We start from the raw sequence: 56957 nt of genomic DNA, 5'->3' as shown, positions 1-56957 counted from the left end.
GAGGAACTCCTGAAGAGCGCCGAAACCGCGCTTTACCGGTCCAAGCGCCGCGGCCGCGGCCAGATCACCGTCTATTCCCGCGAGATCGCCCAGGAGATGAAACGGGCGACCCAGCTCGAGCAGGCCCTGCGTAACGCCATCATCGCCGATGCGGTGGATGTGCATTTCCAGCCGATCGTGCGGATCAAGGATGGGGGAGTGGTCGGGTTCGAGGCTCTCGCCCGCTGGATCGACGCCGATCTCGGCTTCGTTTCGCCAGCGGTTTTTGTGCCTCTTGCCGAAGAGCGCGGTTTTATTGACGCGCTTTCTGAAACGTTGCTGCGCAAGGCTGCGGAGGCTGCGCTCTCCTGGCCACGCGAACTTTTCCTCTCCTTCAATCTCTCTTCCGCGCAGCTGATGGATCCGGGCACGACCGAAACGATCCTCTCGACGCTGGCGCGCGTCGGCCTCGATCCGCACCGGCTGGAGCTGGAAATCACCGAGACCGCCGTGATGACGTCTGCCGATACGGCCCAACGCATCATCACCGACCTTAGAAATCAGGGCGTCCGCATCTCGCTCGACGATTTCGGCACCGGCCAGTCCAGCCTCGGGCGGCTGCGCGACTTCACGTTCGACAAGGTGAAGATCGACCGGGCCTTCGTCTCGCGCATCACCACCGACCGTGCTTCCGAACATATCGTCAAAGCCATTATCGCCATGTGCGACGGCCTCAATCTGGCGGTGGTCGCGGAAGGCATCGAGGAAAAGGCCGATGCCGACAAGCTCAACGAACTCGGCTGCGCCATGGGGCAGGGCTATTATTACGGCAAGCCGATCGACGGCAACGCCACGCTGCACTACCTCCACGACCACTATCGCGACTTCATGACCATCGAACGGGCCTGACGACGCGGACGGAACGGCGCTGACCGGATAGTCCGCGCCGCTGATCGTTCTCGCCATGTCTCTGCGTCTGGGCAATGATGCGCTATCCGCGTCCATGCCCGGAAAGCCGATGTCCGCTTCGAACGATCCCCTGCTGCAGCCTTACCGCTTGAAACACCTGACATTGAAGAACCGTTTCATGTCGACCGCGCATGAGCCGGCCTATTCGGAGGACGGCATGCCGAAGGAGCGGTATCGTCTCTACCACCGGGAAAAGGCCAAGGGCGGCATCGCGCTCACCATGACCGCGGGATCCGCGGTCGTCTCCTCCGACAGCCCGCCCGCTTTCGGCAATCTACATGCCTATCGCGACGAGATCGTGCCCTGGCTGAAGCGCCTTGCCGACGACTGTCATGAGCATGGCGCGGCGGTGATGATCCAGCTTACCCATCTCGGACGCCGCACCGGCTGGAACAAGGGTGACTGGCTGCCGGTGCTGGCCCCGTCGCCGATCCGCGAGCCCGCTCATCGGGCTTTCCCGAAGGAGGCGGAGGATTGGGACATCGAGCGCATCATCGCCGATTATGCGGATGCCGCGGCGCGCATGCAGGCCGCCGGCCTCGATGGCATAGAGTTCGAGGCTTATGGCCATCTGATGGACCAGTTCTGGTCCCCGGCGACGAACCATAGGGACGACGCCTTTGGCGGTTTGCTCGAAAACCGCATGCGGTTTTCGATTCTGGTGATCGAGGCGGTGCGGAAGGCCGTCGGGCCGGATTTCATCGTCGGCATCCGCATGGTGGCGGACGAGGATTGGGAGAAAGGCCTGTCGCGGGAGGAGGGCATTGAAATCGCCCGCAGGCTGGCCGGTTCCGGCCAGATCGACTTCCTCAACGTCATCCGCGGCCATATCGATCACGATGCAGCGCTGAACGAGGTTATTCCCATCCAGGGAATGCGCTCGGCGCCGCATCTCGATTTTGCCGGCGAGGTGCGCGCGGCGACGAAATTCCCGATCTTCCATGCCGCGCGTATCGCCGATGTCGCCACCGCCCGCCATGCGGTTGCCACTGGGAAGCTGGATATGGTCGGCATGACCCGCGCCCATATCGCCGATCCGCACATTGCCCGGAAAGTGGCGGCGGGAAGGGAAGCGGAGATCCGTCCCTGCGTAGGCGCCACCTATTGCCTCGACCGGATTTATGAAGGGGGCGAGGCGCTCTGCATCCACAATGCCGCAACCGGTCGGGAGCTGGAAATTCCGCACGAACTTCCAAAGGCCGGGATGCGCCGAAGGGCGATCGTTGTCGGAGCCGGTCCGGCCGGGCTGGAGGCGGCGCGTGTTCTTGCCGAAAGAGGGCACAGGGTGACCGTGCTCGAGGCGACGGGCCAGGCAGGCGGACAGGTCAATCTCCTGGTTCGCAACCCCCGCCGCAGGGAGATGATCGGCATCGTCGACTGGCGGATCGCCGAACTCGAACGTCTCGGCGTCGAAATTCGCTACGACGTCTATGCCGAGCCGGAAGACGTGCTCGGCTTCGATCCGGATCTGGTCGTCATTGCCACGGGAGGCATCGCCCAGGCTCCTGAGGTGGAGGCTGGCGACGACCTGCTGACGTCCAGCTGGGATATCCTGGCGAGCGCCGTCAAACCGGTCGGTCCTGTCCTGCTCTTCGATGACCATGGCGGTCATCCGGGCATGAGCGCGGCGGAGGTGATCGCAGCCGCAGGGGTCGAGCTGGAAGTCGTTTCGCCGGAGCGGTCCTTGGCCCCGGAGATGGGTGGCATGAACCATGTGCCCTACGCTCGGATCTTTGCCGAAAAGGGCGTCCGCGTTACCATCAATACACGGCTGAAATCGGTGCGAAGAGACGGCAATGCGCTGGTCGCGGTGCTTGGCTCGGATTTTTCCGGGGCTGCACAGGAACGGCAGGTGGCACAGGTGGTCGTCGAGCACGGTACGATAGCGAATGCTGACCTCTACCTGGCCTTGAAGCCGCTTTCCCGGAATCTTGGCGCGGTGGACTACAAGGCCCTGCTCGCTCGACGACCGCCTTTGCCGGAAAAGCAGCCGCAAGGCGCTTTCGACGTCATGCGCATCGGCGATGCGGTGGCGAGCCGCAACATCCACGCCGCGATCTACGACGCATTGCGGCTCTGTTCGCTGTTGTAAGGACAGGCTCAAAGGCGGCACATGCAGTGCCGCCTTTTCCCTGGATGACGGCGTGTCACCCGTTCCGGACTCTTACTTGCTCGGCGCAGCCGGAGCCGAGGTAGTGGCGCCGCCGTTGGCGGGCATGGTCGAGGACGTGGTCGTCCGGTCGGTTTCAGCCTGCTTGTCTGCAAGCGTCTTGAATTCCGGAGCGGCCTGCAGGGCTTCGGCCGTTTCGGTCGTGCTGAGGCGGACCTCGTTGTTGTTTTCCGCATCACGGGTCATGGTGATCTTGTCCATGGGGACGGCAACGTCCTTCTCGCCGATGCCGAGGAATCCGCCGACACCGATCACGGCTGCGACGATACCGCCGTTCTCTTCGAGGATCAGGTCGTTCACGTCACCGATGCTCTTGTCTTCGGCGTTGAAGACGGACTTGCCGATATAGTCGTTGGCGCTGATCTGGTTTTCAGCCTGCTCCGCCAGGTAACCGCCGGAAGCGGCGGCCGTATCGGTGCCGGTCTTTGCCGCAGGCGCTGCGGTGCTATCGGCCGGCTTCATCGGATCTGCCGGTTTGGCGGGGTCAGACGGGGCGGTCGGTGCCGGGGCGGCGGGCTGCGTCTGGGCGAACGCCGGTGCAATGGCGGTGGAAGCCATGAGAATTGCAGCGGCGGCCATCGTGCTAAGGGTCTTCTTCATAACAATCCTACCTTCCTATGCTAAGGATCTAGCGGTGAACGCGCGGGCTTCGGCATGGGCTTCGATCCGCGCTGGTTCGATAGGAAAATGTCATGAGGAACGATTGGTTCCGGATAGGATTGCCGAAATTTTAGGCGATTTTGCCGGAACTTTTCGGTTTTTCCTCAGTTTGGTATGCCCTCTTGCATTAGCTACAGGCGATAGGCGGGTTCCGGATCGCACTCGATCTGGACGGCGATTTCAAACAGTCCGCCTGCCTGCGGATCGGCCGCCCGCGCAGTTTCGTCCAAACCCTCCCAGGAGGATGTCACCGCGAGCCGCCCGCTGCCGATAAAGGCAGGGCAGGTCGTCCGCCGCGCGGGCAGAAGATGGCGGGACAGATGTATCCCGTCCGTCGCATAGTGATCGACGGCCCCCTGGTTCCAGCGGGCGTTCCAGATTGTCCCGTCACGGGCGCAGATGGATCCGTCGATGCCGCCCGGCTTGCCACTCTCGTCGATGAAGACCTGGGCTTCGCCCGCCGGCAGACCGGTCTGCGGATCGAGCGGCAGGCGCATCATCCGGTTGACGCGGGTATCGACGTAGTAACCGATCGTCCCGTCTGGCGAGAAGCAGATCGAGTTTGGGATGCTCACCTTGTCGAAGAGTTTTGTCACGGTGCCCTGATGGACATGATAGATCGCGCCGGCGCCCTCTTCCGCCTTTCTGCCCATCGTGCCGATCCACAGGCTGCCGGACGGATGCACCCGCCCGTCGTTGGAGCGGTTGCCGGGTTTTTCCGGCTCCAGTTCGCGGTAGAGGGAGAGTTCGCCCGTTGCCCGGCGGATGAAGAGGCCCTTGTCGCTGGCGAGCAATTGTCGGTCCGCGTCGATCGCGGCAAGTACGCTGCCCATCACCGGCAAGGCGTGCACGGTCTCGCGGTTTGTCGGCAGATGCAGTTCATGGAGTTTCTTCCCGAGAATGTCGAACCACCAGAGGGTCTCGGTTGCCGATTCGAAGGTCGGACCCTCGCCAAGTTCGCAGAGCGAGGACGAAAGGACGGCCCCTTCGAAATTGTATATGGTGGTCATCTAAATCTCCAATTGCAGTCCGGGGTAATGAATCTGTATCATCCTCTCCCGAGCGCGCAACTCTTTGGATAGCTGATTTGACCCCCAACATTTATCTCCTGACAAAGACTGAGAAGCATGCAACAAGATTTGCAAAAGCGAGCAAATATCATCATTATTCGGAATTGATAATTATCAAGAAATTCGGCACATCTTCAAAAAAGCTAAAATAGCCGCGCCGGCCGACGATTCCACTTGGATATTCCGTAAATCGGAAGATCCTTACGAATCCCGGTTGGTCACGGGCAGATTTTATGAAGGCCGGTTTGGGGCAAATGCATGGGAAATGCCAAGAGTTGCTCGATTACAACGGGCGAGCAAAGAAGCAAGTGATGTCACATACCGGAAAAGCAATTGAAGCCCGAGGCTTTGACGGCAACGTCGAGGAGATCGCCGGCTTAAAGACGCAGTTCGACGTGTTCCGCTTCATGAAACGCGTGACGGAACACTACGCCTGTCGTACCTTTATGGTGCTCAATCTGCCCTCCGCGACCTCGCTCGAGTTGTCGAGCAATACCGTCATCACCAACTGGCCGGCGGAGTTGATGTCCCATTTCGACCGGGAGGGCCTCATGCAGACGAGCCCCGTTCTTCGCAGGCTCCGCCACTCTACCCTGCCGTTCACCTTCGATCTGGAGACCCTGGGGCCGGAGCGCGGCGGACCGGTGGTGCGCGGCATCTTTGGGCGCTTCGGCGTCGTGCGCGGCGCCTATTTTCCGGTTCATGATATGTCGGGCACCCGCGGAGCGGTATCCTTCGCAGGCGACGCCCCGCCTTTCACCCGCCAGCAGATGATGGAGATGATGTATATCTCCATTCATGTTTTCGAACGTCTGGCCGAGATCCGAAATCTCGACGTGCGAGCCACGGACATGCTGACGGATCGCGAGATCGACTGCCTCAACTGGACCGCCGCCGGCAAGACCAGCGCCGAGATCGCCGATATCCTCGGTCTGTCGGAGCACACGGTGAACCATTATCTCAACCGGGCGGCTAAAAAGCTTGATACCGTCAACCGAACCCAGGCGGTCGCAAAAGCGCTGAGGATCGGTTTGATCAAGTAACGAAATCGCGTGCTGCGACGCACAAAATTTCATCACTGCATAACGCTTCATCGCCGTAAATTCTTGCTTCCTCAGAAAGTTGCCGCATCGCAGCATCGCGCGCACCCGGAAGTGATTGAAAAAACTCGATAAGCGAAGCATCTTCCCGTCTGGCATGTTTCGTGCTTCTGTATGGGCAGGTCCAGAGGGGACTGCAAGCGCCCCAAGAGGCGTGACCAAAAAAGCCGCCGCTCGTCCTGTGCGCCATATGGCAGCCGGCCGGGCGGCGGCTTTAATCTTTCTTGCCGCCACGGATATCGAACTCCTATATACCGCTTGAAGGCGACCACCCTTTCCAAGCGTGCGCCGAAGACGGAATTTGGGAGTTCGATAATGTCCGATGTGACGAAAGAGGCGGTTCTGGCGGTGCTTGCGAAGGTCCGCGGGCCGGATCTGGAAGGCGATATCGTTTCGCTCGGCATGGTCTCGGACGTCTTCATCTCGGATAGCAAGGTGTATTTCTCGATCACCGTGCCGGCGGCGCGCGCCGGCGACCTGGAGCCGCTGCGCATGGCCGCCGAGCGCAGCGTCAAGGCCATCCCCGGTGTCAAGGGCGCGCTGGTCACCCTGACGGCCGATCGCAAGGCGGGTTCCGCGCCGCCGCCGCGTCCGCAGCCGGCCGCTCATTCGCATTCTCACACGCATGGCCACGCCCATGGGCATCCGTCCCAGGGGCAGCAGCCGGGCCAGCCGCCGCAGCGGGAAAAAGCCGGCGTGCCCGGCGTCGGCGCCATCATCGCGGTGGCCTCCGGCAAGGGTGGGGTCGGTAAGTCCACGACGGCCGTCAACCTCGCCCTCGGCCTGCAGGCCAACGGCCTGAAGGTCGGCATTCTCGACGCCGATATCTACGGCCCTTCCGTGCCGCGGCTCCTGAAGATCTCCGGCCGGCCGCAGCAGATCGAGAACCGCATCATCAAGCCGATGGAGAATTACGGCCTGAAAGCCATGTCCATGGGCTTCCTGGTGGATGAGGAAACGGCGATGATCTGGCGTGGCCCGATGGTCCAGTCGGCGCTGATGCAGATGCTGAGGGAGGTGGCCTGGGGCGATCTCGACGTCCTCGTCGTCGACATGCCGCCCGGCACCGGCGATGCGCAGCTCACCATGGCGCAGCAGGTGCCGCTCGCCGGCGCCGTGATCGTCTCGACGCCGCAGGATCTGGCGCTGATCGACGCCCGCAAGGGGATCGCCATGTTCCGCAAGGTCGAGGTGCCGCTTCTCGGCATCATCGAGAACATGAGTTATTTCCTCGCCCCCGATACCGGCAAGCGCTACGACATCTTCGGCCATGGCGGCGCCAGAGGGGAGGCGGAACGTATCGGCGTCCCCTTCCTCGGCGAAGTGCCGCTGACGATCGATATCCGCGAGCGCTCCGACGCCGGAACGCCGGTCGTCGTTTCCGATCCCGAAGGCCCGTCCGCGAAAATCTACCGGGATATCGCCGCAAAGGTCTGGTCGGAACTCGGCGGACGCACGCCGCGCAAGGCTCCCGCGATCGTTTTCGAATAGGAATTCGAATAAAGAGGCGCGACATTTTGGAATGGCTCCCCGGCGCGGGCTGCGGGGCGATCTCAAGGACTGCTTCGGTCAAGGCTTTGATCCAGGCCAAGAATCGCCTCGTCGTTCGTGGTCCCTTGAACATCTGCGGCGACGGAGTCATGGTGCTGCGCGAATGGCGGAGCTTATGCACCACTTGATTTTGACTATGGCTGTCTTTATAGGCGCCTCCCGCTGGAGGCCGGCTTTGCGGTTCCGCCTCAAGGAACCGGCAAGTCCGCTTCTCGTTCAAGGCCGACGGATTTCGGCCGGAGACCACGATTGATCAACGCCTATAGCGCCACTGGCTCGATGAAGACGCTTGCGCCGACCGACGCGCTGCGCCGGCTTCCTGACGACATCGTCTGGATCGATCTGGTCGAGCCTACGCCGCAAGATGACGCCTATGTCGAAAGCCTTCTCGGCATCCAGGTTCCGACCCGTGAGGACCTGAAGGATATCGAGCCGTCGAGCCGCCTCTATGTCGAGAAGGACTCGGTCTTCATGACGGCCTCGCTCGTCTGGCGTGCCGACGGCCAGGATCCGCAACTCACCGACGTCGCCTTCATTCTGTCCGGCAACCGGCTGATCACCGTGCGTTATGCGGATCCGAAGAGTTTTCAGCTCTTCATCGCGGCTCTCGGACGCGTTCCGGAGGAAAAGCGTGACGGTACGACGCTTCTCGCAAGGCTGCTCGAAACCATCGCTGACCGCACCGCCGAAATCCTCGAACACACGGTCGATCATATCGACGCCATGTCGACCGACATCTTCCGCGACCGCGGCAGGCGCCGACCGCCGCATTATCTGGAAAACAAGCTCGCCAAGATCGCCGAATACCATCGGCTGGTCGCCAAGGTGCGCGATAGCCTGGGTTCCCTTTCGCGCCTCCTGACCTTTCTCAGGAACGTGCCCCACATGCATAAGGACGAAAGCGACGGCAGCCTCTGTGCCACCATCGCACATGATGTCGAGACGCTGTCGGAACATGCCGCCTTCGTTGCCGGCAACATCGCTTTCCTGCTCGACGCCTCGCTCGGCCTCATCAATGTCGAGCAGAATGCCATCATCAAGATCTTCTCGATCGCTTCGGTGGTCTTCTTGCCGCCGACGCTTGTCGCCTCCATCTATGGCATGAATTTCCATTTCATGCCGGAACTCGACTGGCATCTCGGATATCCGCTCGCGCTCCTCGCGATGCTCATGTCCGCCATCATCCCGTTTTTCATTTTCCGCTGGAAAGGCTGGCTCTGACGCCAGACACTCCCATGGGTCACCCCGCAGAACATCATGCTGCCGAAAAAACCAAGGTCCAGGGCCTCTTCGCGCTCGCGCTCGGCTCCGTCGGTGTCGTTTATGGCGATATCGGCACGAGCCCGCTCTATGCGTTTCGTGAGGCCTTAAAGCCGATTTCGCATGACGGCGTCTCCGAACTCGAGGTCATTGGCCTCATCTCGCTGATGATCTGGACGCTGACGATCATCGTCACGTTCAAATACGTGCTGTTCCTGCTCCGCGCCGACAACGACGGCGAAGGCGGGACGCTGTCCCTGCTTGCTCTGCTGACCAAGTCCGCCAACGGTCACCGGGCGCGTCTGATGCTGCTCGGCCTCATCGGCGCGGCGCTTTTCCTCGGGGATGCGATGATCACTCCGGCTCTGTCGGTCTTGTCCGCGGTCGAGGGCCTGAAGCTCGTCGCGCCGAGCCTGCAGAGCGCCGTCCTGCCAATTTCCGTCGGCATTCTGATCGGGCTTTTTGCGATCCAGTCGAAGGGAACCGGGCTTGTTTCCCGTTTCTTCGGCCCGATCACGGCAGTCTGGTTCATCGTCATGGGTGTGGGCGGCATCACTCACATTTCCGACGATTTCGGTATCCTTGCGGCCTTCAATCCCTGGTACGCCGTTCAATTCATGCTGCGTGAGGGATTTGTCGGCATCATCGTGCTCGGTGCCGTCTTCCTGACGGTTACCGGTGCCGAAGCGCTTTATGCCGACCTTGGCCATTTCGGCCGCCAGCCCATTCAGTGGGCATGGTTCACGCTCGTCTTTCCGGCCCTAACCTTGAACTATCTGGGGCAGGGCGCACTGGTGCTGAAACATCCAGAAGCGATGTCCGATCCGTTCTATCTGATGTTTCCCCAATGGGCGCTGTTGCCGGTCGTCATTCTCGCAACGGCGGCTACCATCATCGCCAGCCAGGCGGTGATCACCGGCGCCTTTTCCCTCGTGCGGCAGGGTATCCATCTGGGCTATCTGCCGCGCATGCAGATCCTCTTCACGTCCGAAACCAATACCGGGCAGATCTTTCTCCCGTCGGTCAATACGCTACTCCTGGTCGGCGTCATCGCACTGGTGCTCGGCTTCGAAAGCTCCGAATCGCTGGCTACCGCCTATGGGATCTCGGTGACGGGGGCGATGGTCGTCACCACGCTGATGGCCTTCGAATTCGTACGCGTGAAGTGGAGATGGCCGCAGACTTTTGCAATCACCACGCTGGCACCGCTCCTGGCGCTGGAACTCGTCTTCCTGGGCGCCAATCTCCTCAAGGTCCATGACGGCGGCTGGGTGCCAGTGATGATGGCGATCGTCTTCACCATCGTCATGTGGACCTGGAAACGCGGCACGGCGATCCTCTTCGAAAAGACCCGCCGCATCGACGTGCCGCTTGCGACCTTCATTCCCATGGTCGAAAAGAAGAGCGATCACGCTCCGGTCGCGGTCCCCGGCGTGGCGATCTTCCTGACCAGCGACCCGGAAACCGCACCGGCAGCACTGCTGCACAACATCAAGCACAATCACGTCCTGCACGAGAAGAACGTCGTGCTGACGATCGTCACCGTCAATAAGCCGCGCGTCTCGCTCGAGGAGCGCTTCAAGATCGAAAAGCTTTCGGAACGCTTCACCCTGGTCGAGCTGCGCTTCGGCTTCATGCAGTCGCACAACGTCTCGCAGGCGCTGGCCTATCTGCGAAAGACCGGCTTCAAGTTCGACATAATGTCGACCTCCTTCTATCTCGGCCGCCGCAAGCTGGTGCCGGATGCCGAATCCGGCATGCCGATGTGGCAGGACCGGCTGTTCATCGCCATGGCGAACACCGCGACCGACCCGTCAGACTATTTCCATCTCCCGGCCAACCGTGTGGTCGAACTTGGCTCGCATGTCATCATCTGACGGGGCCAAGCGACCTCGCGCCCGGCTGACATTTATGTGAATGTGCTAAAGAGGCCTGCATTGCAGGCCTTTTCAGTAGGTCCGTTAACCGCTCGTCAAGGTTAATGATTGATCTTCACCAGGTCGTCGTTGCCTTGTGGAGTTTCGGTTTTGCGTTCGAAGAGCGTTTTGCGTCGCAAGTCCTCGTCCCGTCCGGGCGCCTGGACTTCCCCGGTCGTCTTCGGCTTTGCCTCATGGCTGGTCTTTCCATCTGCTCCCGCCCAGGGCGACCTCGCCGATCTTCTGACCGGTTTTGGTGGCGCCGACCAATGGCGCATGGTGCTGACCGATTCTCCCGCCGGTTCCATCCACCAGGCCTCGCTCGCCTTTCCGGGCATCAAGAACGCGGTTGCCGGCAATGCCGGCGTCACTCTGCCGGACGGCCGCAAGATTGCGCTTGTCGACGAGACGAAATCTTCGGGCCGGAGCCCGGATGAGGATCGCGTCAACCGCACCGCCAAGAAAGGCCGCATCGTCGCCGTCGAACCCATGCAGCCGCCCAAGGCCTTTTCCGCCGGTTCCGTGCTGGAGCGGCAGAGTTCGCTTATCCAGCCCGTCGAGGATTGGGATGAACTGACCGCCTTTGCGAAGGTCGAAAAGAACGAAGAACCGGTGGAGCTTGCCGCCTTTTATTTCCGCAAGGACGAGAAGCCGAAGCCGGAAGACGACCTGATGCCGATGGTCGCGAGCCTGATCAACAACGACAGCGCCGACGTGCTGGCCACCGCCTATGCGCCGCCGGCAATGGATTTTGCCAAGCAATCTCCCTTCGATGCGATCTTGAAAGACAAGCCGAAGGCGGGCCGCTTCATTCCGCCGATCAGCCCGGAAGACCATGCCTGGGCGGCGACGCCTCTACCACCCGATTCCTTCTCCGCAAAGGAACAGCAGTGCTTGGCATCTGGCATCTATTTCGAGGCGCGCGGTGAATCCGCCCGCGGCCAGGCCGCCGTCGCGCAGGTTATCCTCAACCGTGTGCGCAATCCCTCCTATCCGAAAACGATCTGCGATGTCGTCTACCAGAACGAGGATTGGCGCAATCGCTGCCAGTTCTCGTTTGCCTGCGACAATATCAAGGACCGCATCCGCTCCGAGGAACATTGGAAGATGGCGCGGGACGTGGCCATGGCCGTCACCGCCGGCAAGATCTGGCTGCCGGAAGTGGGGTCGGCGACCCATTATCACGCCGTCTACGTGCGTCCGGCCTGGGCCCGTACCATGAAGAAGGTCGGCCGCATCGGCCTGCATCTCTTCTACCGCACCTATGGCGGCGGCTGGAGTTGACGCGGGCTGCTGGCCGCAGCGATAAGTGGCGATTCCCGCGACAGTTTTACCCGGCTCCGGTTGCGGGCGGTGTAACGAACTGATTTTATTGGGTTAATTTCCCACAAATGAAGGACCTAGGGTGCCTTGACTATAGGGGCGGGCAAAACTATGTTGCGCGCGACTTGAAAACGGGCCGGAAGGCGCGAAATCCCTCGCTGACTGCACTTTTTTGTGGTCTGCCGGCATAAAGCCGGTTGTGCCGGAGGCGGAAATAGGGGAGGACGCACATGACGGATGACCGCGACGATGGTCTGGAAGAGCGCCGGAAGCGCCTTTCCGCGGAACTCGCGGGCAGGAAGGCTGAAGACGCGGCAGAGGCGAAGAGGGACGCGCAATCTGAAGAAAGCCGCAAGGGCATGGCCTTGGGCTTCAAGATTTCCTCCGAGTTCATCTCTGCTGTGGCCGTTGGCGCCATTCTGGGCTTTCTGCTCGACCGTTTTGCTGGTACGTCGCCGTGGGGGATGATCGTTCTGCTCCTCCTCGGTTTCTGCGCCGGTGTTTTGAATGTGCTTCGTGCCGTGGGAATGGTGGCTGCGTCACCCTTCTCCCAGCAGGCGGCAAGGGATAACGAGCGGGACGACCAATAAGGTCGCCGCAATCGAATGGGTGCCGCGTGACGCGGCGAAGGATAAGAGGTAAACGGTGGCAAACGATCCGATCCATCAGTTCCAGATCAGCAAGATCGTTCCGATCGAGATCGGCGGCATCGACTTCTCCTTCACCAACGCCTCTCTGTTCATGGTTGCCACCGTGGCTTGCGCCGCCGGCTTCCTTTATTTCGCGACGTCGCAGCGGGGCCTGATCCCCGGCCGTGCGCAGTCGGTCGCTGAAATGTCCTACGAATTCATCGCCGGCATGCTCCGCGAGGGCGCGGGCAGTCACGGCATGAAATTCTTCCCGCTGGTCTTCTCGCTGTTCATGTTCGTGCTGACCGCGAACCTGCTTGGCATGTTCCCTTATTTCTACACCGTCACCAGCCAGATCATCGTCACCTTCGCGCTGGCGCTGCTCGTCATCGGCACGGTGGTCGTCTACGGCTTCTATAAGCACGGTCTGCACTTCCTGCAGCTCTTCGTGCCGAGCGGCGTTCCCGGCGCGCTTCTGCCGCTGGTCGTCGCGATCGAAGTCATCTCGTTCCTGTCCCGCCCGGTTTCGCTTTCGGTTCGTCTTTTCGCGAACATGCTGGCCGGCCACATCACGCTGAAGGTGTTTGCGGGCTTCGTCGCCTCGCTGGGCGCCCTTGGCGCGCTCGGCGTCGGCGGTGCAGTCCTGCCTCTCATCATGACCGTCGCCCTGACCGGTCTCGAATTCCTCGTCGCCTTCCTCCAGGCCTATGTCTTTGCGGTGCTGACTTGCATGTACCTCAACGATGCGGTCCATCCCGGCGGGCACTAAGGATAAAGACATTGGCGTCCTAGGCGTCAGTCTACAGCCGCAACAACCATTTCGAAGGAGTTTCTCATGGAAGCGGAAGCAGCAAAGTTCATCGGTGCAGGTCTGGCTTGCTTTGGCATGGCCGGCACGGCCCTCGGCCTCGGCAACATCTTCGGCAACTACCTGTCGGGCGCCCTGCGTAACCCGTCTGCCGCTGACAGCCAGTTCGGCCGCCTGGTATTCGGCTTCGCCGTTACGGAAGCTCTGGGCATCTTCTCGCTGCTCATCGCTCTCCTGCTGCTCTACGCAGTCTGATACCTGGCCAGGAATTGGGATCGCGGCCGCTTGAGAGAGCGCGCCGTGATCCTTAGCATTTGGACTACACCTGGAGGTGATGATGTTCGTGACCTCGGCATATGCGCAGACCGCGCCGGCCGCTACTGACCCGCATGCCGCGCCCGCAGGCGAAGTGCATACCGAAACCGGCGCTGCGCATGGCGGCGAGCACGGTGGCGGCGTTTTCCCGCCTTTCGACTCGACCCATTTTGCGTCGCAGCTGCTCTGGCTCGTCATCACCTTCGGCCTCTTTTACCTTCTGATGAAGAAGGTCATCGTGCCGCGCGTCGGCGGCATTCTTGAACACCGCCACGACCGGATCGCCCAAGATCTCGACGAGGCCGCCCGCCTGAAGGCGGAAGCGGACGCCGCCGTTGAGACCTATGAAAAGGAACTGGCTGCTGCCCGTTCCAAGGGTCATCAGATCGCCGAAACCGCGCGCGAAGCCGCCAAGACCAAGGCTGCGGCAGACCGCGCCGCGATCGAGGCCGAACTTTCGGAAAAGCTCGCCGCCGCCGAAACCCGCATCGGCGAGATCAAGGCTCAGGCATTTGCCGAAGTGGGCCAAATCGCTGAAGAAACCGCATCCGCCATCGTCGACCAGCTGATCGGCGCTAAGGCAAGCGGCGAAGACATCAAGGCTGCGGTTGCAGCCGCGAAGACGGGAGCCTGATCCGATGGCATTCGATGCAACATTTTTCGCATTCGTCGGCCTCGTCCTCTTCCTCGCCTTGGTCGTCTACCTGAAGGTCCCGGGCATGATGGCGAAGTCGCTCGACCAGCGCGCCGAGAACATCCGCAAGGAGCTCGACGAAGCCAAGCGCTTGCGTGAGGAAGCGCAAGGCCTGCTTGCCGAATACCAGCGTAAGCGGAAGGAAGCCGAAGCGGAAGCCGCTCAGATCGTTGCTTCCGCCGAACGCGAGGCCGCCGCCCTGACCGCCGAAGCCAAGCAGAAGACGGAGGAGTTCGTCGCTCGCCGCAACGCGCTTTCCGAACAGAAGATCAAGCAGGCCGAGGCCGAAGCGATCGGCGCCGTGCGCGCCGCGGCCGTCGATCTGGCGATTGCGGCCGCCGAGCGGGTCATCTCCGCCAAGGCCGACACCTCCACCCGGGACGCGCTCTTCAAGGACGCCCTCGGCTCGGTGCAGTCTCGCTTGAACTGATTTTCAGCAAACAGAGATTTCAAAAGGCCGGGGTTTCGCCCCGGCCTTTTGTTTGGGCGAATGGAGGATCGCGAATGGCTTTGGTTGCGGGAAATCTGTCCAGGGAACAGGCGCTTTCCCTGACCGAGCGGTTTCTGAAAGTGCATTTTGCCGATGCCGATTTCGCCTTCGCGGCCGGCTCCACCATGCGCGGCACGGCGACGCCTTCCTCCGACATCGATCTCGTCGTCATCCACTCGTCCCTGCCGCATGCCCATCGTGAGTCGCAGATCTTCGAAGGCGTGCCGTTCGAAGCTTTCGTGCACGACGAGGGGAGCTTCCGCTGGTTCCTCGAAGCGGATGTGCAGGCGGGCCTTCCCACGCTGATCCGTATGGTCGCGGAAGGAGTGGTCGCCGGTCCGCGCCCGCAGCGGGCGGAGGCGCTTCGCCGCGAGGCGAAAACGCTCCTAGACAAAGGCCCACCGCCGCTGGACCGGGAGACGCTTAACCGCAAGCGTTATGTCATTTCGAGCATGCTGGCGGATCTTGGCGACGAACGCCCCGATTTCGAGCGGGTGGCGATTGGCGCGGCGCTCTATACAGCGCTTGGCGACTTCATCCTGCGCAGCAATGGGCACTGGTGCGGCTCCGGCAAATGGCTGCTGCGGCAGGTGACGACATTCGATGCGACGCTGGGCGGCGCGTTCGCCGCAGCCTTCGATGCGCTGTTCCGCGAAGGAGAAGCCGGGCCGCTCCTGGATTTCGCCGAGCAGGTCTTGGCCCCATATGGCGGGTTGCTTTTCGATGGTTATCGCGCCGACGCGCCGGCGACATGGCGGCAGGACAAGCCCGACGTTTGACGATTGGCCCCCGGCATGGGAAATCCACTGGATCGGGAGAAGGATGCATGCAGAAACCGCAATTGTTCGGTGCCGATTACAGCGTTTATGTGCGGGCGGTTCGTCTGGCGCTCATGGAGAAGGGTGTGGATTACGGCCTCACCCCCGTCGATGTCTTCGCGCCGGGCGGCCCACCTTCCTCCCATCTGGTGCGGCACCCTTTCGGCCGCATTCCGGCTTTCGAACATGGCGATTTCGCTCTGTACGAAACGGGCGCGATTACCCGCTATGTGGACGAGGCATTTGCCGGACCAGCCCTGCAGCCGAAGGACGCTCGGCGGCGGGCGAGGATGAACCAGATGATCGGTATCGCCGACAGCTACGTCTATCCGATCCTCGTCTGGGGCATCTATGTCGAGCAGGCCTCGAAACCATCAAGCGGCAGGGAGACGGATGCCGCGAAACTGGCCGCATCTCTGGCGAAGGCGCCTGTCTGCCTGAAGGCGGTCACAGATCTCATGGGCGATGGACCTTGGCTTTGCGGAAACGAGCTGACGCTTGCCGATCTCCATCTTGCGCCGATGATGGACTATTTTATGAAGGCACTGGCCGCTGTGGAATTGATGGCCGACTTTCCGGCGCTCATGGAATGGTGGGAGCAGATATCGGCAAGGCCCGCCATGCGGGCAACCATCCCCACGAGTTGACCGCACGACCTTAAGATCGTGGGCCGGAGCGCGAAGCGAAGCAGTCACGTTTCCGGGAGGGCATCCTTGCGAAGCGGGCGGAAACTCATTCGATGCAGCGAGCAGGGACCGTGTTTCTCGATGCCGGCTCGATGCTGTGCGGTGCCGTAGCCTGCGTGATTGGCAAAGCCATAGGCCGGGAAGACCAGATGCGCGCGGGCCATCATCCGATCGCGGGTGACCTTGGCGATGATCGATGCGGCGGCGATCGAGACCGAGCGGGCGTCGCCCTGGACGACGGCCTTGCCGGGGCAGCAAAGCCCCTGCGGCACGTCGCGGCCGTCGGCGAGCACATAGGCCGGCGTGACGGCAAGCCCGGCCACCGCCCGGCGCATGGCATCCAGGCTGGCGCGCAGGATGTTGCGCTCGTCGATATGACGCGGGCCGGATGCGGCGATCGAGACCTCACCCGTCGCCATGATCGCCTCGAACAGGATCTCCCGCTGGTTGGCGGTCAGCTGCTTGGAATCGTTGAGGCCGTCCGGGATATTGTCCGGATCGAGGATCACCGCCGCAGCGACCACCGGTCCCGCCAGAGGTCCACGACCGGCTTCGTCCGTGCCCGCGACCGGCCAATGACCGGCGTTCCGTGCTACAAGCTCCAGGCTGAAATCCGGAACAAGCGGTGCGTCTTCGAAAAGCATCGGAGAATCGGGCGACGTGCGAGGCAACATGGCGGCAACCTCGCACGTCGACCCGACCTCCTGCAACCCCCGGCGGGACGATGCGGCGTCGCTATCCACCGAGGGGCGGCGGTGGAACCGGGGTCATCCCGGCGCGGGACAGGGCGGGTGCGCGCCGGAAATTCAATTCAAAACGTACGGTCTCGATGCCCGGTGAAATTTGTCGGAGCATCTTGATGCTCACGAATCGCGGTTTCCGCACATAACCGCCGGAGATGCCACCTGCTAAAGCAGCGACAGCTGGATGCCGGCGCCGTTCGGGCGGACGAAGATGTCGTCGCGCAGCGGCAGGCCGCGCCGAACCATGCCGAGCCGCTTGGTCGCCATCTCGAAACGCCGGCCGATCTGCCAGGCATAGGGGCCGGCGCCCTTCATCCGTTTGCCCCATTCGGCATCGTAGTCCTTGCCGCCCCGCATCGAGCGGACGAGCGACATGACGTGCCGATAGCGGTTCGGATAGTTCTGCAACAGCCAGTCGCGGAAAAGCGGGCTCACCTCAAGCGGCAGGCGAAGCAGCACATAGCTAGCCTCCATCGCGCCGGCAGCATGGCCTGCTTCCAGAATCCGCTCGATCTCGTGATCGTTGAGCGCCGGGATGACGGGCGCCACCATGACCGCGGTCGGAATGCCGGCATCGGTCAGCGCCTTGATGGCGTCCAGGCGCTTGGGAGGGGTCGAGGCGCGCGGCTCCATGGCGCGGGCGAGCTTTCGGTCGAGGGTTGTGACCGAGATACCCACCTTGGCGAGGCCCCTGGAGGCCATGTCGGCGAGGATATCGATGTCGCGGGCGATCAGCGCCGACTTGGTGACGATCGCGACAGGGTGATTAGCCTTCTGCAGCACTTCGAGGATCTGGCGCATGATGCGCCATTCACGTTCGATCGGCTGGTAAGGGTCGGTATTGGTGCCGATGGCGATTGCCCGCACCTTATAATCCGGTTTGCTGAGCTCGCGTTCCAGAAGCTTCGGCACGTCCGGTTTGACAAAGAGCTTCGATTCGAAATCGAGCCCCGGCGAAAGGCCCATATAGCTGTGGGTCGGACGGGCGAAGCAGTAGATGCAGCCATGCTCGCAGCCGCGATAGGGATTGATGGAGCGGTCGAAGGAGAGGTCGGGCGATTCGTTGCGGGTAATCGCGGTGCGCGGCTTTTCGACCTGCACGTCGGTCTTGAACGGTTCAAGATCTTCGAGGCTTTGCCAGCCGTCGTCGAAAGCTTCCCGACGTTCCGCTTCGAAGCGGCCGCTCGGATTGAGGCCGGCTCCCCGTCCGCGTCGGCGGTCCACCTCGATCCTCAGACCGGAGGATTGTACCAGCGCATCGGCAATATCGGCCGTATGAGCAGGCGCAAATGCGTCCTGCCGCAATCGGGACAGCTCGTTCATGGGGCACTCCTGAAGGGGAAACCTCCCCGTTCCTGATGATTAAATTCCTAGCCCTAAAACGAGAACATTGCAAGAACAAAATTCGGAAACGGTTTCTGGTCTTCCTCATTGCAATGCGATAAACGTCAGGAATGCTGACTGTCATCATGGAATGCCGCGATCAGGAATCGGAATTGGCGCAGACGCTCTCGGTGCTTGTTTCCGCTGCGGTGGAAGGGCTTGTGAGCGATGTGGTCGTACTGGATCACGGCTCGCGGGACGGTTCCTCCCGGGTCGCCGATGCAGCCGGCTGCCGGTTCCATACGCATTGGGACATCAAGGACATCCTGCGGGGGGCTCGTGGCGAGTGGCTGCTGCTTGTCGAGCCCGGCGCCCGGCTGCAGGCGGGCTGGATCGATGAAGTGATGGAATATATCTCGCTCAACAAGCAGCCGGCGCGTTTCTCGCCATCACGCAATTACCGGCGGCCGTTCTTCAAGCGCATCGGCCGCGTCGTGCCGCCGCTGGAATACGGCATGCTGCTTGCAAAACGGCAGGCAATCGCGCTCGCCAAATCCGGCATGGATCTGGAAACGCTGGCCCACGGCCAGAAGGCGGTGAAGCTGGCGAGCGAGATGATTCCGGCCTGGGTGGCCGCCGCGGCCAGATAGAAACTATTTCCCGCTCCGCCGCAGGTGCTCGTCGAGCCGCGGCATGATCTCGATGAAATTGCAGGGCATGTGGCGGTAATCGAGCTGTGCCTTCAGGATGCCGTCCCAGGCATCCTTGCAGGCGCCCGGCGAGCCGGGCAGAACGAAGATGAAGGTGGCGTTCGCCACGCCGCCCGTAGCGCGCGACTGGATGGTGGAGGTGCCGATCTTGTCGTAGGAAATGCGGTGAAAGACTTCCGAAAAGCCGTCCATCCGTTTTTCGAACAGCGGCTCCAGCGCTTCCGGCGTCACATCGCGGCCGGTGAAGCCCGTGCCGCCGGTGGTGATCACCACATCGATATCGGGATCGAGCGTCCATTGCCGCACCTGGGCCGCGATCTGCTCCCTGTCGTCCGGCACGATGGCGCGGGCTTTCAGCGCATGCCCGGCGTCCGTTATCCGCGCCGCAAGCGTATCGCCCGATTTGTCGTCTGCCGCCGTGCGGGTATCCGAAACGGTCAGCACGGCGATGCCGACGGGAATGAAGGAGCGGGTTTCGTCGATCCTGTTCATGTTCCTCTTCCAACGGTCTGCGCCGCCTGAAAATACCAGTCCGGCTGCCGGCGCGTAAGGTTTTCCGCGGCCTTTTCCGCCAATTCCCGAGAAGGGAATATCCCAAAACAGGTGGCACCGGAACCGGACATACGGGTGATCACGGCCCCCTCCGCGCCGATCATGCCGGAGATCTGGCCGATCTCGCGCACCAGCGAGCGCGCCGGCGGCTCGAGATCGTTGCGCAACGTCTTCAGGAAGCCGACCCAGTCGCTGCCGGGCACGGTGACCGGCGGATTATCCTTTTTCGTCAGCCGCTTGAAGATTTCGGGGGTGGAAACGCCGACGAGCGGATTGCCGAGCACCAGCGAAAGCGGCGGAAGGGTAGGGAGGGCCGTCAGCTCTTCGCCGATGCCCTTGGCCATCACCGGTTCACCTTTCAGGCACATGGGCACGTCGGCGCCGAGTGAAAGGGCGATGGCCGCCAGCTCGGCCTCCGGCAGGCTGGCGCCCCATAAGCGCAGGAGGCCTCGCAACGTCGCTGCGGCATCTGACGAGCCGCCGCCGATGCCTGCTGCAATTGGCAGGTTCTTTTCGAGATGGATGGAGACGGGCGCTGCAGGAAGGCCTTTGTCGGCAAGCGCCCGACGCAGGAGGTTTCGGGCCTTCAGCACGAGGTTTGCCTGCTCATCGGCTGCATCTGTCGGCAGGAGGTGGGCAAAACGCCCCGAGATGCCGAATGAATCGGTCTTCGCGACACCGAAATCCAGCCGGTCACCTGTATCGGCAAAGGTCACGATGCTTTCGATCAGGTGATAGCCGTCGGCGCGCTTTCCGGTCACGTGGAGGGCGAGATTGATCTTCGCCGGCGCCCATTCGAAAAGGCCCGCCTTCCGGGCGGGCCTTGTTTCGACAGACAGATCGGATGGCATCAGGACTTCTTGTCGGGATTGGCCGGGGCCGGGGCGACCGGAGGCGCCGGTTCCGTCTGGCTGCGGTCTGCCGTCGTGGCGTTCGGATCGAGCGGCGCGAGGCCTTTCTCGATTTTTTCCTTGATATGCTCGCGGTTGATGTCTTCGCCCTCGGAGATCAGGGCCCGGTTCCACTGATAGACGGCTTCGAGCTTGCGGCCGACCCGCCAGTAGGCATCGCCCAGATGGTCGTTAATCGTCGCGTCGCCGGCGCGAAGCTGAATGGCACGTTCAAGTTCCGTCACCGCGTCGTCGAACTTGCCCATCCGATAGTAGGCCCAGCCGAGCGAATCGACAATATAACCGTCGTCCGGCCGCGCATCGACCGCCCGCTTGATCATGCCCAGGCCCTCTTCGAGGTTCTTGTTCATGTCGACCAGCGAATAGCCGAGATAGTTGAGCACCTGCGGCTGCTCGGGATTGAGTTCCAGGGCCTTGCGGAAGCTCGGCTCGGCCTTGTCCCATTGTTTCAGCCGTTCATAGGCGATGCCGCGCTGAAAGAAGACCGACCAGTCGCCCTGGCGCGGCACGGGACCGATCACGGCGACGGCCTTGTCGTAGGTCTCGGCCATCGCCTTGTAGTCCTTGGCCTCGGAAAGCACGCTGCCATAGGCGATGTAACTGCGAATGTCGGCCGGATCGGAATCGATCAGCAGCTTCAGGTGCTGCTTGGCTTCCTCGACCTTGCCGTTTTCGGAAAGCGTCACGCCGAGCTGCAGCTCGGAAATCCGCCGCATCGGTGAGTCGGCCGGCACGCTGGAATAGAATTTGATGGCGCGTTCGGGTTGTTCGAGCTTTTCGGCAATGCCGCCGAGCAGAATCAGCGTGTCAGCACTTTTCGGGTCGAGCGCGTGCGAGATCTGCAGGTAGAGCGAGACCATGTCCTCGGCACCCTGGCGATTCAGCGCGCCGCCAACCGAAAACAGCACGCTGGCCGCGCCCTCGCTGGGGCCTGCCACCTGCTGTTGCGGCTTCTCACCCTTTTCGATGCTCTGCCGCAGCGCTTTCAGCGGCGCATAGTTGCTGATCATCCCGTCGCCGACCGAGATCGCGTCGAGCGCCTTCTGCTTGTTGCCCGCTGCCGCCTCGAGACGCGCCAACGCCATCACCGCGCGCATGAAGGTATCGGGCGCCATGGCCACCGCTTCCTTGTTGGTGACGGCGGTGTTGAGGTGCTGCCGGGCGGTCGAGATGTCGCCTGTGGTCAGAGCCATCGCCCCGAGCTGGTATTCCGTGAAGGCCTTGTACCACGGAGGGCCTTTCAATGCGGAAACGGTGGCCATGGCTTGCTTACCCTTGCCCGCACCCACGTCCGCCCAGGCCGAAAGAAGCTGGTGCGTCAAACGGTCGAGATCGTTCGGCCCGTCATAGGCGAGGATTTTCTTGGCGGAATCGAACTTCCTGCCGCGCAAGGCGTCCAGGCCGCGGACGACCTTGGTGATCCGCTCGACCGCCTTGTCTTCCTTGAGGTTTTCGGCTTCCTTCAAGCCCTCGTCGAAATCGCCGTTGAGCAGCAGCGAGATCATCAGCCGTTCGCGGATTTCCAAATTTGCCGGATCGTAGCCGAGCGCCTTGCGGTAGAGCGCAATCGCTGTCGTATAGTCGTGGTCCACATCGGCCGTACGGGCGGCAAGAAACGCGCCGGAAAACGACTTGACGTCGCTGGGGCCGAAGCTGACTGCTTCTTTCGCCACTGGCTTCTTTTCCGGCGTGGCAGCGCCTGCAGCCGTGCCGAACAGGAGGACGGTTGCGAGTGCCGCGCTGGAAAGCAGAAGAAGGCTGGATTTCTGCCGCATAAAGGGGTGCCTTTCATAAGAGCGTGACGCGGCGTTAATTCTCGCCGCTGATCCTGCACCGATTGATTCACGACAGAATGGCTTTTTTGAAGCAGGTCCGCAAGGAAATCTCGGACAGGGTGATCGAGGTCGCCAATCTGTGAACGGGGCAGAAAAGCTCTTTTGCGTTGTCCAGGCGTTGTCCGCCGGCTCAACCTGCGCGTTGTTCCAGGAGCCCCAGACGCTCGATATCCTTGGGTCGCCCGCAGAGCCTGAATATCCCGCCGACATCCTTCGGGCTTGCGACCCAGACCGTCGCGGAGCGATATCGAACCTCTGCGTGATCGGCGACCGTGACGGCCTGCCAGCGTCCGTCGGCAAAAATCTCGAAGCCGGCCATGATCTCGACGGCGATATCCCCGATATCGGGATGCAGGAGCGCCTGCGATCGGAACCGCTGTGTCCCGCCCTCAGCCTCGTTTCTCAGGGCATGAGAAACGGCGATGCGCTCGACATCCGTTAAGGATGCGAGGACGTCGATATCCGAGAAACCGGGGTCCCGAAATCCGTGAAGATACATGGCCGCTCCACCGAAGATGCACCACGGATCGCGGCAGACCGACATGAACTCGGAAAGCTGGAGCAGCACCCGCTCCAACATGTCTTCGGAAAGGTCCAACGCCCGGATCTCCTCCGCTTGCGTCAGTTGACGCGCTGGATCGAGAAATCGATGACTTCGAGCAGCGCCGCCTTGAGCGGGGAAGCGGGAAGCGGCGCCAGCGCATCGCGGGCGATCGTGCCGTAATGCAGCGCGCGGCCGATCGTGTCGTTGAGCGCGCCGTATTTGTTCATCAGCCCGAGCGCCTTTTCAAGGTTCTCGTCACCACTTTCGCCCTTTTCGATCGCCTGGCGCCAGAAGGCGCGCTCGCCTTCCGTGCCGCGGCGGTAGGAGAGGATGACCGGGAGCGTGATCTTGCCCTCGCGAAAATCGTCGCCGACATTCTTGCCGAGATCGGCAGCCTTGCCGCCGTAATCGAGCGCATCGTCGACCAGCTGGAAGGCGAGGCCGAGGTTCATGCCGTAGGATTTCAGCGCGGCGCGCGCGCCCTTGTCGGCATTGGCGATGATCGGCCCTACTTCGGCGGCGGCGGCGAAGAGCGCCGCCGTCTTCGCCCGGATGACAGAAAGATAGTCGTCCTCGGTGGTCTCCATGTTCTTGGCGACGGAAAGCTGCAGGACTTCTCCTTCCGCGATGACCGAGGCGGCGGTCGCCAGCACGTCGAGCGCTTCGAGCGAACCGACATCGACCATCATCTTGAAGGCCTGTCCAAGCAGGAAGTCTCCGACCAGTACGCTTGCCTGGTTGCCCCAGATCGTCCGGGCGGTGGACTTGCCGCGGCGCAGGTCGCTTTCGTCGACCACGTCATCGTGCAGGAGCGTTGCTGTGTGCATGAACTCGACGCTCGTCGCAAGCTTCACATGGCCGTCGCCCTGGTAGCCGAACAGCACGGCCGAGGCGAGCGTCAGCATCGGTCTCAGCCGCTTGCCGCCGGAGGAGATCAGGTGGTTTGCGACTTCCGGTATCATCTGCACGTCGGAGCCGGCCTTGGAGAGGATCAGCTGGTTCACGCGCTCCATATCCGCCTTTGTGAGATCCACCAGAGGCTTCACGGATGCGAGTTTGTTTTTGCCTTCTTCAAGCGGTATGACGACGCCCAACGATCAGGCCTCCCTATCGAATTCTTTCAAAGGACAATAGAAAGAGGCGGATAGTGCGGCAAGCGCAAATCGCAACCCGCGGGATTTAATGGGGCTTCAAAAAGGCATGCTGGAGATCATCCGCACTAACGATGTCGTGATCCTGTCGCTGGCGGAAAGCCTGATGCGGGACGCCGGCATCCATTGCATGGTCGCCGACCAGTCGATGAGCGTGCTCGAAGGCTCGCTCGGCCTCCTGCCGCGCCGGTTTATGGTGGAAGAGGAGAGGGTGGACGAGGCGCGGCGAATATTGAGGGATGCCGGGCTCGAGGCGGAGCTGAGGTCGTGATGGTTTTCGGAGCTTCTGGCCTGGATTCTTCTGGGGTGCAGACATTGGGCATCAAATCGCATTTATCTGTCACCCAGCGGCGCCGCACCTCATGATCCCCACCTTCACCATCGACGCCTTCCATCGCGGGCGTTTTCACGTCATGCAGCCAAAAGGCGGCGGGCACCGTTCCGGCGTCGACGCCATGCTGCTCGCCTCGCTGGTCGCCTCTGACAAATCTATCAGCGTTGCCGATCTCGGTTCTGGTGCGGGTGCCGCCGGCCTTGCCGTCGCCGCGCGCCTTGCGAAGGCCAGGGTCCAGCTCATCGAAAAATCACCGCTGATGGCGGATTATGCCCGGAAAACTCTCGCATTGCCCGAAAACGCTTTCCTCGCCGGCCGTGTCGAGGTGATCGAAGCCGATGTGGCACTTTCGGGCAAGCCGCGCGTCGCCGCGGGCCTCCGTGACGAGATCCACGACCACGTCATCATGAATCCGCCGTTCAACGACGCCGCCGACCGCCGCACGCCGGATGCGCTAAAGGCGGAAGCACATGCCATGACAGAGGACCTGTTCGAAGCCTGGATCCGCACTGCCGGCGCAATCATGAAGCCCGGCGGGCAATTGTCGCTGATCGCCCGGCCGCAATCGATCGTCGAGATCATCGAAGCCTGCGGCAGGCGGTTCGGCGGACTGGAAATCACCGCGCTTCATCCGCGGCCGGACGAGAGCGCCACGCGCATCCTCGTCACCGCCGTCAAAGGCTCGCGCGCCCGGCTGACATTCCGGGCGCCGTTTTTCGTGCATGGGATGGACGGCCATGCCTTTTCCGGTTTCGTGGACGACCTCAACAACGGCCGCGCCGCCTATCCCCGCCTCAGCCCGAAACGAAATCGATCAGAAGCTTAACGTTCAGGCCGGCGATGACGACGGCGATCGCCCAGGCGATGGCGGAAAGCCAGCGGGGTGCCACGAGTGCCCCCATCTTCGCCGTGCTGGCGGTGAACATGACTAACGGGAAGACCGCGAAGGAAAGCTGAAGGCTGAGCACGACCTGGGTTAGGATCAGGAGTTCCGCAGTGCCGGCGTCGCCATACCAGATGGTGACGAAAGCGGCTGGAATGATCGCGATCGCCCGGGTGATGAGCCGGCGCATCCAGGGAGCTAGCTTTATCTGCAGGAAACCTTCCATGACGATCTGGCCGGCGAGCGTTGCCGTCACCGTCGAGTTCAGGCCGCAACAGAGCAGTGCGATGCCGAAGAGCGTCGGCGCGATGGCTAGCCCCAGCAGCGGCGCAAGCAGGGAATGCGCTTCGCCGAGTTCGGCGACTTCCGTTCGCCCGGTGCTGTTGAAAGCCGCTGCGGCGAGGATCAGGATCGAGGCGTTGATCAGCAGCGCGAAGCACAGCGCCACCGTGGAGTCGATAGTAGCATAGGTCAGCGCTTCCTTCTTTTCCGGCAATGTATGTCCATAGGCGCGCGTCTGCACGATACCGGAATGTAGGTAGAGGTTATGGGGCATGACGGTCGCGCCGAGAATGCCGAGCGCGAGATAGAGCATTTCCGGATTGGTGACGATTTCGGTCGTCGGGAAGAAACCGCGAATGACGCCGCCCCATTGCGGATCGGCCAGGAAGATCTGAATGGCGAAGCACACCGCGATGACGCCGAGTAGCGTGATGATGAAGGCCTCGACCCAGCGGAACCCCATCTTCTGCAGGTAGAGAATGATAAAAACGTCGAGCGCGGTGATCAAGACGCCGAGTTCGAGAGGAATGCCGAAGATTAGGTTGAGGCCGATCGCGGTGCCGATGACCTCGGCGATGTCTGTGGCGATGATGGCGATTTCGGCAAACGCCCAGAGCGGCACAGAGACCCATTTCGGAAAAGCGTCGCGACAAGCTTGCGCGAGGTCGCGGCCGGAGGCAATGGCAAGCCTGGCGCAGAGCGACTGCAGCACGATCGCCATCAGGTTGGAAAGCAGCGCCACGGTCAGCAGCGCGTAGCCGAACTTGGAACCGCCGGCGAGCGAGGTTGCCCAGTTGCCGGGATCCATATATCCGACGGCGACCATGTAGCCCGGACCCGCAAAGGCGGCGATGCGGCGCAGTTTCGAGCCATGCTGCGTGACGTGGATGCTGCGATGGACATCCGAAAGTGACGCCTCTCCGCGATTGTGGCGCCAACCGCCATCCTGTTCTGACTTCAGCATATCCATGACCGCAATCTCTCCATTTGCAATGAAAGCGATAATGCTTCACTCGAATGATAATGCAAGTCATTAGCAATTAGAGGATCAAAATCCCTGTTTTCTGGCGTTTCGGGGGCTTTCCCATTGCGTTTGAAATTCCGTCACATACATGCTGTGGCTGGTTCTACACGACAGAAGGAAGAGAAATGGCCGGGTTTTGGAAGAGGCTGATGCCGAAGCGGTTCCGTAAGAAGGGGCTGACGATCCCGATCATCCGGCTGAGCGGGGCGATCATGGCAGGCGGCAGCCAGTTCAAGCAGCCTCTCAATCTGGCCACCGTGGCGCCGATGCTCGACAAGGCCTTCTCGAAGAAGGACGCGCCGGTCGTTGCCATTTCCATCAATTCGCCGGGCGGTTCGCCCGTCCAATCCCGCCTGATCTTTCAGCGCATCCGGGCGCTTGCGGAAGAGAAGGACAAGAAGGTGCTGATGTTCGTCGAGGATGTCGCCGCCTCCGGTGGTTACATGATCGCGCTGGCGGGCGATGAGATCTTTGCCGATCCGACCTCGATCGTCGGTTCGATCGGCGTCGTGTCGGGCGGTTTCGGTTTCCCGGAACTCCTGCGCAAGATCGGCGTCGAGCGTCGCGTCTATACCGCCGGCGAAAACAAGGTGATCCTCGATCCCTTCCAGCCGGAGAAGGAAGGCGATATCGAATACTTGAAGTCGCTGCAGCTCGAGATCCACAAGGTCTTCATCGACATGGTGAAGATGCGGCGCGGCGAGCGGCTGGCCGACGATGCGACCATCTTCTCCGGCCTTTTCTGGAGCGGCTTGCGCGGTCTCGATCTCGGCCTGATCGACGGCATCGGCGACATGCGCGACGTCATCAAGCGCCGCTACGGCAAGGACGCCAGGCTGGAGCTGATCGGCAGCGCCCGCACGCTGTTCGGCCGCCGTGTGCCGGGCGTGGTTCTCGGCAGCGGCGAGGTCGGCGAAATCGCCGCGGCTGCGGCGGCGGGGCTTGCCGCGAGCATCGAGGAAAAGGCATTGTGGAGCCGCTACGGGCTCTGATGGCTTAAAAAGGTTAAGAGGGGGAAATGGCGCAACTTATATTCCTGATCATCCTGATCGGCGGCGGATGGATGATCTACAAAAAGTTCATCAAGGATGCCGAGAAACTCACGGCCCGCTCCCGCCAGCGAGAACAAGAGCGCCAGACCGGCGCCATCGGTACACTGGAAAAAGACCCGGTGACGGGGGAATACCGGGTGAAGAAGGATGAGGAATAGCGGCCGGGGTTATAAATCCTTGACCCGCGCCCCTGATGCATGGCACTCGTCCGCATCCTCGAACCGAAGATATCGTCATGACCGAACTGCCCGCCCACATGTCTCCGACCCGCTCTTTCCAGGGGCTGATCCTCGCGCTCCAGAACTACTGGGCCGACAAGGGTTGCGCGGTCCTGCAGCCTTACGACATGGAAGTCGGCGCCGGTACCTTCCATCCGGCCACGACGCTTCGCGCTCTCGGGCCGCGCCCGTGGAAGGCCGCCTATGTGCAGCCGTCCCGCCGCCCGTCCGACGGCCGTTACGGCGAAAACCCCAATCGCCTGCAGCACTATTACCAGTTTCAGGTCATCCTCAAGCCGAACCCGCCGAACCTGCAGGAGCTCTATCTCGGTTCGCTTGCGGCGATCGGCCTCGACCCGCTGCTGCATGACGTCCGTTTCGTCGAGGACGATTGGGAAAGCCCCACCCTCGGCGCCTGGGGCCTCGGTTGGGAATGCTGGTGCGACGGCATGGAAGTCTCGCAGTTCACCTATTTCCAGCAGGTCTGCGGCATCGAATGCGCGCCGGTCGCCGGCGAGCTGACCTATGGCTTGGAACGCCTCGCCACCTATATCCAGGGCGTCGACAGTATCTACGAGCTGAACTTCAACGGCCGCGAGGGCGAAGAAAAGATCACCTACGGCGATGTCTTCCTGCAGGCCGAGCAGGAATATTCCCGCCATAATTTCGAATTCGCCGACACCGCCATGCTGCATCGGCACTTCATCGATGCGGAGAAGGAATGCCAGGCGCTGCTGGCCGCCGGCGCTCCCGGCGCCAATGCCAACCAGATGCTGCACAAATGCGTCTTCCCGGCCTATGACCAGTGCATCAAGGCCTCGCATGTCTTCAATCTGTTGGATGCGCGTGGCGTGATCTCGGTCACCGAACGCCAGAGCTACATTCTGCGCGTCCGTACGCTGGCCAAGGCCTGCGGCGAGGCCTTCCTGCTCACCGAAGCCGGTGGCGTGAATTTCGGCCAGGCCGCCTGAACCGAGGCTGGCCGTGCAAAGCCGCCCCTCAGGCGGCTCCAACCCATCCCGCGCCAAGCTCCCAGACGGGCTTGAGGGTAGGATAGGCTCCGGTCGGGAGCTGCTTGGAATAGATCTGCAGAAAACGCCGTGTGCCGGCCGGCTCCGGCGGCTTCATCATCACCGCGTACTGAAAAAACAACAGGCCAAACGCAAGCACATTGGCGATTCGCACAAGGGACGCCATGGCAATTTCCATCCAGATTGTTTTGGGAACGAGCCTGAATCCTTGGATTCGCCCATCATCTGAAGAAATATTTACCTCGTTTCGCCCCATCAATTATTGCGTTAGATCAAAAGCGGAGCCCCCAGAAATAATCGATGACTTCGGCCGGTTTTTTATGGTGATTCTGTGCTATCGCATGGCAGGGGCAAAATCCGGAGGGGCAAATGTATATACTGATCGGCATAGTTGTTCTCGTCGCTCTCTACGTCGTCATGATCTATAACGGCCTCGTCAAATCGAGGCAGATGGCCGAGGAGGCGTGGTCCGGCATCGACGTGCAGCTGAAACGCCGCGCAGACCTGATCCCGAACCTCATCGAGACAGTGAAGGGGTATGCGGCCCACGAAAAGGGAACGTTCGAAGAGGTGGTGAAGCTGCGCAACCAGGCGCAGGCCGTGCCGGCGGGCGACGTCGCCGGCCGCGCCCAGGCGGAAGGCCTGCTCGGCCAGGCGCTCGGCAAGATCATTGCATTGGCGGAAGCCTACCCAGATCTCAAGGCGAACCAGAATTTCTCCGAGCTTCAGGCCTCGCTGGAAACCATCGAAAGCGAGATCCAGATGTCCCGCCGTTATTACAACGGCGCGGCCCGCGATCTGAACGTCAAGGTCGAGAGCTTCCCCAACAACCTGGTCGCCGGCCAGTTCGGTTTCTCGAAGCGGGAATATTTCGAGATCGAGAATGCCGCGGATCGCGCGGTTCCGACCGTCAAATTCTAAAAAACCGTCATTGGACCTTTACGTCGCGACCGTTTAAGAGCGCGGCCGAAGGTTCAGGTTTCAGCGCTCCGCATGCCGTAGGCTGCGGGCGCGACGAGTGACGGAAGAGACTATTCATCATGGGCAGAGCCAAACTTACCATATTGCCGCCGGGCAAGCCGCTTATCGGGCGCGCCATGCCGCCGGGTTCGAAGTCGATCACCAACCGCGCGCTGCTTCTGGCGGGCCTTGCCAGGGGCACCAGCCGGCTGACGGGTGCGCTGCGGAGCGACGACACGCGCTATATGGCAGAAGCGCTGCAGGCCATGGGCGTGACGATCGATCAGCCGGACGAGACGACATTCGTCGTGACCGGCACGGGCAAGCTTTCTCCGCCCTCCGGACCGCTTTTCCTCGGCAATGCCGGCACCGCGACGCGCTTCCTCACGGCGGCGGTTGCTTCGGTGGACGGCACGGTCGTCGTCGATGGCGACGAGCACATGCGCAAGCGGCCGATCGGCCCGCTGATCACCGCGCTGAACGCGCTCGGTCTCGATGCCGAGGCTCCGACCGGTTGCCCGCCGGTTACGGTGCGCGGCAATGGCCATTTCGCCTCCGGCCGTGTCGAGATCGATGCCGGCTTGTCGAGCCAATACGTCTCCGCCCTGCTGATGGCCGGGCCGCTCGTCAAGCCGGGCGCCAATGCCCCGCTTACCGTCGCCCTTGCCGGTACGGAAATCGGTGCCCGCGGTTACGTGGATCTGACGCTTGCCGCCATGGAAGCCTTTGGTGCCAGGGTCGAGCAGGTCGATGCTGCGACCTGGAAGGTGGAGCCGACCGGTTATCGCGCGACGGATTTCGTCATCGAACCGGATGCGTCTGCGGCGACCTATCTCTGGGCTGCGGAAGTGCTGACCGGCGGCAGGATCGATCTGGGCGTGCCGAACGACGCCTTCACTCAGCCTGATGCCAGGGCCTTCGATATCATCTCCGAATTCCCGCATCTACCGGCGGAAATCGACGGCTCCCAGATGCAGGATGCCGTGCCGACGCTTGCCGTGCTCGCTGCCTTCAACGAGACGCCGGTGCGCTTCACCGGCATCGCAAATCTGCGCGTCAAGGAATGCGACCGGGTGCGAGCGCTGTCGCTCGGGCTCAACAACATCCGCGACGGATTGGCGGAGGAGGAGGGCGACGACCTCATCGTCGCATCGGATCCGTCACTCGCCGGGCAGACCCTGCCGGCTGAGATCGATACCTTCGCCGATCATCGCATCGCCATGAGCTTTGCGCTGGCCGGCCTGAAGATCGGCGGCATCACCATTCTCGATCCGGACTGCGTGACCAAGACCTTCCCGGCCTACTGGGATGTGCTGGCCTCGCTCGGAGTTTCTTATACGGATATCGAATAGGCAAGATCGGCAGAAGCCGGGGAGGGAAATGTCGTGATACGGTGGATCTCCGGTTTTTGCCTGGCGCTTCTGCTGGGGCTTGCGGCAATGTCTGCCCGGGCGGAAGAATATATCCGCTCCTATCACTCCGATATTCAGGTCGCCGAAAGCGGTGACCTGGCGGTGGCCGAAACGATCGCCGTCAATTCGGAAGGCAACGAGATCAGGCGCGGCATCTTTCGCGACTTCCCGCTCACCATGCAGGATGCGAACGGCCGCACGGTGAGGGTGGGATTCGATGTCGTGTCGGTCACCCGCGACGGCCGGAGCGAACCCTACCGCACCGAGAGCATAACCGGCGGCATCCGCATCTATGCGGGTGACAAGGACGTGCTGCTGCGTGACGGCGAGCACACCTATGTCATCACCTACAAGACCGACCGGCAGATCCGCTATTTTGACGACCATGACGAGCTTTATTGGAACGTCACCGGCAACGGCTGGCAGTTCCGCATCGCCCAGGCGACGGCCCGGGTGACGCTGCCGGGCGGGCGCATCACCCAGACCGCCGTCTATACCGGCCCGCTCGGCTCGACCGCTCGCAATGCCCGCATGCAGACGAACGGCAACCAGGCTGTTTTCGCAACCACTCTGCCGCTCGGCGTGCATGAGGGCCTGACGATCGTTGCCGGCTTTCCCAAGGGGATCGTGGCACCGCCTTCGGCCGATCAGCAACGCGACTGGTGGCTGCGCGACAATGCCGGGCTGATCATCAGCATCGTCGGCCTTGTTCTCGTCGTCGGTTATTATGGGCTTTTCTGGATCCGCGTCGGGCGCGATCCGGAGCGCGGCGTCGTGGTGCCGCGCTGGGATGCGCCCGAAGGTCTATCGCCGGCTCTCGTCAACTATATCGACAACAAGGGTTTTTCGGGCGGCGGCTGGACCGCCTTTTCGGCGAGCGCGCTCGATCTCGCAGTCAAGGGCTTCGTGATACTCGACGACCTGAAGGAAAAGATCGTCATCCGGCGCACCGAAAAGGCCGCCTCCCGCGACCTGCCGATCGGCCAGGCCTCCATCCTCGGCTTCATCGGCAGCGGCAGCCTCGTCATCGATGAAGCGCACGGCACGACCGTGCAATCGGTCGGCTCAAGCTTTCGCAATGCGATCGAGAAGGAACATCGCGGCAAGTATTACAACGGCAACAAGGGCTATGTGATCGGCGGGATCGTTCTCAGCATTCTGGTAATATTGTCGCTGATCGTTTTCGGCAATCTTGAGCCGGACATGCTCGCCACGCTGATCGTCCCGGTCTTCTTCGCGGTCTTCCTCGGCATTTTCGCCGCTGCCTTTGGCAAAGGCCTGCGCCGCGGCTCCTCGCTGCTTTCGAAGATCGTCTCCGTCGTCATCCTCGGCTTCATCGGCCTAGTCGCCCTGTCGATCGGTTCGGCGCTTCTGGTGGCGCTGGTGTCGGAAATGACCGGCAGCGACCATTGGCCGATCCTCGTCTCGGTCGGCGGCATCGTGCTTTCGAACGTCATCTTCTTCTTCCTGATGGGCGCTCCGACGCCGCTCGGCCGCAAGCTGATGGACGGTATCGAGGGCCTGCGCATCTACCTGACGCTCGCCGAAAAGGACCGCATGAACATGGCCGGCGCGCCCACCATGTCGCCCAGCCATTTCGAAAAGCTGCTGCCCTACGCGGTGGCGCTCGGCGTTGAAAAACCGTGGAGCCGTGCCTTCGAAGCCTGGCTCGCGACCGCTGCCGCAGGTGCCGCAATGGCCTACGACCCCACCTGGTATCACGGCAATCCCGGCTCCGGCTTCGGAGATCGTATCGGCGGCTTCTCCTCCTCGATGGCCTCCACCATCGCCTCCACCATTCCGGCTCCCAAATCCTCCTCGTCCTCCTCCGGCTTCTCGGGCGGTTCCTCCGGCGGCGGGGGTGGCGGTGGCGGCGGTGGCGGATGGTAAAATAACGGCCTCCAGCCGCTCGACCTCTGGCTTCATGCGAATGTCATGATGTAAATCTACGGTGTAGCAAGGCGGGGGAATGTGCCATGCGGGTTGCCAAGGACGGTATCAGCGTCAAGCCGATTGTAGGTTCGCACACGGTGCTTTTCGGCTTCGACGCCACGCCGGAGGCGCGCAAGGGGCTCCTGGGGTTCACCTTGGGGAAAAGGAAAGCCGGCACGGGCGATATCCGCTGGATGCGCGGCTTCAAGTTCTTCGAGGAAACCAATCCCCATCCGGAGCCCGGTGAAAGCAAATCGACACGGGAACATCCGATCCAGGATTTTCAGTGGGGCGACTATGCTGCGGAACCTGCGACGTCCTACGATTATGTCGTGCAGGCTGTCTATGGCAAGCCGTCGGCGCTGACCTACGGGCCGGAGATCGAACTCAACGACGTGAAGACCGCGAATGCGTCCGATGCAGTCCACGGCGTCTATTTCAATCGCGGCGCCATACCGAGCCAGGCTTTCGCGGATCGCTTCGGCAATGTCGGCCCGACCGACCAAGAGCAGAACGACCCCGGCAACGAAAAGGTCAAATGGCTGTCGCGTGGCCTCCTGGAGGCGGCGCTGGCCTATATCGCGCAGGCGAACGGCAGCAGGTTCGAATTGCGCGTCGCGGCCTACGAGTTCCACTACATGCCCATTCTCGAAGCCCTGAAGATCGCCGCCGGAACCGGCGCCAAGGTGCAGATCTGCTATGACGCGGGTGACCGCAAGCAGAACGGCGATATCGTTCTCGACGAGACGAGCGAGAAGAACGTCGCGACCATCGCCGCCGCGAAGCTTGCCGAGACCAGAAATCTCACGCTGCATACGCGCTGCAATTTCTCCAAGATCCCGCATAACAAGTTCATCGTGCTGCTCAAAAACGACAAGCCGGTGCAGATCTGGACGGGCTCGACGAATTTCACGTCTTCCGGCTTTCTCGGCCAAAGCAATGTCGCCCATGTCCTCCGCGATCCGGCGCTGGCGGCCGTCTACAACCAGTATTGGGAGAAGCTTGCGGGTGATCCCGAGACGCGCACCTTCAAGGCCTTCAACACCCGCACCTTTCCCGATCCTGTTGGCGAACTGACGCCGAATGCCATGAAGGCGGTCTTCGCGCCGCGCGAGGCGGGGCTCTTGGAATGGTTCGCGGAGAGAATGGACGCGGCGAGTTCCAGCGTCATGTTCACCGCCGCCTTCGGCGTCGCGGAGCAGCTGGTGGCGAAATTTGCCAGTGACAAGGATTTCATCCGCTTCGTCCTGATGGAACGGCCGGACAGCAATGCCGAAGCCCAGGCGACGCTGGCGGTCGACCGCGACACGCGCATCGCGCTCGGCTCCAGGCTCAACGCTGAAACGATCGCACTGAAGCTGAAGGGGCATGCGCTGGACGAATGGTTCAGGAAGGAAGAGCATTTCCGCGCCAGGGGCAATATCTTCTACATCCACACCAAGATCATGCTGATCGACGCGCTGTCCGACGATCCGCAGATCTATTGCGGCTCGGCCAATTTCTCCAATCCGTCGGTCACCGGCAATGACGAGAACATGATGCTGATGCGCGGGCCGGATTTCCGGTCGGTGGCGGATATCTATGTCAACGAATACATGCGGCTGTTCAACCATCTCTACTTCCGCACGGTGGCGATCAAGCTGGCGAAGGAAAAGCGGGGCGATCCGCGCAAGGCCGCGATATTGGAGCCGGACGATGGCTGGGCCCGGTCCTATTTCAAGTCCGGCAGCTATCACGACCGGATGCGCAACCTGTTCCGGTAAACGAGGTCCTCGGCAATTGCCGCCGAACGGCTGGGTCCACCCGTCTGCTTTCAGCATGATACTCCCGCTTTCATGGATGACTTTTGGCGGCGGGCTTGCTAAGTCCGCCGCGACGTTATTGTAAGCGCAAAGACCTGAGCCCATGCCCGATCTGCTTCTCGAACTCCGCTCGGAGGAAATTCCTGCCCGCATGCAGCGCAAGGCGGCGGGAGACCTGAAAAAGCTCGTCACCGACGCGCTTGTGGATGCGGGCCTGACCTACGAGGGTGCGCGCGAATACTGGACGCCGCGGCGCCTGGCGCTCGATATCCGCGGCCTGACCGCCCGTTCCGCCGATCAGCGCGAAGAGGTCAAGGGCCCGTCCACCAAGGCGCCCGAACAGGCGATCCAGGGTTTTCTTCGCAAGGCCGGCCTCTCTTCCGTATCCGAAGCCCAGGTCGTCAACGATCCAAAAAAGGGCGATTTCTACGTTGCGGTCATCTCCAGGCCCGGCCGCCCGGCGGAAGAGATCATCGCCGACGTCATGCCCGGCATCATCCGCAGTTTCCCCTGGCCAAAATCGATGCGCTGGGGTGCCGCCTCGATGCCGAAGGGCGCCCGGTTCTCGGGCATCGAGGGCAAGGGACCGGAAAGCCTGCGCTGGGTACGCCCGCTGCAGTCGATCGTCTGCGTCTTCGGCCCGGAACATGACGAAACTCAGGTCATCCCCTTCGAGATCGACGGGCTGACGGCAGGCAACATCACCTACGGCCACCGTTTCCACGCGCCGGATGCCATCACCGTGCGCCGTTTCGACGACTATGTGTCGAGCCTCGAAAAGGCGAAGGTCATGCTCGATGCCGATCGACGCAAGGACGTCATCCTGCACGACGCCCGCGACCTTGCCTTCGCGAACGGCCTGGAACTGGTCGAGGACGAGGGCCTGCTGGAAGAAGTCTCCGGCCTCGTCGAATGGCCGCATGTGCTGATGGGCGAGTTCGAGGAAGATTATCTCGCGATCCCCCCGGAAATCATCCGGCTGACCATCAAGACCAATCAGAAATGTTTCGTCACCCGCCCGCAGACGGGCGGAGAAGGCCTCTCCAACCGCTTCATCCTGATCTCGAACATCGAGGCGAAGGACGGCGGCAAGGAGATCGTGCACGGCAACGGCAAGGTCGTCCGCGCTCGCCTCTCGGATGCCAAGCATTTCTGGACCCGCGACCAGGGCGACATGCCGGATCTGGATACGCTGAAGGACTCGGCGAAGAAGTTCGACCTCGACCTGAAAAAGCCGCTCGACCAGCGCATGGCAAAGCTCGACGCGCTGAACGTGACGTTCCACGCCAAGCTCGGCACCCAGGGCGAGCGCGTGGCGCGCATCCGCGCTCTCGCCGCCCAGTTGGCCTCTATCACCGGCGCCGATCCGGCTCTGGTGGATCGTGCCGCCGTGCTTGCCAAGGCCGATCTGCGCACCGAAGCCGTCGGCGAATTCCCGGAACTCCAGGGCCTGATGGGCCGCAAATACGCGCTTCTGCAGGGCGAGGATGCGAAGGTTGCGGCCGCCATAGAAGACCACTGGAAACCGAACGGCCCCTCCGACCGCCTGCCGGAAGACAAGGTCGGCCTGACGGTGGCGCTCGCCGACAAGCTCGATACGCTCGTCGGTTTTTGGGCAGTCGACGAAAAGCCGACCGGTTCGAAGGACCCGTTTGCGTTAAGGCGAGCGGCGCTGGGTGTGGTGCGGATTTTGCTGGAGCGTAAGATTCGGCTCAGCCTTTTTGATCGAAGCGTTTTTTGGGGCCAATTGTACGAGGCCATCGATGACCGATTTGACTATCCGATTAAGGATCAGGACAGCGTCTTCGCCGACCTCCTCTCCTTCTTCCACGACCGCCTCAAGGTCTACCTCCGCGACCAAGGCGCCCGTCACGACCTGATCGATGCGGTGCTCACCCCGGAATCCGACGACCTGCTCCTCGTTGCCCGCCGCGTCGAGGCGCTGACCGCTTTCATCACATCCGAAGACGGCAAGAACCTGCTCGCCGGCACCAAGCGCGCCGTGCAGCTTCTCGCAGCCGAAGAAAAGAAGGGCACCGTCGTTGCCGATGGCGTTGCCGAAGCACTCCTGAAGCTCGATGCGGAAAAGGCGCTGTGGGCCGCCGTCAAGGTTGCTGCCACGGAAGCGTCGGAGGCGATCGCCAAGGAAGATTTCCGCTCTGCCATGGAAGCCCTCTCCAGGCTCCGCGTACCGGTCGATACATTCTTCGAGGACGTTCTGGTCAACGACGAGGATGCCGCGATCCGTGCCAACCGCCTGGCGCTCTTGAAGGCTATCCGCGAGGCGACCGGCACGGTTGCGGATTTCTCGAAGATCGCCGGGTGAGATCGATGGAGGCGGATTCTCCGTTTCTTTCGGGCATCCGGTTTTTCAATATCTGCACGGGGCAGGGCGGCGTCCTGAACGGCATCGTGAGCCTGTCGTTCTTTGTCGCCTTCCTCCTGTTCCTGGGCCTCGTTCTCGTCGTCTGGCGTCACGACCGGCACCGCAAGACGGACAAGGGCCTTTGGCGGGGCCTCGTCTTCGACAAGGAGCAGATGACGCTCTTTCGAACCTATCTCGCCACCGGAAGAGGCCGCATCCACGGCCTCGCCCTCGCCATCTCCGTGGCCCTCTTCATCGTCTCGATCTCTCTGGCGGCCGCCTATTACGGGATAACCACCGGCAATTGCCCGGCGCCGCACGCGCGATAGGTCGATATCGACTGGATGGCGGCCATTCCGCCGGTTCTCCGCTCCGGATGTCACGCGGCAATTTTTTCCAGGATCATCGCCTTCCAGCTTTCGATCATCGCCGTAAAAGCAGGACCGGTGGCCGCCTCGATTGCCGCATTTCCGTGCTCGCTGAGGCCCGTATAGCTGTATTCCACCGTGAGCTCGGTTTCATTTTCGCTCAACGCGTCAAGCCGGACGTGGACGATGACCGAACGGGAGCCCGGTGTCAGCCGGCTGTAGCGCAGGCGGCCGTTTACCTCGTCCAGGTCGATAAGGCACCAGAGGGTGGTCTCGCCGCCATGGCCGGTCGTAAAGACCATGCCTTCCGTCGTCTCGCCGCTTGGGGGATGCAGGTAGAGCGGCTGCCAGTCCGGCACCCAGCGCCTTTCACCTTCCGGCGTGAAGAGAGGAAAGCAGGCGTCGATTGGAAAGGGCAGGCGGATCGTATGTCGTTCGTCTCGATGAAGTGCTTGGAACATCGGCTCGTCCTTTGTGATGCTTTCTTTTTGAAGGTTCAGGACGCAAGCAAATCCGTTTTCATTCCCCCTTGCGGTCATGCAGTCGGTGGCTGTCGGCGGCCGAAAGTTCGAGCTGGTAGATCTCCTTGAGCCGCCCGATGATGATCAGCGTCTCGTCGGAAAAGGCCGGCTTGCCCTCGAAGGCATGCAGTACGATCCCCTCGATGAGATCGCCGAGGGTCATGTCCTTGTGTTCGGCAAGCGCCTTCATCACTTTGACCAGTCGCTTTTCCAGGCGCACACCGGTCTGGATGCGTTCAACCTGCAATCGTGTGCTGTCGGGCATGATGAAATTCGTTGTTATCTTGGTACATATATACCAATAGTGAATTTTAGGCGGCTTGGCAACAGCCCGCAAAAAAAACCGCCGGGCTTTCGACCCGGCGGTTCCCCGTCCCCCCGACTAACGTGTGTTGTCAGCTTGCCCGGCGCATTTTCTGCGCCATTCGGTTGAGGCCGCTGGTCTCGTGGCCGGCACCGATGCGGAATGTGCTGATGAGGTTGAGGAGTTCGTCGGTGTCGGCGGCGAGCGCTTCCGCCGATGCGGTGGTTTCCTCGGCCATGGCGGCATTGTGCTGGGTCGCCGCATCGAGCTGGTTGAGCGACGACGAGATGGAGCGCAGCGTCGTGTCCTGTTCGGAGGCCGAATGGGCGATCTTGCCGACGATCTCGCTCGCCGCCTTCACCTGATCGGAGATCCGCTTCAGCGCTTCGCCAGCTTCGCCGACGAGCCGCACGCCATTCTGCACCTGGCCGGAGGAGCGGGAGATCTGGTCCTTGATCTCCTTGGCGGCCGCGGCGGAGCGCTGGGCGAGTTCGCGGACTTCCTGGGCGACGACTGCAAACCCCTTGCCGGACTCGCCGGCACGGGCCGCTTCGACGCCGGCATTCAACGCCAGAAGGTTGGTCTGGAAGGCGATGTCGTCGATGACGCCGATGATCTTGGAGATCTCTTCCGACGAATGCTCGATGCCGCCCATGGCGTCGATCGCCTGGGCGACGATCTGGTCGGAGCGGCTCGCCTCGGCGCTGACCGAGGTGACGCGCTGGGAGGCTTCATGGGCTCCTTCGGCCGTCTGACGGACGGTGACGGCGAGTTCGTCGAGGGCCGCCGAGGTTTCCTCCAGGTTGGCGGCCTGGCGTTCGGTGCGCTGCGACAGCTCGTTGGAGGCGCGGCGGATCTCTTCCTTCGAGCCGCCGATGTCGATGCCCTTGGCATTGACCTTGGCCATCGCCGCTTCGAGATGGGTGAGCGCCTCGTTGAAATTGTGGCGCAGCGTCTCGTAGCGTGGGCCGAGATCGCCGCAGCGCACCGTCAGGTCGCCGGTGGCGAGCGCTTCGAGCGCCTCGCCGATGGTGGAGACGACGCGGGCCTGGGAGGCGGCATCTTTCTGCTGCAGGTCGAGGTTCTGCTGGCGTTCGCGGTCGAGTTCCTGCTTCTGTTGTTCCTCGCGGGCGGCCATGGCATGCCGTTCGCGGATCTTTTCCTGCAGCGACTGAGTGGCTTTCGCCATCATACCCACTTCGTTCGACATTTCCGTATGCGGGATCTGCGCCTTGACGTCCTCGTCGGCGACGGCTTCGAGTGCCGCATGCACGCCGGCGAGCGGTTTGGTGATGCTGCGGATCACGTAGAAGGCAAGACCCAGCGCGGCGAGGAAGGCAACGAAGCCGATGGCCACCACCTCCATGACCGTCTTGCTGATCTTGGCATCCAGGTCATCGGTGTAGACGCCGGTGCCCACCACGATCTGCCACGGTTCAAACACCTTGGAATAGGCCGCCTTTTCGAAAACCTGATCGGCGGGCATGCCGGGTTTTTCCCAATAGTAGATGGTGACGCCCCCGCCCGCACGACCCTTGGCGACCAGTTCCTCGCGGAAGAAGTTGCCCCTCTTGTCCGGCTGACCCTTCTGGTTAACCCCGATGAGCTTGGAATTGTAGTGGAACTGGGTCACCGTGTCGTAGTTCAGGCCGAAGATGTAACCTGCCGGTTCGAACTTGATACCGGCGACCGTCGCATAAGCGTATTTCTGCGCATCTTCGCGCTTCAGTTCTCCGGACTTTTCGCGGTCGTAATAGGACTGCAGGATGGATATGCCGGATTCTACCTGCGTGCGCAGCATGTCGTAGCGCTCGTTATAGATGGCGTTGATCGAAGTGCGGACCTGATAATAGGTCACAGTGGCGAAAGCCACCATGAGGATTGCCACCATGCCTAGCAGCTGATGGGATATCTTGAGGTTTTTCATTTTCGACTCACTTTCAGGCAGCCGAAATCTCCCGGAGGAGCCGGAGCGGACGAGGTTTTTCGGAAAGGTGCTTCCTGCACTGGTGAAGTGCTGACATCGCACTCTGGATCAGAGAGTGGTATCGGATAATTGAATAAAAATTTAATTATGAGAGCCTTGACAGTCGCAAAAGCGAATATTTTAGGCGGGTATTCCTTGAGAATGCGCAAAATTCGCGCATTCCGTGAAGTGATATTTCTCAATCACTTTTTGCTATGTAAATATTCTAAATTCCTAATGTGTAATCGCGTTTGTCCTAAGCTGGAATGCGTCGAGATCCAGTTGCTTCGGAGCGACGGACGCTGCAGCGATGCGGGCTTCCGCCTCGGCGGAAATTTTGACCGCGCCCGTCGTGGCGCCGGTATCGACGCCGTCGGGAGATGCCTTCGCGGACGCGATCATCGTCTCGATGGAGCCGTTCGTCGTGGGACGCACTTCGGCAATGGCGCTGTCCTGTGCCATCCACGCGGGAACCTTGCTGACATAAATCACCGGCGAACCGCCAAGCCAGGCTTCAGTACGGACCAATTTCTTCTCGCCGTTGATATCGATGAGTTCCGTTTTCTGGGTACCCGGGATGAGGTCCGGAACCTTGTAGCTGGGTTCCTCGGTCCTGACCGGTGCTGCAGCGCAATGGGCGCAGCTTTTTTCGACGATGCTCCTGCCGGGATTCTGCGGACCGTCGAGCGTCGTTATCGAAGACGCATAAGCCGCACCGCTTACAAATACCAGGGCCGTAGTCAAAACGAGACGCATAACCGCAATCCTTCTTCAGCTGCCAAAGAAGTAACGCGGTTTCGTTTCGATCCCGTCAGGAGAAGCAGTAAACTTTGAATGAATCGGCAGCCGGCGGCTTCAGTTTTTTTCGCGCGCGATCGCCTGCCAGCCGATGTCGCGGCGGCAGAAGCCGCTTTCCCATTCCACCCGGTCGACCAGCGCGTAGGCTCCGGCCTGCGCCTCTGCGACGGTCCTTCCCGTCGCGGTCACGTTCAGCACCCGGCCGCCCGTCGCCACCAGCCGGCCATCCTTCAATGCGGTGCCTGCGTGGAAAATCTTTTCGCCCGCGGACGTTGCCGGCAGATTTGCGATGGCCGTACCCTTGTCGTAGGCGCCGGGATATCCCTTCGAGGCCATCACGACGGTCAGCGCCGCATCATCGCTCCAAGAGGCGGAAACCCGGTCGAGCGTCTCGGTTGCGGCGGCGTGGAGCAGTTCGAGCAGGTCGCTCTTCAGCCGCATCATCAGCACCTGGCATTCGGGATCGCCGAAGCGGACATTGTATTCGATGAGTTCGGGACCTTTGGCCGTGATCATCAGGCCGGCAAAAAAGACGCCGGTGAAGGGATGGCCGCTTTCCGCCATGCCCCGGATCGTCGGCTCGATGATCTCCTTCATGGTGCGGGAGACCATTTCGGGCGTCATGACGGGGGCAGGGGAATAGGCACCCATGCCGCCGGTATTCGGACCGGTATCGCCGTCGCCGACCCGCTTGTGGTCCTGGGCGGTCGCCAGCGCCAGCGCCGTTTTGCCGTCCGACAGGCAGAAGAAGCTGGCCTCTTCCCCGTCAAGATAGGCTTCGACCACCACTTCGGCGCCGGCCGAGCCAAAAGCGCCATCGAAACAGTCGTCGATCGCAGCCAGCGCCTCGTCGAGCGTCATCGCCACGGTCACGCCCTTGCCGGCGGCAAGCCCATCCGCCTTCACGACGATCGGCGCGCCCTGCTGCTGCACGTAGGCCTTGGCCTCGGCTAGGTCGGTGAAGCGGCGGTAGGCGCCGGTCGGAATATTATAACGGGAGCAGAGATCCTTGGTGAAACCCTTCGAACCTTCCAGGCGGGCGGCGGCGGCAGAGGGACCGAATGTCGCAATGCCTTCGGCACGCAGCACGTCCGCAAGGCCGGCCACCAGCGGCGCCTCCGGTCCGACGACGACGAGATCGACCGCCCTTTCGCGGCAGAAGCGCACCACGGCCTGATGGTCGTCAATGTCGAGGCTGGCGAGTTCGGCATGTTCGGCGATGCCGGGATTGCCGGGTGCCGCATAAAGCGCCGTGAGTTTCGGCGACTGAGCGAGTTTCCAGGCGAGTGCATGCTCGCGTCCGCCCGAACCGATCAAGAGAACCTTCATGTCTCGCCCTCGTTTGTGCTGCTTCGGGCGGTTAAGGCGAGGGGCGGGAAAGGTCAAGGGGCAAGGTCACGAGATAGCCGCATCCCGTGACCTTTGAACGCAGCCTCAATACTGCGGCGGGCTCCAGATCTTGCCCTGTCGGATGTCCAGCGTCTCCTGGAAGATCATCCGATTTCGATAGGCCAGAAAGGGTACCGGTTCGTTTCGGGACGATGCTTCGTCCAGTTTTTGGTCGAGATACGAAATGACGGCCTCCAGCTCTTCTGTCGCAACCGCCGTTTCCAATGCCAGCATCCTGGCAGCTTTCATGGGCATTCATACCTCCATTGCTCGCCGCATCATGCGGCCCGGAAAACCTAGGTACTGATTTGGAAGGATGAGAGGCTTTCAGCTCTTTTCCACAAGTCCGTGGTTAGCAATCGTTGAAGCCCGGCTCGTTTCGGCACAGTCTGTTCCGCATCCTGTGGACCCGATCATCCTCCACGTTGCCTTGCCACAAACTTTGATTATGGTCCCTCCTCCGATTTGAACGAGGATCTTCATGACCGCCGACATCCGTCTTCTCGCTGCCGCGATCGCCGCGGAGATCAACGCCCGCCCCGAGCAGGCGGCCGCCGCGATCGGGCTGATCGACGAGGGCGCCACGGTTCCCTTCATCGCGCGCTACCGCAAGGAAGTGACGGGAGGGCTGGACGACACGCAGCTCCGCAATTTGTCCGAGCGCCTCGTCTATCTCCGCGAGCTGGAAGCTCGCCGCGCCTCGATCGTCGAATCGATCATCACGCAGGGCAAGATGACGGACGAGCTGGCTGCGAAGATCCGCTCGGCCGCCACCAAGGCCGAACTCGAAGACCTCTATCTGCCCTATAAGCCCAAGCGCCGCACCCGCGCGGAGATCGCCCGCGAACGCGGCCTCGGGCCGCTTGCCGAAGCGATCTGGACTGACCGCACTGCCGATCCGGCAAAGCTTGCCGAAGCCTATGTCACGGGCGAGGTGGCCGACGTGAAGACTGCGCTCGACGGTGCACGCGACATCGTCGCCGAAACCATTTCGGAAAACGCCGACCTGCTCGGCAGGCTGCGCCAGCACATGCGCGACGGCGCCCAGCTGAAGGCCAGGGTCGTCGACGGCAAGCAGGAGGCGGGCGCCAAGTTCGCGGATTACTTCGACCATTCGGAACGCTGGGCGACGGCCCCCGGCCATCGCGCGCTCGCCATGCTGCGCGGCTGGAACGAGGAGTTCCTGACGCTGACGATCGAGGTGGATCAGGACGATCCGTCGCCGGTCAAGCCCGCCCAGCGGATCATCGCTGCGGCGTTTGACATTCGCGACAAGGGGGGCGCCGACCGCTGGTTGATGGAGGTTGCCGGCTGGACCTGGCGCGTCAAGCTTTCCGTTTCCCTTTCTCTGGACCTGATGCGCGAATTGCGCGAGCGCGCCGAGGAGGAGGCGATCAATGTCTTCGCCCGCAACCTCAAGGACCTGCTTTTGGCGGCGCCTGCCGGTTCGCGCGCCACGATGGGTCTCGACCCGGGCATCCGCACCGGTGTCAAGGTCGCCGTCGTCGATGCGACGGGCAAGCTCATCGAAACCACCACCGTCTATCCTTTCCCGCCGAAGAACGACGTGCGCGGCACCCAGGCGGAGCTTGCCTCGCTCATCCGCAAGCACAATGTCGAGTTGATCGCGATCGGTAACGGCACCGGCAGCCGCGAGACGGAAAAGCTGGTGGCGGACATGCTGGCGGCGCTCCCTGCGCCGAAACCGACCAAGGTGATCGTCTCGGAGGCCGGCGCTTCGGTCTACTCCGCCTCCGAAACCGCTGCCGCCGAATTCCCGCAGCTCGACGTCTCGCTGCGCGGTGCCGTTTCGATTGCCCGCCGCCTGCAGGATCCGCTCGCCGAACTCGTCAAGATCGAGCCGAAATCGATCGGCGTCGGCCAGTATCAGCACGATGTCGACCAGGGAAAGCTGTCCCGTTCGCTCGACGCGGTGGTCGAGGATGCGGTGAATGCCGTCGGCGTCGATCTCAACATGGCCTCGGCCCCGCTGCTTGCCCGCGTCTCGGGTCTCAGCCGTTCGATTGCCGAGGCAATCGTCGCTTATCGCGACCAGAACGGCGCTTTTTCAAGCCGCAGGGATCTGCTGAAGGTCGCGCGTCTCGGCAACCGGACCTTCGAACAGGCGGCCGGCTTTCTGCGTATCCCGAACGGCAAGGAGCCGCTCGATGCCTCGGCCGTCCATCCGGAGGCCTATGGGGTCGCCAAGAAGATCGTCGCCGCCTGCGGCCGCGATCTGCGCTCGCTGATGGGCGATAGCGCCACCCTGAAGGGGCTCGATCCGAGGAGGTTCATCGACGAGACCTTCGGCCTGCCGACCGTCAGGGACATCATTGCGGAGCTCGAAAAACCCGGCCGCGACCCGCGTCCGAGCTTCAAGACGGCCACCTTTGCGGAAGGCGTCAACGAGATCGAGGACCTGAAGCCCGGCATGGTGCTGGAAGGAACGGTGACCAATGTCGCAGCCTTCGGAGCTTTCGTCGATATCGGCGTGCACCAGGACGGACTTGTCCATGTGTCGCAACTCGCCGACCGCTTCATCAAGGATCCGCACGAGGTGGTGAAGGCGGGAGACGTCGTGAAGGTTCGGGTTGTCGAGGTCGATGTGAAGCGCAAGCGCATCGGGTTGACCATGCGCAAGGATGGTGGCGAGCCGGCTCCCGGCCCGCGCGGCGGCGATCGCGGCAAGCCTGCCAACCCGAAATTTATGAAAACCGAAAAGCCCGCATCCCAGGGAGCTTTCGGCGCGGCACTCGCAGAAGCTTTAAAACGTAAATAAATTTGTACTAACGCGCGGAAATTTCCATCACAGGGTGCAGGTTGTCGAACAGGGGTTTGACGACCTGTTTTTTTATGTCATTTTCATGGCAGGAATATGCTTGCAAGTCGTCGGAAACACACTAAGTTTTGTGAATTAGTAAGGCAGCCTTAGTATATCGGAGGTGAGTCTAATGGCCTCGTCCCTTCACAATCTCCTCAGCAAAATCATCAAGAACGGTACGCTCACGGTCAGAGGATCGGGGGGCGAGCAGCATTACGGCGGAGGCGGGGGCAGGACTGTCACGATCCGCTTCACCGATGAAGCCGCCGAACGCCAGCTGGTGCGCGATCCGCAGCTCCAGCTCGGCGAACTCTATATGAATGGTCGCCTTCGCATCGAGGAAGGTGACATCTACGAGCTTCTGGCGCTCATCAAGGACAACACGTTGAGCGAAGGGCTGACCTTCAGCATGGTGCTCAACGGCGTCCGGCGGATGATCGTCTCGCAGTTCCGCAACCGCGTGCCGATCAACCGCAATCGCCGCAACGTTTCTCACCACTATGATCTCGACGAGAAGCTATTCTCCCTCTTCCTCGACGAAGACTGGCAATATTCCTGCGCCTATTTCAATCCGCCGGGCATTTCGCTCGACGAGGCGCAGATTGCCAAAAAGCGCCATATCGTCGCCAAGCTGCTCGCCGAGCCCGGCCAGAAGGCGCTGGAGATCGGTTCCGGGTGGGGTGGCATGGCCATGTACCTTTCGGAGTCTTCCCGCGTCGACGTGACCGGCATCACGCTCTCGACCGAGCAACTGAAGATCTCGCGCGAACGCGCCGCCAAGCGCGGATTGGCAAACAGCGTCCGCTTCGAGCTGCAGGACTACTATTACCTGCCGGCGGACAAGAGTTACGACCGCATCGTCTCCGTCGGCATGTTCGAGCATGTCGGCCGGCTGAACTACAACAGGTTCTTCAACAAGGTGAACGACGTGCTCGCCGATGACGGCGTGATGGTACTGCACTCGATCGGCCAGCCCTATCCGGCGATCTACAATAACCCATGGATCGAGAAATACATTTTCCCGGGAGGTTACATCCCGGCGATTTCGGAAGTGGTGCCGGCGATCGAGAAGGCTGGCCTCCTGGTTTCCGACATCGAAATCCTGCCGATGCATTACGCCTATACGCTGCGTCACTGGCGTGAACGCTTCATGGCCAACAAGGAGAGGGCGGTAGCCCTCTACGACGAGCGTTTCGTACGCATGTGGGAATTTTATCTCGCCGGTTCCGAAATGGCCTTCACCCACGAGAGCTTCTTCATCTTCCAGATGCAGATCGTCAAGCAGAGGACAGCCGTTCCGGACAACCGCGACTACATCTACGAGCGCGAAGCCGAGCTGCGGGCTTTTGAGCGGAGCCGCATGCCGCTCGACAAGATCGCGGTGTGAATGGCACCCGGATTTTTCGCACGAGGGGACGCCCCTCGTTGCTCTTTCCTGCATGGACCCGGCACCTGTTCATTTCCCCGCCTTGACCGTCTCCATGGCCGAACGGTAAAACCGCGGCATGATGACGAACGCTGACGATTTTAGCGGCCGCGTGGCCGATGCCCCCTCGGACAACTGGGTCTACCGCGTTTTGCCGCGGCCGGCCTGGCCCTATGCGCAGCTTGCCCGGTGGGATCGGCCGATCGGCTGGCAGCTTCTCATGTGGCCGTGTTTCTGGTCGGCGGCGCTTGCGGCAAACGCTGCGCAGGATGCGGGGATATTCTCTCCGGGACTCTTCCTGTTCCATCTCGCGCTGTTCTTCATCGGTTCGGTCGCCATGCGCGGTGCCGGCTGTACCTATAACGACCTCGTCGACCACAAGATCGACATGGCGGTAGCCCGCACGCGTTCACGGCCGTTGCCGTCCGGGCGCGTATCGCGCTTCGAGGCCAAAGTATTTATCGCAATGCAGGCGCTTGTCGGCCTCCTGGTGTTGATCCAGTTCAATGTCTTCGCGATCCTGCTGGGCTTTCTGTCGCTTGCGGTGGTGGCGATCTATCCCTTCGCCAAGCGGTTTACGGATTGGCCGCAATTCTTCCTCGGCCTTGCCTTTTCCTGGGGGGCGCTGATGGGCTGGGCGGGTGTCTTCGGCAGCTTGTCCTGGGCGCCAGTCTGGCTTTATCTGGCCGCCATCGCGTGGACGATCGGTTACGATACGATCTATGCCCATCAGGACAAGGAAGATGACGAGCTGATCGGCGTGCGTTCCACGGCACGCCTGTTCGGCGAGCGGACCAAAGGCTGGTTGATCGGTCTATACGGCCTGACGCTGCTTTTCCTGGTGCTTGCTTTCGCGGCAGGCGGAGCGGGAGTCTTCGCCTATTTGGGTTTGGCCGCCGCGGCGCTGCTGTTTGCCCGGCAGATATGGGTTCTCGATATCGACGACGGCGACCAGTGCCTGAAGCTCTTCAAGTCCAATCACCATGTCGGCACCATCCTGTTCGCTGGGCTCGTCCTCTCGCTGGTGATCTGAGCGCCAAGGAAAAGCCCGACCGGCTGACGATCGGGCTATTACCGCGGGAGGCGTCCGGCAAAGGGACAAGCAAAGCCTTAGCGACGCGCGATAATCTCCTTGCCTTCGATCTTCATCGCCACGCCCAGGCTGCCGGTGGTGCGGCGGACCAGGAAGCGCGGGCGGCGGGCCGCGAAGTACGAATGCCGGCGGCGCGGTGCCGTGCCGCTGGAGCGGATGTCGCCGATATGGTTTTCCAGCGGACGGGCGATCCCGTCGGCTTCCACCATCAGCATGGGAATGCGGAAGGCGTCCGACCAGCTTCGCCAGTCGGCGGCGATGTCGCAGAGGTCATGGGCGACCAGAAGCGGGATGCAGAGATCCGGGTCTTCGTGGTGCAGTTCGAGCGTGACGGTCACTTCGCCGTCGCCATGGTCTATGGCGCGGGCCGCCACACCCTTGAAGGCGCGGGCGGGCAGCGCGAAGGAGAGCGGCAGGCCGCTCGATGGAAGGATCTTGCGCAGCACGGCGCCGCGCTCGTCGATGGTGATGGTGACATCTCCTGATGTCTCGCGCAGGGCATAGGTAACCTGTTGCGGGAAACGAGACGGGTCGAGCCTCAATGTCGACCCTGCCCAGACGGGCTTCAGAACAGTGTTGGTCATTGGTATGCTACCCTTGTTTTACCTGAGAGCCGTTGCCGGTTTCTCTGCGGGACTTTTGTCCTCTGATAGCCAAAGCATAGGGATGGCTTGTTCGAGACTGCTTAAAAATTGCGGTTAAGGAAGCTTTGCCTGCCTGGATGGTTAGCAAAACGGCCCTGTTTTGGGTTTCCGGAAGGTGAATCAAGAGGTTTCGTACAAGAAAGAGACAGCCTCGGGAGGAGAGGAAGCGCGATCGGAAAAGCCCCGGGCAAGGCTGCGCTGCGATGCTTGCGGCAGCATCATTCCGACCCGTGAGGCCTGTCCATGGTATCGACCTATCTCACTTTCGACCTCGTCAACCGCAACTTGCAGAAGAGCCTCAAGCAGGTCGCCGGCCAGACCATGGTCGCCAACGATACCAAGTATTATCAGGAAAATATCGGCAAGGTAAAAACCGTCGACGAATTCCTGGACAACTACCGCCTGTATTCCTACGCGATGACGGCTCACGGCCTGGAAGACATGATCTATGCCAAGGCCTTCATGAAGCAGGTCCTGGAAAGCGATCTCGGAGACGATAACTCCTTTGCCAACCGTCTGACCGACGATCGATACAAGAACTTTGCGTCCGCCTTCAACTTTTCAGCGAGTTCTTCTGGCGCCGCAGTGCCCCAATCGGACGGGCAGATGAACGAACTCTTCGATACCTACGACCACACGATCGCCGCGCTGAACGACAAGACGGAGGAGGAGACGCGTTATTTCAAGATCATGCTGACCGAGGCCGGCAACGTCAAGAATGTCGACGAGTTCCTGCGCAACGACCGCCTGCGCGAATACATGTTCACAGCCTACGGGATCGATCTGAAATATTATAATTACAATGCTATACGCGGCGTGCTGGTCAGCGACCCGAACGATCCGAATAGCCCCTACGCCGAGGCCTACGGAAATCGCCTGGAAGAATTCAACGCCGCGCGAACGGAAAACGACGAATTGCTGGAGCGGGATGAACTTATCGCAGACATTCCCACCTTGCAAAGCTCTATCTCGCTCGGCCAGCAGAAGAAGACCGAACTGGAAGCCCAGATCCAGGCCAAGCAGGACGAACTTGCCAATGGCGGAGATCCCGCGACCATCAATCCTCAGATCACCGCCCTGCAGGGAGAACTGACGAAAACCCAGGATCTGATCCAGAAGGATCAGGACACCTTGACGACGTCGCAGACACGTCTGGACGAGTTGAACGGCAGGCTTGTCCCCTTGGCCGACGCGCCTGCCCGGCGTGCCGAGCTGGCGCAGATCATCGTCGGAACCGGTCCCGACAGCTCCTATCTCAAGCTGATGAAGGCGCTCGCCGAGGACTTTCATTTCAATGCGGACGGCACCGTCCCGGCCGGTGGCATCGTGGCGCCGGAAAAGCTGCAGGAGATCATCGGCGGCTATTTCAAAAAACAGGACCGCGTTACCCATGCGGAGGCGATGTTCAACCAAGAATATTTCGAACAGAAGGTGGCGACCACCACGAATGTCGAAGACTTCCTCGCCGATGACAGGATCTACAACTACCTGCGTTCGGCCTTTGATATGGACGAGGCCTATATCGTCAAGGCGACGATGGAACTGATTTTGACCAGCGATCTCAACGATCCCAACAGTTACGCGAACAAGGAAGGCGCAACCCGGCCGCAATATCTCGAGCTAGCGAAAGCCTTCAATTTTGCGACGGACGGTACCGTGGCGGCAGGTCAGGCCCAGAACACGGCGCAAACCAACAGCACCCGCACGAGCTATATGAGCCGCTGGGACGATAAGCAGGAAGAGAATCACGCGAGGGCCATCAAATTCTACAAGCTCGACCTGCAGGCGGTAAAGAAGCTCGACGATTTCCTGAGCAAGGACGCGGAGGATTCCTACATGTTCGCGTTGGAGGCGGTCGGCATAGATCCATCGACCGTTTCCAAGCTAACTGTCAAGAACGCCTTGAAGAGCGATCTGTCCGATCCGAACAGCTATATCTACAAGCTCAAGGACGAACGGTTCCTGACGCTCGCGAAGCTCTTCAATTTCGACACCAAGGGCAATGTCACGGCGCCGGTGCTCGCCCAGTCCAATTCCGCGATCACCAACGTCGCCAAGGACTATATCCTGCGCAAGACACGTTTCCTCGAAGGCGATACGCTGGACGTCGAAAAGAAGAAGGCCGAAGCCGAAGCGAAATATTATACCGACACGATGCAGCGCATAGACTCGCGCGACGAGCTTCTGGCGGACCGGCGCCTGCTGAACATCCTGCTCACCTCCAAAGGTATCGACCCGGCGACGGTGACCGACGACTTCCTGAAAAAGGCCTTCAATTCGGATCTCAACGACCCCAAGAGCTTCGTCAACACACAGGACGACAAGCGCTTCGCGCAACTTGTCGGCACCTTCAACTTCGATGCCAAGGGAGACGTCGACCGCAGCACCGCCGGCGAGGCCCAGAACGGCGGCGAGGTCGCGGCAACCCAGAGCCTCTACATGCGGCAGCTCCTGGAAACGCAGCAGGGTGCGGAAAATGCGGGCGTCCGTCTGGCGCTGTATTTCGAGCGCATGGCCGACACGATCACCGATCCTTACGTCATCCTCGGCGACGAGGCGCTGATGGAATTTTTCCGCGTCGCCTTCCAGCTGCCGGTCGAAATCGGCAGCATGAAAGTTGACCAGCAGGCCAAACTCGTCGAGAAGAAGCTCAATCTCGAAGATCTTTCCGATCCCGAAAAGCTTGACAAGCTGATCAAGCGCTTCACGGTCATGTACGATCTCGAAAACAGCACGACGAGTTCGCCGGTTGTCGATATCCTCGGCGGGGGCTCGACCGGTATCAGCGCCGATACGCTCTGGGCGCTTTCCCAACTCAAAGTGGGCTGAGAGGTCTCAAGCTTCCTCGCTCTTGTCGGCGGGGCTCTTGTCCGCCGGCCGGAAGCTCGGGTCGGCATTTGAAGCAAGCCAGTCGAGATCGGCCCGCATCGCGGCACGGCTTGCCTCTTCCATGCGCCGGTAGCGGGAAAGCAGTTCCTGGCCGAATTGGGTAAGACCCGCACCGCCGCCGCTTTTTCCCCCGTGGCGGGTGAAGATCGATGGCTCGCGGAACATCCGGTTGATCTCGTCCCCGAGCAGCCAGGCGCGCCGGTAGGACATGCCGATCGATGCCCCCGCGGCGCGGATGGAGCCGTGCTCGGCGATCAGTTCGAGGAGCTGCGCCTTGCCTGGGCCGAGGCGGACACCATTGTCGAGATCGATGCGGATCGTGCTTCTTGGAGACCGGCTCATGGGAGGCTGACCACCTTCTCGGGATTCATGATGCCGGCGGGATCGAAAGCTTTCTTGATACGCCGCATCAGGTCCATTTCGATTGGCGAGCGGATCGCCGCGAGTTCGTCGCGCTTCAGCTGGCCGATCCCATGCTCGGCGGAAATCGAGCCGCCGGCGGCCAGCACGATCGGATGCACGATGGCGTTCACTTCCCGCCAGCGGGCCAGAAAGCCCGCCTTGTCGGCGCCGACCGGCTGGGAGATGTTGTAGTGGATATTGCCGTCGCCGAGATGGCCGAAGGCGCAGATACGGGCGCCGGGCACGGCCTCCAGCACCGCCTTGTCCGCCTCCGTCATGAAGGCCGGGATCTTCGAGACCGGCACCGAGACATCGTGCTTGATCGAGCCGCCTTCCGGCTTCTGCGCATCCGACATGCTTTCGCGCATGTGCCAGAGCGCATTCTGTTGCGCCACGGAGGAGGCGATCACGGCATCCTGCACAAGGCCCGCCTCGAAACCCTGTTCGAGCAGAGCCTGGATCATCCGCTCCGCGGTTTCGGGAGAATCGGAGGTCGAAATATCAATCAGCGTGTACCAGGGGTGCGGCCCGGAGAGTGGATCGCGAACGCCTTCCATGTGACGGACCGTGAACTCGACGCCGATGCGCGGCATCAGCTCGAAGCCGGTCAGCGCCGTGCCGCAGAGGTTGGAGGCGCGCTCGAAGAGTCTAAGCGCATCGTCCGGCGAGTTGACGCCCGCCATCGCCACCTGATGCCCGACCGGTTGCGGAAAGAGTTTCAGCACGGCGCCGGTAATGATGCCGAGCGTGCCTTCCGCGCCGATGAAGAGGTCGCGCAGATCATAGCCGGTATTGTCCTTCTTGAGCCGCCGCAACCCGTCCCAGATTTCGCCCGTCGGCAGCACGACTTCGAGGCCGAGGCAGAGCTGGCGTGTATTGCCGTAGGCGAGCACCGCGGTGCCGCCGGCATTGGTGGAAAGATTGCCGCCGATCCGGCAGGAGCCTTCCGATCCGAGCGACAGCGGAAACAGCCGGCCAGCGGCTTCCGCAGCCTTCTGGACATCGGCGAGGATCGCGCCGCCATCGGCCACCAGTACGTTGGCGACGGGATCGACCTCGCGGATGCGGTTCATGCGTTCCAAGGAAACGATCAGGTCACTGCCGCCAGCCCTTGGCGTCTGGCCGCCGACCATGCCGGTATTGCCGGTCTGCGGCACGATCGGGGTGCCGGTCTCGCTGGCGAGTTTCAGGATAGCCGAAACCTCCTCGGTCGAACCCGGTTTCAGCAGCATCGGCGAGACGCCGTGATAGAGCCCGCGGCCTTCGACGAGATGCGGTGCGAGGTCTTCCGGATCGCGCAGCACATGGTTTTCGCCGACGATCGCCGCGAAGCGGTCGAGAAGTTCGGGCTTCGGTCCGGAAATATCCATCTAGGCGTGCTCCCTCGTTCTCTTCGTCTTATTCCCTCGGCGCCGCTGCGCGCGCCAGCCGGTCGTTGATCGCCTCGCCGAGCCCATGGTCGGGAACCGGCGTGACGGCGATGCGCGCGGCTCCGGTCGCATCGGCGCGCTTTAAGGTATCGAACAGATTTGCGGCCGCCTCCGCAAGGTCACCGGAAGGGCTGAGATCGAAAATCGCCGTGGCGAATTCACTGCCTTTCACCTGCACGGAGCCCAGGCGGATCAGCACTTCGCCACGTTCCACATGATCGGCGTTGATCCGGACCGCCGCCCCGGGGGCATAATGCGACGCGAGCATTCCGGGCGCCTCGATGATCGCCGCCGGACCTTCCGGCCGGATCACGGGGAGACCGGTCGCCTTTTCTATTTCTTCCGCAGCGACCCCGCCCGGCCGCAGCAGGCGGATCGCGCCGTTCTCGACGCGCAGGATGGTCGATTCCACGCCGACCGCCGCCGCGCCGCCATCGACGATCAGCTTGAGTTTTTCGCCGAGATCCTCGGCCACATGGAGCGCGCTGGTGGGGCTCACCTTGCCGGACGTATTGGCGCTCGGCGCGGCCAGCGGCTTGCCGAAGGCGCGGATGAGATCTGCGGCAAAACCCTTCGGCAGGCGGATGCCGACCGTGTCGAGCCCGGCGGTCGCCAGCGAATGGATGCCGCTGTCCGACCTCAGCGGCAGGATCAGCGTCAGCGGTCCCGGCCAGAACATCTCGCCGAGCATTCGCGATATCGGGTCGAAGATCGCATAACGCTCCGCCATGGCGAGATCGGCCATATGGCAGATCAACGGATTGAAGCGGGGGCGGCCCTTGGTTTCGTAGATGCGGGTAATCGCGGCCGGGTTGGTGGCATCCGCCGCGAGCCCGTAGACGGTCTCGGTCGGGATCACCACGGGAAAGCCCTCGGCCAGCACGGCGCAGGCCAAGCGCAGCGCCTTCTCCCGATGCCTGGAAATGTCGATGATGTCAGCGGTCATGTCCGCCCGTCAATAACGCGGACCGGCCCGTCTTCAAAGCTTTTTGATGATCTCGCGAAGCGCGTCGTGCGACGTGCCGAGCATCAGCACGTTCTTGATTGCTTCCATCGGGTCGTCGGTCTTGAAGAGAAGACCGTTCCTGCGGATCGACCGGTTGATCTGCAGTTTGCCCGGCTGGCCTTCCAGCGCCACTGCAAAATACATGCGTGAATTGAAGGGACTGATACGCTCGAAGAACGTGTCCTCCTCACCGATTTCGGCGACGAAATTGGCGATGTAGAAAGACCAGCTCACCGGTATCCGGCGTGCGAGCAGGGTGCGGGCGGCCGTCACGTGGCAATAGCCGAGATGCGGCCGCTCATCGAGCGTGCGATGGAAGATGATCTTCGGAAACTGGATCGAACGATGAAAAGAGTTGATCCGGTCGTGGCTTCTTTCGCCTGCGGCTTCGAGCCGCTTGCCGGTGCGCTCCGCGACCTCTTCATGGGTGAGGTAGCGGCGTTCCTCCGGAAACCAGATCGGCTTGTGGCGGGCGATGCGGCCGGTGCGCAGGAATTCCGAATGGGCAGCCGCTTTCGTGACCGCCGGCGCAGGAGGCTTTGGCGGAGGAGCTTCGAAATACCTGATTTTCCCGCTGGGCTGCACGGCGGTATCGCTCCCGATTGACCCGGTGATCTTATGCGTCACGTCTTAATGACAGGTTTCCCTTTCGCGGGGCTGGAGAGCCTTGCCTGTGCCATCTTGGCAATCGTCGTCAATGCGGTTGCCGATGTCGCAATGTCGTCTATGCGACACATCCGGCCGATGGTTATATCCGCGTGACGCTCAAGGTGCCGCTCGCTAGGGAGGGCGGAGAATTGGGAAGCCGGCAGGGGTTGACAGTCGTCCTCTCCACCCATCCGGCGCTGCCCCCGCAACGGTGGTGGAGTAAGGGGCTTGGTCTATGCCACTGGGAAGAGCCGCAAAGGCCGCCCGGGAAGGTGCCTCGCCCATTCCCGCAAGGGAACTCCTGAGCCCGGAAACCAGCCTTGGGACGAAATTCGACCGGCCGCGGCGGGCGTTCGGGGAGATGGATTGGGCAGGCGTCAGCCGGTCTCGGTCTCCATGCTTCCGATTTCCCGCGCAGTTTTTGAGGAATTGGAAGATGGAAATTCGCAATCAGGCCCTGCGGCAGCTCAAGAACCGACGCGAGGGTTTCAGTCTCGAACAGGCCTTCTACACCGATCCCGGTTATTACAAACTCGACCTTGAAATGATCTGGTATCGCGACTGGCTGTTCGTCGGTCATGATTGCGAACTCCCCAAGAACGGCAGCTATTTCACGCTTCAGATCGGCGACTATCCGGTCGTCGTCCTGCGCGGCCGCGACGGCCTGATCCGTGCACTCCACAATACCTGCCGCCATCGCGGCAGCCGCGTCTGCACCAAGGAGCGCGGCTCGGCCGTCCGCCTCGTCTGTCCCTATCACCAATGGACCTATGAACTCGATGGTTCGCTGATGGCCGCGCGCCAGATGGGACCGGATTTCGACAAGAGCGGTTTCGGCATGAAAAAGGTGCATTGCGAAAGCGTCGCCGGTTATATCTTCATCTGCCTCGCCAACGAAGCACCCGATTTTGCGCCGGTGCGGGCCGCGATCGAGCCCTACATGGCGCCCCATCGGCTGTGGGAAGCCAAGGTCGCCCATCAGTCGACCATCGTCGAAAAAGGCAACTGGAAGCTCGTCTGGGAAAACAACCGCGAATGTTACCACTGCGCCGGCAATCATCCGGAACTCTGCCGCACCTTCCCGGAAGCGCCGACGGTAAGCGGTGTCGCCGGCGCCATCGACGATCCGGTCATTACCGAGCACTGGCGTCGCTGCGAGGCGGCCAATCTTCCGAGCGAGTTCCAGATCTCGCCGGACGGCCAATTCCGCGTCGCCCGCATGCCGCTGATCGAGGGCGCGGAGAGCTACACGATGTCGGGAAAGAACGCCGTGCAGCGCAGGCTTTCCGACGACGTGACGATCGACGGCATCGGCACCATGCTGCTTTTCCACTATCCGACCACCTGGAACCATATGCTGGGCGACCACGCGATCTCCTTCCGCGTCACCCCGCTCGGGCCGGAAGAGACGGCGGTCACCACCAAATGGCTGGTCCACAAGGATGCGGTGGAAGGCGTCGACTACAAGCTCGACGAGCTGACCCATGTCTGGAACATGACCAACGACCAGGACCGCCAGATCGTCGAGGAAAACGCCTTCGGCATCCGCTCGCCGGCCTATGAGCCGGGCCCCTATTCGGCGATCCACGAAGGCGGGGTCATGCAGTTCGTCGAATGGTATTCGAACTTCATGGTCAACCGCCTGCAGGGCGACCAGGCGAAGCTTTCTATCGTCGCCTGACCGGGTTCGGCTCACAACATTTGAACCCGGTCGCTCATTCGTGATCAGCCGGGGACTTTGCAGACAGGA

53 protein-coding genes and 1 riboswitch (1 of these 54 cut by a window edge) are annotated in these 56957 nt (G+C 61.7%); of the genes, 31 read left to right on the top strand and 22 right to left on the bottom strand.

Going from position 1 to position 56957, the window contains the following annotated elements; genetic code table 11:
• Positions 1-888: the 3' portion of a putative bifunctional diguanylate cyclase/phosphodiesterase gene (locus DMO26_RS04550; protein WP_117190826.1), read on the top strand. The gene continues 468 nt to the left of window position 1, outside the view; only the last 888 of its 1356 coding nucleotides appear in the window; its start codon lies beyond the left edge, outside the window; it ends in the stop codon at positions 886-888.
• A gap of 109 nt (positions 889-997) precedes the next feature.
• Positions 998-3040 (top strand): NADH:flavin oxidoreductase, encoded by a 2043-nt coding sequence (locus DMO26_RS04545; RefSeq protein WP_117190825.1) that lies wholly within the window; start codon positions 998-1000, stop codon positions 3038-3040.
• Between the two features lie 72 nt (positions 3041-3112).
• On the opposite strand, the gene DMO26_RS04540 is transcribed toward DMO26_RS04545, so the two are convergent.
• Complete coding sequence (locus tag DMO26_RS04540; RefSeq protein ID WP_117190824.1) at positions 3113-3718, bottom strand: PRC-barrel domain-containing protein; 606 nt, start codon at positions 3716-3718, stop codon at positions 3113-3115.
• Positions 3719-3909: 191 nt separating this feature from the next.
• The gene (locus tag DMO26_RS04535; protein WP_117190823.1) at positions 3910-4788 is read right to left on the bottom strand and encodes an SMP-30/gluconolactonase/LRE family protein; all 879 of its coding nucleotides are present in this window, start codon (positions 4786-4788) and stop codon (positions 3910-3912) included.
• A 371-nt stretch (positions 4789-5159) separates the two neighbouring features.
• Between DMO26_RS04535 and DMO26_RS04530 the strand changes: the two genes are divergently transcribed.
• The 12 genes from DMO26_RS04530 to DMO26_RS04475 all read left to right on the top strand — a co-directional run bounded on the left by DMO26_RS04530 (position 5160) and on the right by DMO26_RS04475 (position 16399).
• Positions 5160-5891: a helix-turn-helix transcriptional regulator gene (locus tag DMO26_RS04530; protein ID WP_117191041.1), complete on the top strand. Its 732-nt coding sequence runs from the start codon at positions 5160-5162 to the stop codon at positions 5889-5891.
• A 372-nt stretch (positions 5892-6263) separates the two neighbouring features.
• Complete coding sequence (apbC, locus tag DMO26_RS04525) at positions 6264-7439, top strand: iron-sulfur cluster carrier protein ApbC (RefSeq protein WP_117190822.1); 1176 nt, start codon at positions 6264-6266, stop codon at positions 7437-7439.
• 309 nt (positions 7440-7748) lie between these two features.
• Positions 7749-8720: a magnesium transporter CorA family protein gene (locus DMO26_RS04520; RefSeq protein WP_404947012.1), complete on the top strand. Its 972-nt coding sequence runs from the start codon at positions 7749-7751 to the stop codon at positions 8718-8720.
• A gap of 14 nt (positions 8721-8734) precedes the next feature.
• Positions 8735-10636 carry a potassium transporter Kup gene (locus tag DMO26_RS04515; RefSeq protein WP_117190821.1) on the top strand — a complete coding sequence of 634 codons (1902 nt, stop codon included), beginning with the start codon at positions 8735-8737 and terminating at the stop codon, positions 10634-10636.
• Between the two features lie 150 nt (positions 10637-10786).
• A complete protein-coding gene (locus DMO26_RS04510; protein ID WP_117190820.1) occupies positions 10787-11959 on the top strand; it encodes a cell wall hydrolase in 1173 nt (390 codons plus the stop codon).
• A gap of 269 nt (positions 11960-12228) precedes the next feature.
• On the top strand, positions 12229-12588 hold the full coding sequence (locus tag DMO26_RS04505; RefSeq protein ID WP_117190819.1) for an AtpZ/AtpI family protein: 360 nt from the start codon (positions 12229-12231) through the stop codon (positions 12586-12588).
• A 55-nt stretch (positions 12589-12643) separates the two neighbouring features.
• Complete coding sequence (locus tag DMO26_RS04500; protein ID WP_117190818.1) at positions 12644-13396, top strand: F0F1 ATP synthase subunit A; 753 nt, start codon at positions 12644-12646, stop codon at positions 13394-13396.
• A gap of 66 nt (positions 13397-13462) precedes the next feature.
• Positions 13463-13690 carry a F0F1 ATP synthase subunit C gene (locus tag DMO26_RS04495; protein WP_037158317.1) on the top strand — a complete coding sequence of 76 codons (228 nt, stop codon included), beginning with the start codon at positions 13463-13465 and terminating at the stop codon, positions 13688-13690.
• Positions 13691-13772: 82 nt separating this feature from the next.
• Complete coding sequence (locus DMO26_RS04490; RefSeq protein ID WP_117190817.1) at positions 13773-14384, top strand: F0F1 ATP synthase subunit B; 612 nt, start codon at positions 13773-13775, stop codon at positions 14382-14384.
• Between the two features lie 4 nt (positions 14385-14388).
• Positions 14389-14874 (top strand): F0F1 ATP synthase subunit B, encoded by a 486-nt coding sequence (locus DMO26_RS04485; RefSeq protein ID WP_117190816.1) that lies wholly within the window; start codon positions 14389-14391, stop codon positions 14872-14874.
• Positions 14875-14948: 74 nt separating this feature from the next.
• Entirely contained in the window at positions 14949-15713 is a 765-nt protein-coding gene (locus DMO26_RS04480) for a nucleotidyltransferase domain-containing protein (protein WP_117190815.1), read from the top strand.
• Positions 15714-15760: 47 nt separating this feature from the next.
• Complete coding sequence (locus DMO26_RS04475) at positions 15761-16399, top strand: glutathione S-transferase family protein (RefSeq protein WP_117190814.1); 639 nt, start codon at positions 15761-15763, stop codon at positions 16397-16399.
• Positions 16400-16443: 44 nt separating this feature from the next.
• Here DMO26_RS04475 and DMO26_RS04470 read toward each other — a convergent pair whose 3' ends face one another.
• Together DMO26_RS04470 and DMO26_RS04465 are read right to left on the bottom strand one after the other, a co-directional pair.
• Positions 16444-17112 carry a ribonuclease HII gene (locus DMO26_RS04470; RefSeq protein WP_117190813.1) on the bottom strand — a complete coding sequence of 223 codons (669 nt, stop codon included), beginning with the start codon at positions 17110-17112 and terminating at the stop codon, positions 16444-16446.
• A 234-nt stretch (positions 17113-17346) separates the two neighbouring features.
• A complete protein-coding gene (locus tag DMO26_RS04465; protein WP_117190812.1) occupies positions 17347-18504 on the bottom strand; it encodes a PA0069 family radical SAM protein in 1158 nt (385 codons plus the stop codon).
• A 131-nt stretch (positions 18505-18635) separates the two neighbouring features.
• Here DMO26_RS04465 and DMO26_RS04460 point away from each other — a divergent pair, with 131 nt between their 5' ends.
• Positions 18636-19154 carry a glycosyl transferase gene (locus DMO26_RS04460; RefSeq protein WP_117190811.1) on the top strand — a complete coding sequence of 173 codons (519 nt, stop codon included), beginning with the start codon at positions 18636-18638 and terminating at the stop codon, positions 19152-19154.
• 3 nt (positions 19155-19157) lie between these two features.
• Here DMO26_RS04460 and moaB read toward each other — a convergent pair whose 3' ends face one another.
• The 5 genes from moaB to DMO26_RS04435 all read right to left on the bottom strand — a co-directional run bounded on the left by moaB (position 19158) and on the right by DMO26_RS04435 (position 24150).
• Positions 19158-19706: a molybdenum cofactor biosynthesis protein B gene (gene moaB, locus DMO26_RS04455; protein WP_117190810.1), complete on the bottom strand. Its 549-nt coding sequence runs from the start codon at positions 19704-19706 to the stop codon at positions 19158-19160.
• Positions 19703-20617, bottom strand: coding sequence for a 4-(cytidine 5'-diphospho)-2-C-methyl-D-erythritol kinase (locus DMO26_RS04450; protein ID WP_117190809.1), 915 nt, complete (start codon positions 20615-20617; stop codon positions 19703-19705). The genes moaB and DMO26_RS04450 overlap by 4 nt, the downstream gene beginning before the upstream one ends.
• Entirely contained in the window at positions 20617-22452 is a 1836-nt protein-coding gene (locus DMO26_RS04445; protein WP_117190808.1) for a tetratricopeptide repeat protein, read from the bottom strand. The genes DMO26_RS04450 and DMO26_RS04445 overlap by 1 nt, the downstream gene beginning before the upstream one ends.
• 190 nt (positions 22453-22642) lie before the next feature.
• On the bottom strand, positions 22643-23110 hold the full coding sequence (locus DMO26_RS04440; protein WP_117190807.1) for a hypothetical protein: 468 nt from the start codon (positions 23108-23110) through the stop codon (positions 22643-22645).
• A 23-nt stretch (positions 23111-23133) separates the two neighbouring features.
• Positions 23134-24150 (bottom strand): polyprenyl synthetase family protein, encoded by a 1017-nt coding sequence (locus DMO26_RS04435; RefSeq protein WP_117190806.1) that lies wholly within the window; start codon positions 24148-24150, stop codon positions 23134-23136.
• Between the two features lie 106 nt (positions 24151-24256).
• Here DMO26_RS04435 and DMO26_RS04430 point away from each other — a divergent pair, with 106 nt between their 5' ends.
• Together DMO26_RS04430 and DMO26_RS04425 are read left to right on the top strand one after the other, a co-directional pair.
• Positions 24257-24478, top strand: coding sequence for a putative signal transducing protein (locus tag DMO26_RS04430; protein ID WP_117191039.1), 222 nt, complete (start codon positions 24257-24259; stop codon positions 24476-24478).
• 91 nt (positions 24479-24569) lie between these two features.
• Complete coding sequence (locus DMO26_RS04425) at positions 24570-25367, top strand: tRNA1(Val) (adenine(37)-N6)-methyltransferase (protein ID WP_117190805.1); 798 nt, start codon at positions 24570-24572, stop codon at positions 25365-25367.
• Here the strand turns inward: DMO26_RS04425 and DMO26_RS04420 are convergent.
• On the bottom strand, positions 25336-26676 hold the full coding sequence (locus DMO26_RS04420; RefSeq protein WP_117190804.1) for an Nramp family divalent metal transporter: 1341 nt from the start codon (positions 26674-26676) through the stop codon (positions 25336-25338). The two genes, DMO26_RS04425 and DMO26_RS04420, sit on opposite strands and share 32 nt — an antisense overlap.
• Positions 26677-26855: 179 nt before the next feature.
• Here DMO26_RS04420 and DMO26_RS04415 point away from each other — a divergent pair, with 179 nt between their 5' ends.
• The 3 genes from DMO26_RS04415 (at position 26856) to DMO26_RS04405 (ending at position 28971) form a co-directional block, all read left to right on the top strand.
• Positions 26856-27722 carry a S49 family peptidase gene (locus tag DMO26_RS04415; protein WP_117190803.1) on the top strand — a complete coding sequence of 289 codons (867 nt, stop codon included), beginning with the start codon at positions 26856-26858 and terminating at the stop codon, positions 27720-27722.
• Positions 27723-27748: 26 nt separating this feature from the next.
• Positions 27749-27940, top strand: a complete 192-nt coding sequence (locus DMO26_RS04410; RefSeq protein WP_117190802.1) for a hypothetical protein — start codon at positions 27749-27751, stop codon at positions 27938-27940.
• 77 nt (positions 27941-28017) lie between these two features.
• Positions 28018-28971 (top strand): glycine--tRNA ligase subunit alpha, encoded by a 954-nt coding sequence (locus DMO26_RS04405; protein WP_117190801.1) that lies wholly within the window; start codon positions 28018-28020, stop codon positions 28969-28971.
• A 28-nt stretch (positions 28972-28999) separates the two neighbouring features.
• Here DMO26_RS04405 and DMO26_RS04400 read toward each other — a convergent pair whose 3' ends face one another.
• Complete coding sequence (locus DMO26_RS04400) at positions 29000-29197, bottom strand: hypothetical protein (protein ID WP_117190800.1); 198 nt, start codon at positions 29195-29197, stop codon at positions 29000-29002.
• Between the two features lie 203 nt (positions 29198-29400).
• Here DMO26_RS04400 and DMO26_RS04395 point away from each other — a divergent pair, with 203 nt between their 5' ends.
• The 6 genes from DMO26_RS04395 (at position 29401) to DMO26_RS04370 (ending at position 37831) form a co-directional block, all read left to right on the top strand.
• Positions 29401-29952: a LemA family protein gene (locus tag DMO26_RS04395; protein WP_117190799.1), complete on the top strand. Its 552-nt coding sequence runs from the start codon at positions 29401-29403 to the stop codon at positions 29950-29952.
• A gap of 119 nt (positions 29953-30071) precedes the next feature.
• On the top strand, positions 30072-31343 hold the full coding sequence (locus tag DMO26_RS04390; RefSeq protein WP_404947011.1) for a 3-phosphoshikimate 1-carboxyvinyltransferase: 1272 nt from the start codon (positions 30072-30074) through the stop codon (positions 31341-31343).
• Positions 31344-31376: 33 nt separating this feature from the next.
• Complete coding sequence (locus DMO26_RS04385) at positions 31377-33293, top strand: DUF2207 domain-containing protein (protein WP_450088442.1); 1917 nt, start codon at positions 31377-31379, stop codon at positions 33291-33293.
• A gap of 86 nt (positions 33294-33379) precedes the next feature.
• Positions 33380-35098: a phospholipase D-like domain-containing protein gene (locus DMO26_RS04380; RefSeq protein ID WP_117190797.1), complete on the top strand. Its 1719-nt coding sequence runs from the start codon at positions 33380-33382 to the stop codon at positions 35096-35098.
• Between the two features lie 142 nt (positions 35099-35240).
• The gene (gene glyS / locus DMO26_RS04375; protein WP_117190796.1) at positions 35241-37463 is read left to right on the top strand and encodes a glycine--tRNA ligase subunit beta; all 2223 of its coding nucleotides are present in this window, start codon (positions 35241-35243) and stop codon (positions 37461-37463) included.
• Between the two features lie 5 nt (positions 37464-37468).
• Complete coding sequence (locus DMO26_RS04370; RefSeq protein ID WP_117190795.1) at positions 37469-37831, top strand: hypothetical protein; 363 nt, start codon at positions 37469-37471, stop codon at positions 37829-37831.
• Between the two features lie 50 nt (positions 37832-37881).
• Here DMO26_RS04370 and DMO26_RS04365 read toward each other — a convergent pair whose 3' ends face one another.
• The 6 genes from DMO26_RS04365 to DMO26_RS04340 form a co-directional block, all read right to left on the bottom strand.
• Positions 37882-38331 carry an SRPBCC family protein gene (locus DMO26_RS04365; protein WP_117190794.1) on the bottom strand — a complete coding sequence of 150 codons (450 nt, stop codon included), beginning with the start codon at positions 38329-38331 and terminating at the stop codon, positions 37882-37884.
• Between the two features lie 58 nt (positions 38332-38389).
• The gene (locus tag DMO26_RS04360; RefSeq protein ID WP_117190793.1) at positions 38390-38656 is read right to left on the bottom strand and encodes a hypothetical protein; all 267 of its coding nucleotides are present in this window, start codon (positions 38654-38656) and stop codon (positions 38390-38392) included.
• A gap of 130 nt (positions 38657-38786) precedes the next feature.
• Positions 38787-40622: a methyl-accepting chemotaxis protein gene (locus tag DMO26_RS04355; RefSeq protein WP_117190792.1), complete on the bottom strand. Its 1836-nt coding sequence runs from the start codon at positions 40620-40622 to the stop codon at positions 38787-38789.
• A gap of 273 nt (positions 40623-40895) precedes the next feature.
• Positions 40896-41417: a plant virulence effector HPE1-like domain-containing protein gene (locus DMO26_RS04350; RefSeq protein WP_117190791.1), complete on the bottom strand. Its 522-nt coding sequence runs from the start codon at positions 41415-41417 to the stop codon at positions 40896-40898.
• 99 nt (positions 41418-41516) lie between these two features.
• Entirely contained in the window at positions 41517-42788 is a 1272-nt protein-coding gene (gene purD / locus DMO26_RS04345; RefSeq protein ID WP_117190790.1) for a phosphoribosylamine--glycine ligase, read from the bottom strand.
• Positions 42789-42893: 105 nt separating this feature from the next.
• A complete protein-coding gene (locus DMO26_RS04340) occupies positions 42894-43103 on the bottom strand; it encodes a hypothetical protein (RefSeq protein WP_117190789.1) in 210 nt (69 codons plus the stop codon).
• 226 nt (positions 43104-43329) lie between these two features.
• Between DMO26_RS04340 and DMO26_RS04335 the strand changes: the two genes are divergently transcribed.
• The 3 genes from DMO26_RS04335 to ubiA all read left to right on the top strand — a co-directional run bounded on the left by DMO26_RS04335 (position 43330) and on the right by ubiA (position 48128).
• Positions 43330-45627: a Tex family protein gene (locus DMO26_RS04335; RefSeq protein ID WP_117190788.1), complete on the top strand. Its 2298-nt coding sequence runs from the start codon at positions 43330-43332 to the stop codon at positions 45625-45627.
• 172 nt (positions 45628-45799) lie between these two features.
• Positions 45800-47056 carry an SAM-dependent methyltransferase gene (locus tag DMO26_RS04330; protein ID WP_117190787.1) on the top strand — a complete coding sequence of 419 codons (1257 nt, stop codon included), beginning with the start codon at positions 45800-45802 and terminating at the stop codon, positions 47054-47056.
• 121 nt (positions 47057-47177) lie between these two features.
• Complete coding sequence (ubiA, locus tag DMO26_RS04325) at positions 47178-48128, top strand: 4-hydroxybenzoate octaprenyltransferase (RefSeq protein WP_117191037.1); 951 nt, start codon at positions 47178-47180, stop codon at positions 48126-48128.
• Positions 48129-48205: 77 nt separating this feature from the next.
• Here the strand turns inward: ubiA and DMO26_RS04320 are convergent, their stop codons facing one another.
• Positions 48206-48772, bottom strand: coding sequence for a DUF6101 family protein (locus tag DMO26_RS04320; RefSeq protein ID WP_117190786.1), 567 nt, complete (start codon positions 48770-48772; stop codon positions 48206-48208).
• Positions 48773-49075: 303 nt separating this feature from the next.
• On the opposite strand from DMO26_RS04320, the gene DMO26_RS04315 reads away from it, so the two are divergent.
• Positions 49076-51661, top strand: a complete 2586-nt coding sequence (locus DMO26_RS04315) for a DUF1217 domain-containing protein (protein WP_117190785.1) — start codon at positions 49076-49078, stop codon at positions 51659-51661.
• Between the two features lie 6 nt (positions 51662-51667).
• Here DMO26_RS04315 and DMO26_RS04310 read toward each other — a convergent pair whose 3' ends face one another.
• The 4 genes from DMO26_RS04310 to DMO26_RS04295 are packed head-to-tail and all read right to left on the bottom strand — an operon-like array spanning position 51668 to position 55186.
• The gene (locus DMO26_RS04310) at positions 51668-52063 is read right to left on the bottom strand and encodes a winged helix-turn-helix domain-containing protein (protein WP_117190784.1); all 396 of its coding nucleotides are present in this window, start codon (positions 52061-52063) and stop codon (positions 51668-51670) included.
• Positions 52060-53493, bottom strand: a complete 1434-nt coding sequence (locus DMO26_RS04305) for an FAD-binding oxidoreductase (protein WP_117190783.1) — start codon at positions 53491-53493, stop codon at positions 52060-52062. Before DMO26_RS04305 ends, DMO26_RS04310 begins: the two co-directional genes overlap by 4 nt.
• A gap of 28 nt (positions 53494-53521) precedes the next feature.
• Complete coding sequence (locus DMO26_RS04300; RefSeq protein WP_117190782.1) at positions 53522-54499, bottom strand: L-threonylcarbamoyladenylate synthase; 978 nt, start codon at positions 54497-54499, stop codon at positions 53522-53524.
• 33 nt (positions 54500-54532) lie between these two features.
• Entirely contained in the window at positions 54533-55186 is a 654-nt protein-coding gene (locus DMO26_RS04295) for a DUF6656 family protein (RefSeq protein WP_226951189.1), read from the bottom strand.
• 124 nt (positions 55187-55310) lie between these two features.
• A riboswitch (cobalamin riboswitch) is annotated at positions 55311-55544 on the top strand.
• A 99-nt stretch (positions 55545-55643) separates the two neighbouring features.
• Between DMO26_RS04295 and DMO26_RS04290 the strand changes: the two genes are divergently transcribed.
• The gene (locus DMO26_RS04290) at positions 55644-56888 is read left to right on the top strand and encodes an aromatic ring-hydroxylating oxygenase subunit alpha (protein ID WP_117190781.1); all 1245 of its coding nucleotides are present in this window, start codon (positions 55644-55646) and stop codon (positions 56886-56888) included.
• Positions 56889-56957: the final 69 nt, after the last annotated feature.

This window comes from Rhizobium terrae (assembly GCF_003425685.1).
Classification (GTDB): domain Bacteria; phylum Pseudomonadota; class Alphaproteobacteria; order Rhizobiales; family Rhizobiaceae; genus Neorhizobium; species Neorhizobium terrae.
The sequence above is the reverse complement of the archived record's forward strand: the minus strand, read 5'-3'. Positions and strand labels throughout refer to the sequence as shown.

Coding starts and splice junctions, on each gene's coding strand:
- DMO26_RS04545 (WP_117190825.1), top strand. CDS start 998: ATGTCCGCTTCGAACGATCCCCTGCTGCAGCCTTACCGCTTGAAACAC.
- DMO26_RS04540 (WP_117190824.1), bottom strand. CDS start 3,718: ATGAAGAAGACCCTTAGCACGATGGCCGCCGCTGCAATTCTCATGGCT.
- DMO26_RS04535 (WP_117190823.1), bottom strand. CDS start 4,788: ATGACCACCATATACAATTTCGAAGGGGCCGTCCTTTCGTCCTCGCTC.
- DMO26_RS04530 (WP_117191041.1), top strand. CDS start 5,160: ATGTCACATACCGGAAAAGCAATTGAAGCCCGAGGCTTTGACGGCAAC.
- apbC (WP_117190822.1), top strand. CDS start 6,264: ATGTCCGATGTGACGAAAGAGGCGGTTCTGGCGGTGCTTGCGAAGGTC.
- DMO26_RS04515 (WP_117190821.1), top strand. CDS start 8,735: ATGGGTCACCCCGCAGAACATCATGCTGCCGAAAAAACCAAGGTCCAG.
- DMO26_RS04505 (WP_117190819.1), top strand. CDS start 12,229: ATGACGGATGACCGCGACGATGGTCTGGAAGAGCGCCGGAAGCGCCTT.
- DMO26_RS04495 (WP_037158317.1), top strand. CDS start 13,463: ATGGAAGCGGAAGCAGCAAAGTTCATCGGTGCAGGTCTGGCTTGCTTT.
- DMO26_RS04490 (WP_117190817.1), top strand. CDS start 13,773: ATGTTCGTGACCTCGGCATATGCGCAGACCGCGCCGGCCGCTACTGAC.
- DMO26_RS04485 (WP_117190816.1), top strand. CDS start 14,389: ATGGCATTCGATGCAACATTTTTCGCATTCGTCGGCCTCGTCCTCTTC.
- DMO26_RS04480 (WP_117190815.1), top strand. CDS start 14,949: ATGGCTTTGGTTGCGGGAAATCTGTCCAGGGAACAGGCGCTTTCCCTG.
- DMO26_RS04475 (WP_117190814.1), top strand. CDS start 15,761: ATGCAGAAACCGCAATTGTTCGGTGCCGATTACAGCGTTTATGTGCGG.
- DMO26_RS04470 (WP_117190813.1), bottom strand. CDS start 17,112: ATGTTGCCTCGCACGTCGCCCGATTCTCCGATGCTTTTCGAAGACGCA.
- DMO26_RS04465 (WP_117190812.1), bottom strand. CDS start 18,504: ATGAACGAGCTGTCCCGATTGCGGCAGGACGCATTTGCGCCTGCTCAT.
- DMO26_RS04460 (WP_117190811.1), top strand. CDS start 18,636: ATGCTGACTGTCATCATGGAATGCCGCGATCAGGAATCGGAATTGGCG.
- moaB (WP_117190810.1), bottom strand. CDS start 19,706: ATGAACAGGATCGACGAAACCCGCTCCTTCATTCCCGTCGGCATCGCC.
- DMO26_RS04450 (WP_117190809.1), bottom strand. CDS start 20,617: ATGCCATCCGATCTGTCTGTCGAAACAAGGCCCGCCCGGAAGGCGGGC.
- DMO26_RS04445 (WP_117190808.1), bottom strand. CDS start 22,452: ATGCGGCAGAAATCCAGCCTTCTTCTGCTTTCCAGCGCGGCACTCGCA.
- DMO26_RS04430 (WP_117191039.1), top strand. CDS start 24,257: ATGCTGGAGATCATCCGCACTAACGATGTCGTGATCCTGTCGCTGGCG.
- DMO26_RS04425 (WP_117190805.1), top strand. CDS start 24,570: ATGATCCCCACCTTCACCATCGACGCCTTCCATCGCGGGCGTTTTCAC.
- DMO26_RS04420 (WP_117190804.1), bottom strand. CDS start 26,676: ATGGATATGCTGAAGTCAGAACAGGATGGCGGTTGGCGCCACAATCGC.
- DMO26_RS04415 (WP_117190803.1), top strand. CDS start 26,856: ATGGCCGGGTTTTGGAAGAGGCTGATGCCGAAGCGGTTCCGTAAGAAG.
- DMO26_RS04410 (WP_117190802.1), top strand. CDS start 27,749: ATGGCGCAACTTATATTCCTGATCATCCTGATCGGCGGCGGATGGATG.
- DMO26_RS04405 (WP_117190801.1), top strand. CDS start 28,018: ATGACCGAACTGCCCGCCCACATGTCTCCGACCCGCTCTTTCCAGGGG.
- DMO26_RS04400 (WP_117190800.1), bottom strand. CDS start 29,197: ATGGCGTCCCTTGTGCGAATCGCCAATGTGCTTGCGTTTGGCCTGTTG.
- DMO26_RS04395 (WP_117190799.1), top strand. CDS start 29,401: ATGTATATACTGATCGGCATAGTTGTTCTCGTCGCTCTCTACGTCGTC.
- DMO26_RS04390 (WP_404947011.1), top strand. CDS start 30,072: ATGGGCAGAGCCAAACTTACCATATTGCCGCCGGGCAAGCCGCTTATC.
- DMO26_RS04380 (WP_117190797.1), top strand. CDS start 33,380: ATGCGGGTTGCCAAGGACGGTATCAGCGTCAAGCCGATTGTAGGTTCG.
- glyS (WP_117190796.1), top strand. CDS start 35,241: ATGCCCGATCTGCTTCTCGAACTCCGCTCGGAGGAAATTCCTGCCCGC.
- DMO26_RS04370 (WP_117190795.1), top strand. CDS start 37,469: ATGGAGGCGGATTCTCCGTTTCTTTCGGGCATCCGGTTTTTCAATATC.
- DMO26_RS04365 (WP_117190794.1), bottom strand. CDS start 38,331: ATGTTCCAAGCACTTCATCGAGACGAACGACATACGATCCGCCTGCCC.
- DMO26_RS04360 (WP_117190793.1), bottom strand. CDS start 38,656: ATGCCCGACAGCACACGATTGCAGGTTGAACGCATCCAGACCGGTGTG.
- DMO26_RS04355 (WP_117190792.1), bottom strand. CDS start 40,622: ATGAAAAACCTCAAGATATCCCATCAGCTGCTAGGCATGGTGGCAATC.
- DMO26_RS04350 (WP_117190791.1), bottom strand. CDS start 41,417: ATGCGTCTCGTTTTGACTACGGCCCTGGTATTTGTAAGCGGTGCGGCT.
- purD (WP_117190790.1), bottom strand. CDS start 42,788: ATGAAGGTTCTCTTGATCGGTTCGGGCGGACGCGAGCATGCACTCGCC.
- DMO26_RS04340 (WP_117190789.1), bottom strand. CDS start 43,103: ATGCCCATGAAAGCTGCCAGGATGCTGGCATTGGAAACGGCGGTTGCG.
- DMO26_RS04335 (WP_117190788.1), top strand. CDS start 43,330: ATGACCGCCGACATCCGTCTTCTCGCTGCCGCGATCGCCGCGGAGATC.
- DMO26_RS04330 (WP_117190787.1), top strand. CDS start 45,800: ATGGCCTCGTCCCTTCACAATCTCCTCAGCAAAATCATCAAGAACGGT.
- ubiA (WP_117191037.1), top strand. CDS start 47,178: ATGACGAACGCTGACGATTTTAGCGGCCGCGTGGCCGATGCCCCCTCG.
- DMO26_RS04320 (WP_117190786.1), bottom strand. CDS start 48,772: ATGACCAACACTGTTCTGAAGCCCGTCTGGGCAGGGTCGACATTGAGG.
- DMO26_RS04315 (WP_117190785.1), top strand. CDS start 49,076: ATGGTATCGACCTATCTCACTTTCGACCTCGTCAACCGCAACTTGCAG.
- DMO26_RS04310 (WP_117190784.1), bottom strand. CDS start 52,063: ATGAGCCGGTCTCCAAGAAGCACGATCCGCATCGATCTCGACAATGGT.
- DMO26_RS04305 (WP_117190783.1), bottom strand. CDS start 53,493: ATGGATATTTCCGGACCGAAGCCCGAACTTCTCGACCGCTTCGCGGCG.
- DMO26_RS04300 (WP_117190782.1), bottom strand. CDS start 54,499: ATGACCGCTGACATCATCGACATTTCCAGGCATCGGGAGAAGGCGCTG.
- DMO26_RS04290 (WP_117190781.1), top strand. CDS start 55,644: ATGGAAATTCGCAATCAGGCCCTGCGGCAGCTCAAGAACCGACGCGAG.